Genomic DNA, 56,621 nt, shown 5'->3' with positions numbered 1-56,621 from the left:
GAGCAGCGAAGTGGGTCTCACCGCCGACGACGTGGCCCGGTTGGGCGCTCTGGCCCGCATCCAGCTTTCCGAGCAGGAGTGCGCCGAGCTTGCCCCCGAGCTGGACGTCATCTTGGAGTCCGTGGCCAGGGTGTCCGAGGTCGCGCGGCCCGACGTACCCGTGGCTACGCACGCGATGCCGATGTCCAACGTGTTCCGCGCCGACATCGTGACCCCATCCCTCACCCAGGAGCAGGCGCTGTCTGGCGCTCCCGCCCAGGACGAAGGCCGGTTCCGCGTTCCCCAGATTCTGAGCGAGGACTGATGACCGCCGACATCCTTACCCGCTCTGCCGCCGAACTCGGGCGCGCGATGGCTGCTGGCGAGATGACCTCCGAGGACCTCACGCGCGCCTGCCTCGACCAGATCGAGGCGCTGAACCCGCGGCTGAACGTGTTCCTCGCCGTCGACGCCGACGCCGCGCTCGCGCAGGCCCGCGAGATCGACGCCCACCGCGCCGCGGGCGAGGAACTCGGCCCGCTGGCCGGCGTCCCGATCGGCGTGAAGGACAACTTCTGCACCACCGACTTCCCGACCACCTGCGGATCCAAGATGCTCGACGGGTGGGTTCCCCCCTACGACGCCACCGTCGTCGCCAAGCTGCGCGCGGCCGGGCTGGTCATCGTCGGCAAGACCAACATGGACGAGTTCGCAATGGGATCCTCCACGGAGACCTCTTATTTCGGACCGACCCGAAACCCGTGGGACGACGAGCGCATCCCCGGTGGCTCCGGCGGCGGCTCGGCTGCGGCCGTGGCGTCGTTCATGGTGCCGCTCGCCGTCGGGTCCGACACCGGCGGCTCCATCCGGCAGCCCGGTGCAGTGACCGGAACCGTCGGCGTGAAGCCCACCTATGGCGGCGTCTCCCGCTTCGGTCTCGTGGCCATGGCGTCCAGCCTCGACCAGCCCGGTCCCTGCGCCCGCACCGCGGAGGACGCCGCGCTGCTCCAGCAGGTCATCGGCGGATACGACGCCCACGACTCGGCCTCCATCGACCAGCCCGTGCCCGACCTCGTCGCCGCCTCCCGCGCCGCCGACCTCGCCGGGATGCGCGTCGGCGTCGTCGCCGAGTTCCAGGGCGACGGCTACGAGCCCGGCGTGCTCGACCGGTTCCGCGAGGCCGTCGAGGCGCTGCGGGCAGCCGGCGCGGAGATCGTCGAGGTCTCCTGCCCCGCGTTCACCTACGCGCTGCCCGCCTACTACCTGATCCAGCCCGCCGAGCTGAGCTCCAACCTCGCCCGGTTCGACGGCATGCGCTACGGGCTGCGCACCGGGGACGACGGCACGCGCTCGGCCGAGGAGGTTATGAACCTCACCCGCGAGGCCGGCTTCGGCCGCGAGGCGAAGCGCCGCATCATCATCGGCACCTACGCGCTGTCGGCCGGCTACTACGACGCCTACTACGGCTCGGCGCAGCGCGTCCGCTCGCTGATCCAGGGCGACTTCGACAAGGCCTTCGAGTCTGTCGACGTGCTGGTGTCGCCGACGACGACCACCGTCGCGTTTAAGATCGGCGAGCGCATGTCGGACCCGATGAGCATGTACCTCGCCGACCTCTGCACCATCCCCAGCAACATGGCGGGCAACGCGTCGGCGTCGTTCCCCGCGGGCCTCAGCGACGGCCTGCCCGTCGGGTTCCAGGTGATGGCCCCGCCGATGGAGGACGCGCGGCTGTATCGCGTGGGTGGCGTCCTTGAGAGGGCGTTGCAGGAGAAGTGGGGCGGCCCGCAGTCGCCGAGCCTTGAGGGGGTTTCCGCATGAGCGTCGACTACGACGACCTGCTGACCAGGTACGAGCCCGCGCTGGGCCTCGAGGTGCACGTCGAGCTGAACACGGCGTCGAAGATGTTCTGCGGCTGCCCCAACGAGTTCGGCGGCGCGCCCAACACGTACGTCTGCCCGGTGTGCCTAGGACTCCCCGGCTCGCTGCCGGTGATCAACGGGAAGGCCGTGGAGTCGGCCATCCGGATTGGGCTGGCGCTCAACTGCCGGATCGCCGAGTGGTGCCGCATGGCGCGGAAGAACTACTTCTACCCGGACATGACCAAGAACTTCCAGACCTCGCAGTACGACGAGCCGATCGCCTTCGACGGCTGGGTCGACGTAGAGGTGGACGGCGAGACCTACCGCGTCGAGATCGAGCGCGCGCACATGGAGGAGGACGCGGGTAAGGCGACCCACGTGGGCACGTCCGGCCGCATCCAGGGCGCCGACTACTCGCTGATCGACTACAACCGCGCGGGCGTTCCCCTGATCGAGATCGTCACCCGTCCTGTCCTCGGCGCAGGGGAGAGGGCCCCGCAGGTGGCGCGCGCCTACGTCGCCCACTTGCGCGAGCTGATGAAGGCGCTCGGCGTCTCGGACGTCCGCATGGAGCAGGGGTCGCTGCGTTGCGACGCGAACGTGTCGCTGTCGCCCGTAGGCTCGGGCGTCCTCGGCACGCGAACCGAGACCAAGAACGTCAACTCGCTGCGCTCCATCGAGCGCGCCGTCCGGTTCGAGATGTGTCGCCAGGCCGAGGTTCTCGACGTCGGCGGCGCGGTCACGCAGGAGACGCGGCACTTCCACGAGGCCGACGGCAGCACGTCCGCGGGACGCCCGAAGTCGGACGCCGACGATTACCGCTACTTCGCGGAGCCGGACCTGATGCCGATCGCGCCCAGCCGCGAGTGGGTCGAGGAGCTGCGGGCGACCCTGCCCGAGCCCCCGGCCGAGCGCCGTCGTCGGCTCCAGGAGGCCTGGGGATTCAGCGACATCGACTTCGCTGCCGTTGTCAACGCCGGGGCGTTGGCGCTGGTGGAGGATACGGTCACCGCCGGGGCTGCTCCCGCCGCGGCGCGCAAGTGGTGGGTCACGGAGCTGGCCCGCCGCGCGAACGAGGCCGGGTGCGAGCTGGAGGAGCTCTCCATCACGCCCGCGCAGGTGGCCGCGGTCCAGGCGCTGGTCGACGCCGGCACCGTCAACGACAAGCTGGCGCGCCAGGTGATCGACGGCGTGCTGGCCGGCGAGGGCGAGCCCGCCGAGGTCGTGGAGTCGCGCGGGCTGGTCGTCGTCTCCGACGAGGGCGCGCTCGGCGCCGCCGTCGACGAGGTCATCGCGGCCAACCCGGACGTGGCGGAAAAGATCCGCGACGGCAAGGTGCAGGCCGTCGGTGCGCTCATCGGGCAGGTGATGAAGGCGATGCGCGGGCAAGCCGACGCGGCGAAGGTCCGCGAGTTGGTCCTGGCCAGGCTGTCCTGAGCTGCCTCAACTGAGCGCCGGGGCCGTGTCGAAACCAATGAACGGGCACTCGGTCTGAGGGACTCAAGCCGGGGGTCTGCGTCGGCATCACTGCGGCGGCAAAAGTCGGAGATAGCGACTCTTGCCGCCGCGATGCGCAGCAGTGTGGTGCGGTTCGCGCAGAGGCAACCACGGTACTTGCTAGGCGATGGTCCCGCCCGTCGTCGAGATCTCTTCTTCGAACGCATGCAGGCACAGCAACTCGACGGCGCGGGCGAGCGTCGCAGCAGACAGCGACGGCGCGTCGTCGACTTGGTCCTCGTCGGACCACGGGATGTGGATGAACCCGACGCGGACGCCGTCGGGCGCCGTGAGCGCGGCGGTCGCGAAGACATGGTTGCAGACGAACGTCCCGGCGGAGAGGCTGAGTTCGACGGGGACACCCGCGTCGCGCAGCACCCGCTCCCAGGCTTTCACCGGCACGCTCGCGAGCGCCGCGGGTGATGCCCCGGGGAGGCTGGGGACGTCGATCGGCTGGCGCCCGGCGTTGTCGGGGATGCGGGCGTCGATCAGGTTGAGCGCGACGCGCTCGAGCGACACCGCGGCGCGTCCAGCTGCGAGCCCGACGGAGATGACGGCGTCAGGCCGGTGCTCGGAAATCAGCGCGCGCATCCGCGCGGCGGACGCCTCGAACTCGACCGGCAGCACCTCGACGACAAGCCTGTCGGTTCCCGTCCAGCGTCTAGCGACGTTGCGCACGGTCGTCGCCGAAGGGTTGGTCCGCGCGCCAGCGAAGGGCTCGAATCCGGTGAGCAGGATGGTGCGAGGCATGCACTCACTCTGGCACACCCCATACGAGACAGGGTCGGACTCGCAGTTGACGGAAAAGTGCGGCGAGATAGACCTTTCGGGCCCCTGGTGCGTTGACTCCCTGTCCTGCGGTACTTTTCCGTCAGCTGACCAGGTATCTCACGCATCGCGGACAACGAACGTGACGGCGCCGGCGGCGCCTACCGCGAGGATCCAGGCGACGAGTACCAGCACACCGGTGTGCCATGCCGACCCGTCAGCGCCCGGCGGCAGGTAGAGCAGCGCACCGGCCCTGTCGGGCAGCCAGCGGGCGTGCTCCGTGATGGTGGCGAGCAGTGGCGAGACGATCAACACCAGTGACTCCAAGACCACCAGCGAGGCGACGAGCCCGCGGAGCAGCACCGTCGTGCACAGGGCGAAGAGCCCGATGAGAGCCAGATACGCGACCATCCCGGCCAGCCGACCCCCATCGGGCGACACCGCAACCCCACGGCGTGCGAAGACGACCCCGGCAGACAGGGCCGCGGCCGCGACGGTGAGTGTGGCCGTCACCGTCGTCGCGAGGAGCGCCGCGCCGGCCTTGCCCGCGAGCAGGACGGGCCGCTGGGGGACGGCCACGAGGGTGGTCGCGATCTGCCGCCCGCTGTATTCGCTGGCCACGGCGAGAACGCCCAGCAGGATGGTGCCCACCTGCAGGAAGCCAAGGGTGGGCGTGAGCGTCGGAGATCTCGGTCACGCCGGGGTGCGAGGCTGCCGCGGCGCCGAGGATGCCGCCGGCCGCCACCGTGCCGCCCGCGGTGGCCCACGCGGCGGGCAGGCTGCCGAGCTTGAGGAGTTCGGCGGCCACGACGCGCCTCACGCGTCCCTCCGGACGAAGGAGATGGCGCCGGCCACCAACAGCGCCGCGGCCCACGCGCTCATCACCAGCCCGCCGGTGACCGGGTCGAGTGCGTCGTCGACCATCGCCCACGTCTCGTTCGCGAACAGGCGCATGCCTGCGAGATCCGGCAGGTAGTAGGCGAGCGGGGTCAGCTGGGACAGCAGGATCGAGACCGAGACCAAGGAGCTGTTCGCGATCAGAACGACGAGCGGGACGACGCCGCTGCGGGCGAGCGCCGCGATGCCGAGCGCGAGGAGCGCGGTCAGCACCCAGTACAGCGCCACCCCGCCGCTCCGGACCGCGAGGTCCTGCAGCGACTCGGCGGGCGTCGTCCCGATGATGGCCCGGGTGAGGGCGAGGCTGGTGGGGAGCGAGAGGGTTGCAAGCAGCGCGACGAGCAGGACGACGGTGACGGCCTTCGCCGCGAACACGGCCACGCGGCGCGGGGCGACCGTCAGCGTGGCGGAGATCTGTCGGCCGCCGCCCGCGTCGGGGCTATTGGCGGCGTACTCGCTGCTCATCGCCACCACGCCGAGGATGACGGCGCCAACGGTGCCGAGCGGGGTCGCGGAGAATGCCGCCTCCACCGACGACGTATAGCCGAGGGTGTCCAGGCGGCCGGCAGCCATGTCGGCGCGCACGCCGTGGGCGTTGTACGCGGCGAGCGCGACGGACGCGGCGAGCGAGATGCCCCCGGCCACGTACGTGGCGGGCAGCGAGACCGCCTTCGAGATCTCAGCCGCGAGGATGCGCGGGAAGCTCATCGGTCCTCCGACCCACCGGTCAGCCCGAAGAACGCGTCCTCGAGGCTGGCGTAGCCGGCCGACACCTCGGCGAGCGGGCCTTGGCGCACCACGCGGCCGCCCGCGATGACCACCAGGTCGTCGGCGATCTCGGCCACCTCGCCCATCAGATGGCTGGACAGCAGCACCGTGCCGCCGTCGTCGGCGTACCGCCGCAGCAGGCGACGGATCCAGCGGATCCCCTCGGGGTCCAGCCCGTTGACCGGTTCGTCGAGTACGAGCGCTGACGGCTCGCCCAGGAGCGCCGCAGCCAGGCCGAGCCGCTGTCCCATGCCCAGCGAGAACGTGCCCACCCGCGCGCGGCGGGCCTCCCAGAGGCCGACGTCGGCGAGCACCTGGTCGACGCGGCTCCTCGACAGCCCGGCCGCGGCGGCGACCCACGCGAGGTGTCCGCGTGCCGTCCGCGAACGATGGGCGCCCGAGCCGTCGAGCATGGCCCCGACGGAGCGGGCCGGGTGCCGCAGGGCGCGATACCGAACGCCGTCGATGAGGGCCGAGCCCGTGGTCGCGCGGTCGAGCCCGAGCAGGATCCGCAGGGTCGAGGATTTGCCCGCGCCGTTCGGCCCGAGGAAGGCGGTGACGCGGCCGGGGAGGGCCTCGAAGGTGACGTCGGAGAGGACCGTGCGCGGCCCGTGGCGCTTGCTGAGGTGGTTGATGGAGATCACATATCCATGCCACCAGCCGATCGGCGCCGCGTCTCCGGCCCATGGCAGGGTCTTGCGGCTCAGGAACTCGGACCGCGGACCTCCACCCGTGGGCCGATGCTCCCGTCGGACGGCGTGGCTAGGGTCGAGGGATGCAGGACGAACAACCGACGTGGCGGTCGCGGGCATGGCTGGCCGCCGTCCTGGTGATCCTCGGACTCGGCGCGGGGATCGCGCTCGCCGGTTTCGAGAACGCTGCGGCCGCCGGGTCGGTGTTAGGCGCGGCGGCGGTCGCGGTGGCCGCGGTCATCGTCTGGGCGGCGCTGCGCACCCGCGCGGAGCGTCGGCGCTACGAGGATGAACTCGCCGCCTGGGCCGCCGAGCGGGCGGCGGGTGCGGAGCGGTTGCGGATCGCGCGCGAGCTGCACGACGTCGTCTCGCACGGCCTCGGCGCCATCACGGTGCGCGCGGCCGTCGCCCGCCGGATCGGGGGCAGCGAGGACGACGCCCTGGCCGACATCGAACGCGCCAGCCGACAGGCCACTACCGAGCTGCGGCGGATGCTGACGGTGTTGCGCAGTCCCGAGCCCGCGCCGCTCCGGCCGGCCGAGACGCTTGCGGACCTGCCCGAGATCGTGCGGCGGGCCGTCGATACCGGGCCCGCCGTCGAGTTGGTGAGCGAGGACCTTCGCGGGGTCTCGGCCGGGGCGCAGCTGACGATCGTCGCGGTGGTGCGCGAGGCGCTGCACAACGTCGCGGCGCACGCGGGACCCGCCTCAGCCGTCGTGCGGATCGGCAGACGTCCAGGCGGAGTGGCGGTCGAGGTGGTCGACGACGGCCCTGTGGAGGGCTGGCGGGCGCAGCGGGGCGCGGGGCGGGGACTTGACGGGCTGCGCGAGCGATTGGACGCACTCGGCGGCACCCTCGAAGCGGGCCGACACGGCACGGGATGGCGCCTGGTCGCCGTCGTCCCAGACGAGCGGGAGCCGTGAGCGGCCCACCGATCCGCGTGCTGGTGGCCGACGACCAGCCGCTCATCCGCTACAGCCTGCGCGCGCTTGTCGGGGGCGAGGCCGACCTCGAGATGGTCGGCGAGGCGGCCACGGGGCGTGAGGCAGTGCGCGCCGCCGTCGCGTCTCACCCGGACGTCGTCCTGATGGACATCCGAATGCCCGACGGCGACGGCATCGACGCCACCCGCGCCATCCTGGCCGATCCTGCCTCAGCCGGGTGCCGCGTCCTCGTGGTCAGCATGTTCGAGCTGGACGAGTATGTCTACGCCGCGCTCCGCGCAGGCGCGAGCGGGTTCCTGCTGAAGGACACCGAGCCCGACCGGCTGCTGGAGGCGATCCGGCGCACGCACGACGGCGAGTCGTTGTTCGCGCCGTCGGTGCTCAGCCGGCTCGTGGCGCACTACGTCGACCGCCCGTCGGGAGTACCGCCCGCGCCGCCGGCCCTGCTTACTCCGAGAGAGGTCGAGGTGCTGACGCTGGTGGGCCGCGGCTTGACGAACCATGAGGTGGCCGCGCAGCTGGTGATCTCCGTGAAGACGGTCAAGACGCACATCGGCAGCCTGCTGGCCAAGCTGCAGGCGCGCGATCGCGCGCAGCTGGTGATCGCCGCCTACGAGGCGGGGCTGGTCGGGATGACGCGCCGCCAAGACCGGCGGGACGGTACGTTCGAGGCATGAGTAGGTCGCCGGCTGGGGGTTGCACGATCATTCACGTCTCGGCAGTGGTGCTGCGCGATGCGCGCGGCCGGATCCTGATGGTGCGCAAGCGCGGGACGTCGATGTGGATGAACCCGGGCGGTAAGCCCGAGCCGGGGGAGTCGGCGGGGGAGTGCGCGGCCCGCGAGGTGCAGGAGGAGCTTGGTCTGCGGCTCGACGCGGCTCGCCTCCTCTCGCTCGGAGAATTCGCCGCACCCGCGGCGAACGAGGCCGGGCACACCGTCGTCGCCGACGTCTTCGACTGGCCGGAGGCCGTCGCGGCGGACGTGGCGCCGACTGCTGAGATCGAGGAGACCCGCTGGGTGACGACCGACGACCTGGGCGACGAGACCCTCGCGCCCCTGTTCGTCGACCACATCGTGCCCGCGATCGGGCTCCACGTGACCGCGGAGTGAGGCGCGGAACCGAGTCTGTCAGACCCGATCCTTAGGCTGCCGTGCATGACGGTGTTCAGTTCGTTGCCGGTGCGCGAGGTCGTGGGGGAGCCCTGCGAACACGTCGGTGGGTGGCCGTTCACGATGGGGCCGGTGGCGCAGCTGCTGCGCGACGGGCTCGAGCTGGCGGAGCTCACGGTGTTGGTCGGGGAGAACGGCGTCGGGAAGTCGACGCTGATCGAGGCGATCGCGATGGCGTATGGCCTCAGCGCCGAGGGCGGCAGCACAACGTGGCGCCCTTCCGAGCGGCCCACGGAGTCGCGTCTGCACGAGCACCTTCGCCTGATCCGCGGCATCGGACGGTCCAAGTGGGGCTATTTCCTGCGCGCCGAGACCATGCACGGCCTGCTGACCTACCTGGAGCAGCACCCGGGCGGAGCGGACCGGGCCTACCACGAGCGTTCCCACGGTCAGGCGTTCACGGAGCTGCTCGACACCAAGCTCGTCTTCCTCGCCAGACGGGGCGGACTACTGGTGCTCGACGAGCCCGAGGCGGGGCTGTCGTTCCAGTCGCAGGTCAAGCTCGCGAACCAGCTGTGCGAGCTCCGCGGCGACGGTGTTCAGGTCCTCCTCGCGACGCATTCGCCGATCCTGGCCGCCATCCCGGGGGCGCAGATCGTCGAGCTTGACGAGGAGGGCTTCCACCTGCGGGAGTGGAGGTCGCTGATGACGGTCGCGCTGTACCGCCGCTTCCTCGCCGACCCAGACTACTTCGGCCTGGAGCGCCCCTCGCCTGGGGAGGAATAGGCTGGTGCGATGGCGAACCCCGTCGAGAAGCTCCGTGAACTGATCGGGTCCGCGATCAGGGACAGGGTCGCGGGGCCCGACCAGGAGGCGCGCGTCGCCCGCATCTGGCGAGCCGAAGGGCCGCGCTGGCATTCGCCGTCGGACGTGATCTGGAGGGTGAACCGGGACGCGGCGATGTACGCGGGCGGCATCCGCGCGTTGTTGCTGCAGGCGTTGCACCCGGCCGCCATGGCCGGCGTGGCGGGCCACTCCGGGTACCGGTCCGATCCGTGGGGGCGGCTGCAGCGCACGGGCGAGTTCATCGCGATGACCACCTACGGCCCGATCCCCGCAGCTGATGAGCTCATCGGCCGGGTTCGCGCCGTTCATGAGCGGGTCCGCGGCAAGACCGACGACGGCACGCCGTACCGCGCGTCTGACCCGCACCTGCTCGCTTGGGTGCACGCCGCCGAGACCCAGAGCTTCCTTGAGGCCTATCGGCACTTCGGCCCCTCGCGGCTCGCCGTGGACGAGGCGGATCGCTATGTGGCCTCGGCGGCGCCGGTCGGAGAGATGCTGGGCGCCGTCGACCTGCCTCGCTCTGAGGCGGAGCTGACCGCCCTGATCGACTCGTACCGGCCGGAATTGCGCGCCTCGCCCGCGGCGATCGACACCGTCGAGTTCCTGCTGAAGACCCCGCCGGTGCCGTGGCCCGGGAAGCTCGGCTACTGGATGCTGGCGGCGGGTGCGATCTCGACGCTGCCGACCTGGTCGAGGGAACTGCTGGGGTTGCCTACCTCGCGCTGGTTCGATTGCCTGATAGGCCTTCCGTTCGGCCGCTTCGCCACCCGTGTCGCCGGCTGGGCGACCGCGCCGCCCAAGACCGCCGCGGAGCAGGAAACGTAACGCCCCCGAATTGTCGGCGCGGGGTGGCAGAGTGATGCCCATGACCGACTCTCCCTGGCACGACCTCGACGCCTACATCGCGACGCCCCGACTCACCGGGTTGGCGCTCAGCCCCGACGGCGCGAGCCTCGTCGTCTCCGTGCAGGGGCCGGACGCCGACATCACCGGCTACACGACGGCGCTCTGGCGCGTCGACCCGAGCGGCACCCGACCGGCGGCGCGGCTCACCCGCGGAATCACGGGCGAGGCCGTCTCCTCCTTCCTGGCCGACGGCTCGCTCCTGTTCACCTCGAAGCGTGAGCTTGCCGCGCGCGACGGCGACAAGCCGTCGGAGTCGACGACGGCGCTCTGGTGCCTGCCCAGCGGCGGGGGAGAGGCGTACGAGGTCGCCCGCCGCGACGGCGGCTGGGGCCAGGTGCTCACCGCCCCGGGATCGGACCGTGTGCTGCTGGCCGTTCCCCTCCACGCCGGAGTCGTCGACGATGAGGAGGACGCGAAGCTGCGTGCCGCTCGTCGGGACAAGAAAGTCTCCGCGCTGCTGCACACGGGCTACCCGGTCCGGCTCTGGGACCACGACCTGGGACAGGAGCGCACCCGGCTCCGCGCCGCGACGGTGGCTGGCGAGGGCGATCTCCGACTCGACGACGTCCGCGACCTCAGCGGTGACGCCGGCACGAGCCTCGGCAGCGCGACGATCTCGCGCGACGGAGCAACGGTCGTCGCAGAGTGGCGCGAGAGCCGCCCGCACGGCGTGACGGCGACCTCGCTGGTCCGGTTCGACTGGGCCACTGGCGCGCGCACGGTCGTGGCCTCGGCGGAAGGCGTCGAGTTCGCCGAGCCGGTGGTGAGCGACGACGGGCGCTGGCTCGTCGCGCTTCGGGAGACCGAATCGACGCCGGAGCAGGCGCCCAGAGACGGCCTATGGCTCGTCGACCTCCTGAGCGGCGAGGGCCGTCCGCTCGCGCCCGAGTGGGACCGCTGGCCCAGTCCCGTCGCCTTCAGCCCTGACGCGGCCACGGTCTACGTGGTGGCGGATGAGGACGGCGCCGCGCCGGTGTTCGCCGTCGATGTCGCGTCCGGCGAGGTGCGTCGGCTGACCGACGCGGGCGCGCACTCGTCCGTTCTCCGCAGTCCCGACGGCGCCACGCTCGACGCGCTCCGCAGTGCGTGGGACAACCCGGGCGACATCGTGGCCATCGACATCGCGACCGCCACGTCGACGGTGCTGCCCTCGCCGGTGTCCTATCCGGCGCTCCCCGGACGGGTGGAGCGGGTCGAGGCCACGGCCGCTGACGGCGCTCGCGTGCCAGGTTGGCTGGTGCTGCCCGACGGCGCGTCTTCCGGTGATCCCGTCCCGCTCACGCTCTGGGTGCACGGCGGCCCTCTCAGTTCGTGGAACGCGTGGTCTTGGCGCTGGTGCCCGTGGCAGCTCGCCTCGCGTGGCCAGGCCGTGCTCCTGCCGGATCCTGCGCTGTCTACCGGCTATGGCCAGGACGTCATCCAGCGGGGTTGGGGTCGCTGGGGCGCCGAACCGTTCACCGACGTGATGGCGCTCACCGATGCCGTCGAGGCTCGCGCCGACATCCGCCCTGACGCCTCTGCCATGATGGGCGGCTCGTTCGGCGGCTACATGGCGAACTGGATCGCCACGCAGACGGACCGCTTCCGCGCCATCGTGACACATGCGTCGCTCTGGAACCTGGACAGCTTCGGCCCCACCACGGACGCGTCCTGGTACTGGGGCCGTGAGCTGAGCCCCGAGATGGTGAAGGAGTACTCGCCGCACCGCTACGCCGATCGGATCAGCACGCCGACGCTGGTCATCCACGGCGACCGCGACTACCGCGTCCCGATCGGCGAGGGCCTCGCCCTGTGGTGGCGGTTGAACGAGCTGCACGACGGCGACCCCTCCGGCATGCGGCACCGTTTCCTGTACTTCCCCGACGAGAACCACTGGGTCCTGACGCCGCAGCACGCGAAGGTCTGGTACGAGACCGTGATCGAGTTCCTCGCGGCCCAGCGCGAGGGCCGCGCGTTCGAGGCTCCGGAGCTGCTGTAGCTCAGAGCGGGCTGATGGCCGCGCGCCAGGCATCGACGACGGTGGGCTCACCCGCGAGGTCGACGGCGGCTTCGCGACCGCTCAGGGAGAGAAGCAGCTCGGACGGCAACCCGGTCACCGTCAGCGGCTGCGGACCGCGGCCGATCTGGGCGACGAACCCGGTGTCGCCGCGCACCAGCCGGACGTGTCCCTTCGTCTTCAGCTGAGTCCGGCGAGCGAGCACCTGGACCACGCGCCACAACTCGTCCTGCTCGCGGGGCGTCAGCGTCTGCGAGCGCCCGTTGGCGCGCAGCACGTCCTCGTGATGGATGAAGTACTCCGATGCGCCCGCGAGCTGGTCGATCGGCTTCATCAGCGTCGGCGGCGTGCGGATCGCCTCGATGATCGCCGGGAATCCCAGCTCGTGGAGGGCCTCCAGCTGGATCCGGGCCGTCTTGTCGGCGAACCGTGGAAAGCCGATGCCCAGTAACGCGGCGGGACGGTGCTCGCGCACATACAGATGCGCGGCGAGATCCTGCGTCTTCCAGCCCTCGCACTTGGTCGGGGCGAAGGGCCCCAGCTCGGCGAGAAGGTCGGCAAGGGCGGTACGTTGACGTCGGGCGAAGCTCATGGGTTCAGCGTAGTCCGCCCGCGGGCATGGAGTTTTGACGCACGGTTGGCGCTCCCGTGCTCTATAGCGCACAAAGAAGACCGCTGTGCGTCATTCCTCCATGGCGCTCCCTCGGACGAGCCTGTGCAGGCACCTTAGGGTGGGTCCGTGAACACGTTGCTCGGAACCGTGGCCGCTGTGCGCGTCGGGCGCGTGCGGATCTTCGACTGGGGCGGGCGTCCGGTACCCAGCGGCTGCGCGAAGGAACCTGTCGACGGCGCGGTCCGCATCGGCGAGCTGGGGCTGCCCGTCGACTCCTGCGCTCCCGGCTGCTCCTGGACAACACCCGCGGCAAACTCGAGCGCCGGCTGCGCGCCTGACCGCGCCGACGGCCCTGGTCGCCGCGTCCGCGCGGGAGCGGCACAATGGTCCCCATGCCTCAGCTGACGTACAACTCCGACGGGCTCATCCCCGCGATCGCACAGGACGCGGACACCCGCGAGGTCCTGATGATGGCCTGGATGGATGAGGAGGCGCTGCGGCGCACGCTCGCCACGGGCAAGGCGACCTACTGGTCGCGCTCGCGGCAGGAGTACTGGGTCAAGGGCGAGACGTCCGGGCACCACCAGGCCGTAGTGAGCGTCGCCGCCGACTGCGATGGCGACACGCTGCTCGTCACCGTCCGCCAGACCGGCGCCGCGTGCCACACCGGCAACCGCACGTGCTTCTTCACGGAACTGACCGCGGAGAACGCGCGGTGATCATCCAGCCCTCACAGGCCGAGTTCCTCGACCTCGCCGCGGACCGCCGCGTCATCTCCGTCTACGCGAAGCTTCTGGCCGACGACCTGACCCCCATCGCGCTCTACCGCCAACTGTGCGGCGAACGCGAGGGCACCTTCCTCTTCGAGTCCGCGGAGTCGGGCGTGTGGTCGCGCTACTCGTTCGTCGGTGTCAACACGGCCGCGACCCTCACCGAGCGCGACGGCCACGCCGCCTGGCTGGGGCGCGAACTCGTGGGCATCCCGGAGGGCGGCGATCCGCTCGCGGCTCTCCAGGTGGTCCTCTCCGAGCTGGCGACGCCCGCGACGCCCGGGTTGCCGCCGTTCCACGCCGGCATGGTCGGTTACCTCGGCTACGACGTCGTCCGGCGCCTCGAACGCCTCCCGGAGACCACCGTCGACGACCTCCACCTCCCCGAGCTGACCATGATGCTCGCCAGCGAGGTGGCTGTCCTCGACCACCACCGCGGCGAGGTCTGGCTGATCGCCAACGCGATCAACTACAACGCCAGCGACGAGGGCGTGGAGCGTGCGTACGTCGCCGCCGTCGCCGCCGTCGAGCGCATGGCCGACCTGCTGCGGCAGCCGCGGCAGCCATTGGTCGTCGATGAGGGCGAGGCGACGCTGCCGGAGATCCGGCGCCAGCGCACTTCCGAGGAGTATCAGGCGCTCGTCGAGGCGGCGAAGGAGGAGATCCGTGCGGGCGAGGCGTTCCAGATTGTGGTGTCGCAGCGCTTCGACGTGCCTACCAGCGCCGACCCGCTCCAGGTCTACCGCGCCCTCCGGGTGACCAACCCCAGCCCGTACCTCTACCTGCTGCGGCTGCCCGGGTTCGCCGTCGTCGGCTCCAGCCCCGAGGCGCTCGTGACCGTGACCGACGGCGTGGCCACCACGCGGCCGATCGCCGGCTCCCGTCCCCGTGGCGCGACGCCCGACGAGGATCGCCGGCTCGCCGAGGAGCTCGTTGCCGATCCGAAGGAGAAGGCCGAGCATCTCATGCTCGTCGACCTGGGCCGCAACGATCTCGGCCGCATCTGCGAGCCCGGCAGCGTCACCGTGCACGAGTTCATGAAGGTGCGCCGCTACTCGCACATCATGCATCTCGAGGCGGCCGTGTCCGGCCGTGTCGCGGAGGATCGATCCGCGCTGGAGGCCGTGCTCGCGTGCTTCCCCGCAGGCACGCTTTCGGGCGCGCCGAAGGTCCGCGCCATGGAGATCATCGACGAGCTGGAGCTCAGCCGCCGCGGCCTGTACGGGGGCGTCGTCGGCTACTTCGACTTCGCGGGCAACGCCGATGTCGCCATCGCGATCCGCACAGCGGTCATGGCCGACGGCGTGGCTCACGTGCAGGCGGGGGCGGGGATCGTTGCCGACTCCGTGCCGGAGCTCGAGGACGCGGAGTGCTCCCACAAGGCGCGTGCCGTGATCTCGGCGATCGGGCGCGCCGAGGCGATGGGCAGGCCGTGATCGGGCGGGCGCCCGTCACGCTCGCCGCTGCTGCGGGGGCCGTGACGGCGGGCATCGCGGCGCAGGCCGCGTCGTCGCCGGTGGGCTCGCTCGCCTGGGCCGCAGCCGCCGGGATCGGCCTCTCGCTCATGCTGCGCGGGGTCGGGCTGCGCGTCGTCGGGGTGCTGCTCACCGCACTGGCCGTGACGGGCGCCGGCTGGTCCGTGCAGGCAGGGCAGTGGGTGGCCTGCGCAGGGTTCGCGGTGGTCGCCGTCGCCGCGCTCGGCGTCGTGGTCTGGGGGCCGCGCTGGCGCACGGAACGCGCCTCCGGCTCGGGGCGGGCGCTCGATCCATGGGCGGCCATGGACAAGGGCGAGGACCCGACGACCACCGACGCGCCGGCCGATGAACAGGACATGCGCTCGCAAGGTGGCAGCGGGTAGGCTCGGCCGCACGTATCCCGCTCACGAAAGGTCGGCTCATGGCGCGTACCCCGAAGTACTACCATCACGGCCGCAGCCCTGCTGCCTGGACCGGCTCCGTCACGGCGTCGATCGGCTTCGTCGTCGCTGCCGTCGGCGCGGTCATCGGCCCGAACTGGCCGATCGCCATTGCGGGCGGCGTGCTGATCCTCCTGGGCGGCATCCTGACCATGGTGATGAAGGCCATGGGCTACGGGCAGCCGTGACCGTTCTCGACGACATCATCGCCGGAGTACGCACAGACCTCGAACAGCGCAGAAGCGAGACCTCCCTCGCCGACATCGCGCGCGCCGCGGAGAACGCACCCGCGCCGCTGGATCCGATGCCGCGGTTCCGTGCGCCCGACCTCGCGGTGATCGCCGAGGTCAAGCGGAAGTCACCGTCGAAGGGCTATCTCGCTGAGATCGCCGACCCGGCAGAGCTCGCCGCCTCCTACGCGGCGGGCGGCGCGGCCGCGATCTCGGTGCTGACCGAGGCGCGGCGCTTCAACGGCACGCTGGCCGACCTCGACGCCGTCCGCGCGCGGGTCGACGTGCCGGTTCTGCGCAAGGACTTCATGGTCGACGAGTACCAGTTCTTCGAGGCCCGTGCCCACGGCGCCGACCTCATCCTGCTCATCGTCGCCGCCCTCCACGACGCGGACCTCGCCCGGTTCCTCGGCCTCACCGCTGACCTGGGCATGACCGCGCTCGTGGAGACCCATACCACCGAGGAGGTCGATCGGGCGCTCGCCGCCGGGGCCGAGCTGATCGGGGTGAACAACCGCAATCTGAAGACGCTCGACGTCGATATCGACACCTACGCCGGCCTTGCCGAGCGCATCGGCGACGCGGCCGTCAAGGTCGCCGAGTCCGGCATCCTCGGCCCGGAGGACGTCGCGCGCGTCGCCGGGGCCGACGTCATCCTGGTGGGGGAGGCGCTCGTGAAGCACGGCGACCCCACCCGCGCGATCGCCGACCTCATGGCGGCAGGAAGGGGCACGGCATGAGCCTGCCGACCCAGGACGGCCACTTCGGAAAGTTCGGGGGCCGTTTCGTCCCCGAGGCCCTGCAGGCCGCGCTCACCGAGTTGACCGAGGCCTTCGAAGAGGCCCAGGCCGACCCGTCGTTCCATGCGGAGCTGACACGGCTGCAGCGCGACTACGCCGGGCGTCCGACGCCGATCACCGAGGCCCGCAACTTCTCCGAGCTGTGCGGCAACGCGCGCGTCCTGCTGAAGCGCGAGGACCTCAATCACACCGGTGCGCACAAGGTCAACAACGTGCTCGGCCAGGCCCTGCTCACCAAGCGCATGGGCAAGACGCGGGTGATCGCCGAGACGGGCGCCGGACAGCACGGCGTCGCGACGGCGACCGCCGCAGCCTTGCTCGGCCTCGAGTGCCGGGTCTACATGGGCGAGGTCGACACCCAGCGCCAGGCGCTGAACGTGGCGCGCATGCAGCTGCTCGGCGCCGAGGTGTACGCCGTCGCGGCGGGTTCGCGCACGCTGAAGGACGCGATGAACGAGGCGATGCGCGACTGGGTGACCACCGTCGACTCGACGCACTACCTGATCGGAACCGTCGGCGGCCCGCACCCGTTCCCTTACCTGGTCCGCGAGCTGCAGCGCGTGATCTCCACGGAGGCCCGCCAGCAGATGCTGGACGCGTACGGCGCGCTGCCCGACTACGTCGCGGCCTGCGTCGGCGGCGGCTCGAACGCCATCGGCATGTTCTACGACTTCATCCCTGACGAGTCCGTGAAGCTCTACGGCTTCGAGGCCGAGGGCGACGGCATCTCCACCGGCCGCCACGCCGCGACCATCACCGCGGGGAGTCCCGGCGTGTTGCACGGCGCGCGCACGTTCGTGCTGCAGGACGAGGACGGCCAGACCATCGAGTCGCACTCGATCTCCGCCGGACTCGACTACCCGGGCGTCGGCCCGGAGCACGCGTGGCTCGCCGAGACCGGCCGCGCCACGTACGAGCCGATCACCGACGACGAGGCCATGGAGGCCTTCCGCCTCCTAACCCGCACCGAGGGCATCATCCCGGCGATCGAGTCCGCGCACGCCGTCGCCGGCGCGATGCGACTGGGCTGCCGCCTCGCGGAGGAGGACCCGACCGCCAGCCCGAGTATCCTCGTGTGCCTTTCCGGCCGTGGCGACAAGGACGTGGCGACGGCGTTCGACTACTTCGGGCTGCCCGGCACACCCGACAAGACCGTGGGGGGCCTCGAATGAGCCAGTTCACCGACCCGGCGCGGCTCGGCAAGAGCGGCGCCACCGTGGCCCGCTGCCTCGCGGAGGGACGTCCCGCCATGGTGGGCTACCTGCCGGTGGGCTACCCGAGCGTCGCGGACTCCATTCTGGCGGTCCAGGCGCTCGTCGAGGGCACCGACGGCGCTGGCGCCGACATCGTCGAGATCGGCATCCCGTACTCGGATCCGCTGATGGACGGCCTCGTCATCCAGCACGCGACGTCGAAGGCCCGTGCCCGCGGCGTCCGGACGCGCGATGCGTTCGCCGCCGTCGAGGCCGTCGCCAACGCCGGGGCCACGCCCATGGTGATGACCTACTGGAACCTGATCGAGGCCTACGGCGTCGACGCGTTCGCGCGCGACCTCGCGGCGGCCGGGGGAGCGGGCACCATCACGCCCGACTTGCCGCCGGACGACTGCCCGGAATGGTTCGCCGCTACGGACGCGTGCGGGCTCGACCGGGTCTTCCTGATCGCGCCGTCGTCGGTGGATGAGCGGATCGCGCTCACCATGTCGTCCTGCCGCGGCTGGGTCTACGCGTCCAGCGTCATGGGCGTCACGGGCGCCCGGGCCTCGACGTCCGACGCCGCGCCCGTCATCGTGGAGCGTGCTCGGGCGATCGATCCGACGCTGCCCATCGGCATAGGGCTGGGCGTCAGCGATGGCGCGCAGGCCGCGGAGATCGGCACGTACGCGGACCTCGTGATCATCGGCTCAGCGCTGCTGAAGTGCCTCGACTCCGACGGCGCGGACATGCCCGGGGACCTGGCGCGGCTCCGCGCGCTCGCGGGCGATCTGGCCGCGGGCGTCGACAGGTCGCGCCGGTGATCCGTCGCCGCACGCTGCTGGGGCTGGGCGCGCTCGGCCTTGTCGCCGCGTGCGGCCCTGATGTGCCGCCGGTGACCGGCCCCACCAAGGGTCCCTGGCATGGCACGCACCTCGACGGCAGCGGCGCGCCACTGCCGGATGTCACGCTGACGGACCAGTACGGTAACCCGTACAACCTGGCCAAGGACCCGACGACGAAGGCTGTCGCGCTGTTCTTCGGCTACACCAACTGCCCCGACGTCTGCCCGGGAATCCTGGCCGACATGGCGACGGCGAAGCGCCGCCTGCCCGAAGACCTGGTCGACGACGTCACGCTGATCCTGGTCACGACCGACCCCGCCCGCGATACCCCGGACGCGTTGAGGGAGTATTTGGCGCGCGTGGATGAGTCGTTCGTCGGCCTGACGGGCGACTTGGAGGCGATCAAGCCGGCGGCGCTGAGCCTCGGCATCGACATCTCGGAGGGCAAGCAGCTCCCCAGCGGCGGCTACGAGGTCAACCACGGCAGCTACGTCCTCGGCTTCGGCGAGGACCGCACGTTGACGGTCCTCTGGAACCAGGCGTCGATCAACGACCTGAAGGAAGACCTCACCCGCCTGATCAGCTAGCGCGAGCGGGCCTCACCACCGGCCGGAGAACGGTTCTCCCTCGGGCGCCTCGTCCTCCAGCACGACCACGTCGTCGCCGAGCACCTCGTGGATCGTCTGTTCGTCGCCCTCCTCCAAATCGACGACCATCACGTAGACGGCGTTGAGTTCGACGTCGGGGCCCCACTGCGAGACCCCGATCCCCTGAGCGCGCAAGGGTGGGAGAAGTTCCGAGATCTCGTCGCGTCGCGCGACGAGCTCTTCGTACGTGTGTTGTCCGACCTCGAACGGGATCGCTGTCGGCGGGCCATCCGCAAACGCATACCGTGCGATGTCCTGAGCCCCACCCAGGCGCTCGGCGGTCATCACGACATGGACGGTGTGGTCATCGTCGACCCAGATCCCACCGAACCCAGGATCAGAGCTGAGCGCGTCGCTCAACGGCCCCGACGTCTCCAACACACGCCTGTCGGCCTCTGGGGTCGGATCCTCCATGGTCGATGTCTCCGCCGGTGCGGCGGGTCGCGCACTGGTGGATGGAGCGCATCCGGCGAGTTGCAGGGGTAGTGCCAGCAGGAGCGTCGCCGTCAACGCGGTCACCGTCGACCTTCTCATGCGCCCACGTTACCCGTCTTGCGGACTGGTTCACCCATCCGGCTCCGCGGCGGCCTGGCTGGTCAGCCACCGAGCGATCTCGAGGTGCCGCACCAGGAACCGCTCCTCATCCAGCTTCTTTCGCCGCATCCAGCCGGTCACCTCGCTGTTCCACTTGCTCGCGTTGCAGGAGCCACAGGCGGGCACCACATTCGTGAGCGTGTAGCGGCCACCGCGCGAAATGGGCAGGACGCAGTCCTTCGTATACGTGGGTGCGCGTCCCTCGCAATACGCGCACCCGCCCCAGGCGTCGACCAGCGCCGCCCATTGCGCCGCGGTCAAGTCGTGCGTCTGTGCGGCCATCCGACGCTTTCGACGCCGGGCGTACACCTTGGCGCGAGAACGAACTGCCATGGGAGCGACGCTACTCGGCGATGCGAACGGATCCGCCGCCAACAGGGTCGTTTGGGCGGGATCTCTCCCAGATCGCCGAGTTAGCGGCGAATCCGTTCGACTCCCAGTAGGGCCCGCGAGGGCGGAGGACCTAGACGGTGACGGCGTCCTTTCGGCGGCCGACGATGCGGTTCAGCCACTCGGACATCACCAGCATCAGGGCGACGAGGAGGCCGGCGTAGAGCGGGAAGATCCACAGGCCGAGCCAGCCGGAGAGGGCGCCGAACAGGGGCGGCATCAGTGTCATGCCCAGGTAGGCGCTGGCCATCTGGATGCCGATCACCGCCTGCGAGTTCTCCCGGCCGAAGTTGGTGGGTGTCGAGTGGATGATGGCGGGGTAGACAGGGGCGCTGCCGAGGCCCGCGATGACGAGGCCGGCGAGCGCGGGGACGTCGTTCTCCAAAGGCAGGGCGACGAGGATGACACCGAGGGCCACCGTCGCGATGCCGATCCTGATCAGCTGGCGGTCACCCAAGCGGTCCGCGACGAAGCCGCCGAGGAACCGGCCCGCGGTGATGCCGAGGAGGTACAGGGAGGCGAACGCGGCCGCCGTCGCGGGCAGGACCTCGCGCTCCTGCACGAGGAACGTCGCCGACCACAGGATGAAGGTGCCCTCGAGTGCGCAGTACCCGAAGAACGCGATGAGCAGCATCGGGGCGCCGGGTAGGCGCAGGGTGCCGGCGAGACCGAGCGGCTTGGTTGGTTCGCCGTCGACGCCCTCGGGCGCGTGTTCCGGGTGGGTCTCGTTGACCCTGCGCCACAGCGGCAGGGTCAGGAAGAGCAGCGCGACGAGGGCCACCTGGATGATGCCGACGATCCGGTAGCCGCCGGACCAGCCGAGCCCGCCGCTCAGCGCGTGGCTCATGATGAACGGGCTGATCGACGCGCCGACGCCCCAGAAACAGTGCAGCCAGTTCATGTGCTTCGACGAGTAGTGAAGGGCCACGTAGTTGTTCAGCGCGGCGTCGACGGCGCCGGCACCCAGGCCGTAGGGCACGGCCCACAGGCAGAGCAACCAGAAGGAGCCGGAGAAGGAGAAGCCGAGCAGGGCGACCGCCGTCAGACCGACGCTGGCGGCGGTGACCAGCCCGGCGCCGAACCGTCGGGTCAACCGGTCCGACTGCAGGCTCGACACGATCGTGCCGGCGGCGATGATCATGGTCAGGAGGCCGGCGAAGGAGACGGGGACGCCGAGATCCCCGTGCATCACGGGCCAGCCGGCGCCGGCGAGGGAGTCGGGCAGCCCGAGGCTGATGAACGCGAGGTAGATGATCGCGAGAAGGAGGGAGTACACGTCGAGAAACGCTACACCTCTAGTGTACGTACGTCCACATAGAGCTAGGATGGCGTCATGAAGGACTACTTTGCGGACGACCCGCGAACCAACCGCGAGCGTATGCTTGCCGGGGACCTCTATATCGCCGACGACCCCGAGAGCGGCAGGATCGCGCAGCGCGCCGTGCGGCTCGTCGACGCCTACCACCGCGCGGAGGTCGACGGCGACCCTGGCGCGAGGGAGTTGCTGGCGCAGCTCGTCGGCCATCTGGGGGAGGGCGCCTACGTGAAGCCGCCGCTGTACGTCGACTACGGCGAGAACATCTCGATCGGCGAGCGCGTGTTCGTCAACTACAACCTGATGGCGCTCGACGTGGCGGCCATCACCATCGGCGACGACTGCCAGCTCGGCCCCAATGTCCAACTGCTCACCCCGACCCACCCGATCGCTCCGACGCCCCGCCGCGACAAGCTCGAGGCGGCGCTCCCCATCACGCTGGGCGCCAACGTGTGGCTCGGCGGCGGCGTGATCGTGTGTCCTGGCGTGACGATCGGCGACAACAGCGTGATCGGCGCCGGATCCGTGGTCACCAGGGACATCCCCGCCAACGTCGTCGCGGTGGGCAACCCCGCACGGGTGGTCAGGAAGATCGCAGATGACGACGCCGCCCGCTGATCCGGTGGGCACCGCGCGCAGGGCGCGGCGTACCGACCCCGGACGCCGCGACCGGATCATCGACGCGTGTCTGGTGGTGATTGCCGACGTCGGCGTGGCGGGCGCCTCGCACCGCCGGATCGCTGAGGCCGCCGACGTGCCGCTCGGCTCGATGACGTATCACTTCGCGGGCATGGACGACCTGCTGCGTGAGGCCTTCTCCCGCTTCGCCGACGGCGTGGCCGACAGGTTCGCGCGCAGGATGGAGGCCGCCACCGGTCAGGAGTCGGCGAGGGACTCGGTGGTCGACATCATCCTGGAAGACGTCTTCGGCGACAGGCGCGACCTCGTGCTCACCCACGAGCTGTACACCCTCGCCGCAAGGGAGGCCGCTTTCCGGGACATCACCACGCGGTGGATGGCGCGCAGCCGAGCAGCGCTGGAGCGGCACTTCGACCCGGAGACCGCTCGCCTGCTCGACGCGCTCATCGAGGGGCTGACCATCCACCGCGCACTCGACGTGGAGGAACGCGATCCGGGGGAGGTTCGCCGCGCCGTGCAGCGCGTGTGTGACTAGTCGCCCGCCACGATCTCCGAACCAGGAGTCGCGGTCCGGCCTCATGTTTCGGCCGCGTAACAATCTTGCGAAGGGTTTTCGTATGCACCCGAATCTGGTCTGAGGGCGTCCTTTCAGGGATCTAATGTTTCCACGGCCCGCCGCATTGCGGCGCGCGCCTTGTATGGATTCGAGGAGGTCTTGCACCATGGCGACGAGCGTTTTCCCGCATCGCGAGAAGATCGGTTTGTACGACCCCCTGTACGAGCACGACGCGTGCGGCGTGGCCTTCGTGGCCCAGCTCGACGGCGTGGCCCGGCATTCGATCGTCGAGCAGGGGCTTGAGGCCCTGCGCAACCTTGACCACCGCGGGGCGACGGGTGCCGACGAGGCGGCCGGCGACGGCGCAGGCATCCTGATCCAGGTTCCCGACGCGTTCCTGCGCGCCGTCGTGGGCACGCGCCTTCCCGACGCGGGCGAGTACGCCGTCGGCCTGGCGTTCCTTCCCACTGACGAGGCGGAGCGCGCCCGAGTCAAGGACCTGGTTGCGCAGATCGCCGAGGAGGTCGACCTCGACGTGCTCGCGTGGCGCGAGGTCCCCGTCGAGACCGGGACGCTTTCGCCGATCTCCATCGGCGCGATGCCGCATTTCGAGCAGCTGATCGTCGCGGGGCGCGAGGGCCAGTCGGGCATCGACCTCGACCGCTACACCTTCGTGCTGCGCCGGCGCGCACAGCACGAGGCCGGCCTGTACTTCGCGTCGCTGTCCGCGCGCACGCTGGTCTACAAGGGCATGCTCACCACCGCCCAGCTCGAAGAGGTCTTCCCCGAGCTGCACGACGAGCGGATCGCGTCGGCACTCGCGCTCGTCCACTCGCGGTTCTCCACCAACACCTTCCCCGCGTGGGAGCTGGCGCACCCGTACCGGATGATCGCGCACAACGGCGAGATCAACACCGTCCGCGGCAATCGCAACTGGATGCGGGCGCGCGAGGCGCTGCTGACCTCCGACAAGTTCCCGGGATCGATGGAGCGGCTGTTCCCGATCTGCTCGCCCGACGGCTCCGACTCGGCGTCCTTCGACGAGGTGCTGGAGCTCCTGCATCTGGGCGGCCGCTCGCTGCCGCACGCCGTGCTCATGATGATCCCCGAGGCGTGGGAGAGCCACGCCGAGATGGACCCGGCGCGCCGCGCGTTCTACGAGTTCCACGCCACGATCATGGAGCCCTGGGACGGTCCCGCGTGCATGACCTTCACCGACGGGGCGATCATCGGGGCCTGCCTCGACCGCAACGGGCTCCGACCCGGCCGCTTCTGGGAGACCGCCGACGGCCTCGTCGTGTTCGCCTCCGAGGCGGGCGTCCTGCCGATCGAGCCCGCCGACGTCGTCCGCAAGGGCCGGCTGCAGCCGGGCCGCATGCTGCTGCTCGACCTCGAACAGCACCGCATCCTCTCCGACGACGACGTGAAGGGCGCGCTGGCTGCCGAGCATCCGTACGAGCGTTGGGTCGCGGACAACAAGATCGAGCTCGACAACCTGCCGGGCCGCGCGCACGTCGTCCACTCGCACGCGTCCGTCACACGGCGCCAGCAGACCTTCGGGTTCACGCACGAGGAGCTGCGGCAGATCGTCGCGCCGATGGCCAACACGGGCTCCGAGGCGATCGGTTCGATGGGCACGGACTCGCCGATCGCGGTGCTGTCGAAGCGGCCCCGACTGGTGTTCGACTACTTCAAGCAGCTGTTCGCGCAGGTCACGAACCCGCCGCTGGACGCGATCCGCGAGGAGCTCGTGACGAGCCTCACCACGCAGATCGGCCCGGAGCGGAACCTGCTGGAACCCTCGCCCGAGGCGGCCCGTGTCATCACCATGAGCAGGCCCATCCTCGACTCGGAGCAGCTGGCCAAGATCGTGCGGCTGAACCGCGACGGGTCGCTGCCGGGGTACGCGACGCACGTCGTCAAGGGCCTCTACAAGGTCGCGGGTGGCGGTCGCGCGCTCGCGGCGAAGCTCGAGGAGCTGTGCCAGGAGGTCTCCGCCGCGATCCGTGGGGGAGCGCGCGCCATCGTGCTCTCGGACCGGCACGCGACGGCCGAGCTCGCGCCGATCCCCTCGCTGCTGCTGACTGCCGCGATCCACCACCACCTCGTCCGCGAGAAGACCCGCACGCAGGTGGGGATCGTCGTCGAGGCGGGCGACGTGCGCGAGGTGCACCACGTCGCGCTGCTGCTCGGCTACGGCGCGGCCGCGGTCAACCCGTACCTGGTGTTCGAGTCCGCGGAGGATCTCGCCCGGCGTGAGATGTACGTCGAGGTCAGCCCTGAGAAGGCCATCTACAACGTCGCGAAGGCGCTCAGCAAGGGCGTGCTGAAGGTGATGAGCAAGATGGGCGTCTCCACCGTCGCCTCGTACAGCGGCGCGCAGATCTTCGAATGCATCGGCCTCAGCCAGGATGTCGTCGACCGCTACTTCACCGGAACGTCGAGCCGGCTCGGTGGCCTTACCCTCGACCAACTGGCTGACGAGATCAGGTCCCGCCACCTGCAGGCGTACCCGGCGAGCGGCATCCCGCTGGCGCACCGCGACCTGCTGGTCGGCGGCGAGTACCAGTGGCGCCGCGAGGGCGAGCCCCACCTGTTCGATCCGGAGACGGTGTTCCGCCTCCAGCACTCGACGCAGACCGGCGACTACGCCGCGTTCAAGAAGTACACCGCCCTGGTCAACGACAACTCGTCGCGGATCATGACACTGCGCTCGCTGATGAAGTTCCGGGACCGCGAGCCCATCAGTATCGATGAGGTGGAGTCCGCCAGCGACATCGTGAAGCGGTTCTCCACCGGCGCAATGAGCTACGGCTCGATCTCGATGGAGGCGCACCAGACGCTTGCGGTTGCGATGAACCGGATCGGAGGCAAGTCCAACACGGGCGAGGGCGGCGAGGATCCGGAGCGCCTGCACGACCCGCAGCGTCGCTCCGCGATCAAGCAGGTCGCCTCCGGCCGGTTCGGCGTCACGTCGGAGTACCTGACGTACGCGACGGACCTGCAGATCAAGATGGCTCAGGGCGCCAAGCCCGGTGAGGGCGGCCAGCTGCCCGGCCCCAAGGTGTACCCCTGGGTGGCAAAGACGCGGCACTCGACGCCCGGCGTCGGCCTGATCTCGCCGCCGCCGCACCACGACATCTACTCGATCGAGGACCTGAAGCAGCTGATCCATGACCTGAAGTGCGCGAACACCTCGGCGCGCGTGCACGTGAAGCTGGTCTCCGAGATCGGCGTCGGAACGGTCGCGGCGGGCGTGAGCAAGGCGAAGGCCGACGTCGTGCTGATCTCCGGCCACGACGGCGGCACGGGCGCTGCGCCCCTGACGTCGATCAAGCACGCGGGCGCGCCGTGGGAGCTCGGCCTGGCCGAGACACAGCAGACGCTGCTTCTGAACGGGCTGCGCGACCGCATCGTCGTGCAGTGCGACGGCCAGCTGAAGACCGGCCGCGACGTACTCGTCGCCGCGCTGCTGGGTGCCGAGGAGTTCGGCTTCGCCACCGCTCCGCTCGTCGTGTCGGGCTGCATCATGATGCGCGTCTGCCATAAGGACACCTGCCCGGTGGGCGTCGCGACGCAGAACCCGGAGCTGCGCGGCAAGTTCCATGGCGATCCGGACCATGTCGTCAACTTCTTCATGTTTATCGCGGAGGAGGTGCGCGAACTGCTGGCACAGCTGGGGTTCCGCACTCTGGAAGAGGCCGTGGGCCGTGTCGACCTGCTCGACGTGAGCGAGGCCGTCGGCCACTGGAAGACGCAGGGACTCGACCTCGCCCCGATCCTTACCCAGATCGCGCCGCCGCCCGGCACCGAGCTGCACCGCACGACGACGCAGGATCACGGCCTCGATACCAAGCTGGATGTCGAGCTGATCCGCCTGGCAGAGCCCGCGCTGCGCTCCGGCGAGACGGTCAGGCACAGCCTCGCCGTGCGCAACGTGGACCGCACCGTCGGCACCATCCTCGGCCACGAGGTGACGAAGGCGACCGACGGAAAGGGCCTCGAGCCCGGAACCATCGAGTTCACGCTCACCGGCACCGGCGGGCAGAGCTTCGGAGCCTTCCTCCCGCGCGGCGTCACCCTGCGCCTGGTTGGCGACTCGAACGACTACTTCGGCAAGGGCCTCTCTGGCGGACGTCTCGTCGTCGCCCCGCAGGCCGACGCCGCGTTCGACCCGGCGGAGCAGATCGTCGCAGGCAACGTCATCGGTTATGGCGCGACCTCCGGGCAGCTGTTCCTGCGCGGCCTCGTCGGCGAGCGGTTCTGCGTCCGCAACTCGGGCGCATCGGCGGTCGTCGAGGGCGTCGGCGACCACGGGTGCGAGTACATGACCGGCGGAGAGGTGCTCGTCCTCGGACCCACCGGCCGCAACTTCGCGGCGGGCATGTCCGGCGGAGTCGCCTGGGTGCTGGACCTGAACCCGCTGCGTCTCAACACCGAGTTGGCCGATCCCGTCATCCCGGAGGCCGGCGACATCGCCCGCATCCGGGAGCTGATGGAGGAGCACCGCGAGGAGACCGGCTCGCTGGTCGCCGACGGCCTGCTCCAGTTGACCGACGACGAGCTGGCCGCGCGCTTCACCAAGATCGAGCCGCGCGACTACGCCCGCGTCATGGCCGTACAGGCGATGTCGATCGCCGACGGCCTCTCCGAGACCGAAACCACCACGCTGATGATGGAGGCCGCTCATGGCTGACCCGAAGGGATTCATGACCACCCCGCGCGAGGTCGCGGGCCGCCGCCCGGTCGAGGAACGCGTCCACGACTGGAAAGAGGTCTATCCGGGAACGCCGGGCCGCGCTCTCCTCCCGATCATCACCAAGCAGGCCGGCCGCTGCATGGACTGCGGCATCCCGTTCTGCCACAACGGCTGCCCGCTGGGGAACCTGATCCCCGAATGGAACGACCTGGTGTGGCGCGGCGAGTGGCAGCCGGCGCTGGAGCGCCTGCACGCGACGAACAACTTCCCGGAGTTCACCGGACGGCTGTGCCCCGCGCCCTGTGAGACGGCCTGCGTTGTCGGCATCAACCGCGACGCGGTGACCATCAAGAACGTCGAGGTCGCCATCATCGACAAGGCGTGGGACGACCTCCGGGTCACGCCGCAGCAGCCCGCATGGCACACGTCGAAGACGGTCGCTGTCGTCGGCTCCGGACCGGCGGGCCTCGCCGCGGCGCAGCAGCTGACGCGGGCGGGGCACACCGTCGTCGTGTACGAGCGGGCGGACGCCATCGGCGGCCTGATGCGCTACGGCATCCCCGAGTTCAAGATGGAGAAGTCCGTCCTGAACAGGCGCCTCAAGCAGATGGTGCTCGAGGGGACGCAGTTCAAGACCGGCGTGAACGTCGGCGTCGACATCACGGGCGCCGAGCTTCTGGAGCAGTACGAGGCCGTCGTGTTGGCGATCGGCGCGACGGTGCCCCGCGACCTGCCCGCTCCGGGCCGTGAGCTGAAGGGCATCTACCAGGCGATGGAGTTCCTGCCGCAGGCGAACCGGGTCGCGGTGGGGGAGAGCGTCGAGAACCAGGTCAGCGCGGAGGGCAAGGACGTCGTCATCATCGGCGGCGGCGACACCGGCGCGGACTGCCTCGGCACGGCCATCCGCCAGGGCGCCCGGTCGATCACGCAGTTGGAGATCATGCCGATGCCGCCGGAGACCCGGCCTGCGGGTCAGCCGTGGCCGACGTACCCGATGACGTTCAAGATCACCTCCGCGCACGAGGAGGGCGGCGACCGCGTGTACGCGGTGTCGACCTCGCGCTACGTCGGCGACGAGCACGGGCACCTGGCCGGGCTGGACATCGTCGAGGTGCGCTTCGACGCCGGAAGGTTCGTCCCGGTCGAGGGCACCGAGCGCCACCTCCCCGCGCAGCTCGTGCTGCTGGCGATGGGCTTCACCGGCCCGCAGCAGGTCGGCCTGGTCGAGGAGTTAGGCCTCGCGCTCGACCCGCGCGGCAACATCGTCCGCGACGATTCGTTTGCCACGAGTGTCGATCGGGTCTTCGCCTGCGGCGACGCCGGCCGTGGCCAGTCGCTGATCGTCTGGGCGATCGCGGAGGGCCGCAGCTGCGCCCGGGGTGTCGACGAGTACCTGAGTGGCTCGTCGAAGCTCCCGCGTCCCATCGGCCCGGAGGTGCGCCAGCTCCTGGTCTAGGCTGACACCAGGGACGAAGGAGGACATCATGCGCGTCGTCATCGCGAGCGATCACACGGCCATGGAGCTGCGGCAGGCCATCGCCGAGGTGGTGCGGGAGGAGGGCCACGAGGTGATCGACCTCGGTACCAACGACCCGAGCCGCGCGGACTACCCGGTCTACGGGCACAAGGTGGGCGAGGCCGTTGCAGCCGGCGAGGCGGACCGGGGCATCGCGATCTGCGGATCCGGCATCGGCATCTCGATCGCGGCGAACAAGGTGCGCGGCATCCGCTGCGTCGTGTGCTCCGAGCCGTACTCCGCCGTCATGTCGCGCAAGCACAACGACTCCAACGTATTGGCCTTCGGTGCCCGTGTCGTCGGCGACGAGCTCGCGAAGATGATCACCCGGATGTGGCTCGCGACGGAGTTCGAGGGCGGCCGACACCAGCGCCGCGTGAACCAGATCAATGCCAGCGAGTGCGGCATCGTGATCGAGGACCAGGTCGACCCCGGCGCTGTCTCCTGAGCGGTCCTTCCGGGGCTTGCGAGACGCGTGATCGTTCCGACTGAGCGGGCGCGGCGCGGACGAATGTGGTTGCCGACCGTTGTGCAAGGCTGAACCCATGTCCGAACTGCATCTGGTCCCTGCTCCTTCCCGCATCGAGGTAGGCGACGGCGCGTTTCCGCTCGCCGACGCCGTAGCCTCCGGTCCGCTCTCCGAACTCCTGGCCCAGGAGATCCTCACGGCCACGGGGAGCTCCGTCCTCACGGCAGAGGAGGGCGCGACGATCGAGTTGACCATCGACGGGGAGGGCGCGCCCGAGTCGTATCGCCTGACGGTCGCACCGGACGGCGTCCGGATCGCCGGCGCGGACCGCGCCGGTCTCCGCTATGGCGTCTTCACGCTGGCGCAGCTGGCGCGACGCGCGGACGACTCGTGGGTGCTGCCTGCCGTCGTCGTCGAGGACGCGCCTCGGTTCCGGTACCGCGGGCTCATGCTGGACGTTGCCAGGCACTTCTTCGACGTCGCCACGGTGAAGAAGGTCATCGATCGGGCCGCGCGGCTCAAGCTGAACGCGCTCCATCTTCACCTCAGCGACGACCAGGGCTGGCGGATCGAGATTCCCTCGCGTCCCGAGCTGACCGAGAAGGCTTCGCCGTGGGCCGTGTTCGGCGCGCCGGGCGGGTTCTACACCCAGGCCGACTACGCCGAGATCGTGGCGTACGCCGGCGACAACGACATGGTCGTCGTGCCGGAGGTCGACCTCCCCGGTCACACCCACGCGATCGGCCTTGCATACCCGGACCTGGTCGAGGAGCCGGTGATCACGGCGCAGGCGGCCGGCGTGATCGAGGCCTTCGGCGGGGGCACGCCCGCCAAGGGCGAGCCGTACCAGGGCATCGCCGTCGGGCACTCGTCGCTGCGCATCCGCCACGAGCCGACCTACGAGTTCCTCGCCGACGTGCTCAGCGACCTGGCAGGCATGACCCCCGGGCCCTGGCTGCACGTGGGTGGCGACGAGTGCCACAGCACCGCGAGGGAGGACTTCGCCTCCTTCGTCACACGGGTGTCCGCGATGGTGCGCGACCTCGGCAAGACCCCCGTCGTGTGGCTCGAGGCCGGCGACGCGGAGCTGGCGCCGGGCACGATCGGCCAGTTCTGGGGGCTGCGGAACCACGAAGCCGACGTCGCGGAGAAGTCTCGCGCGTTCCCCGGCGGGGGAGGGGCGCTCATCCTTTCGCCCGCCGACTGCGCCTACCTCGACATGAAGTACGACGCCGACACCGCGCTCGGCCTCACCTGGGCCGACGGCCCCACGAGCGTCGAGCGCTCCTACGACTGGGAGCCGTCGACCCTCATCGAGGGGGTCTCCGACGACGACGTCCTGGGCGTCGAGGCGCCGCTGTGGACCGAGACGGTCGCGACGCTGTCGGACATCGACCACCTCGTGTTCCCCCGGATCGCCTCCGCGGCCGAGATCGGGTGGTCGCCCGCGCGCGGCACGCACCCGTTGCGCACCTGGGAGTCGTTCGCCGTCCGTCTGGGCGGCTTGGCGCCGCTGTGGGACGCGCAGGGCGTGGCGTTCCATCGCGCGCCGGGAGTCGCCTGGTCCGACTGACCCTTCACCTCTGCGACGACGCCCGCCGGATCCCCGGCGGGCGTCGTCGCGTTGTGCGCTCGTGCTTGGTCTCGATTTGATAACGATCGCGGTTAAACCATTTACTAAATGGATTAACTGGCTTAGATTGCTCCGGCGGAGAGGCATCGGGCCTCCCCACTGACTCCACGAGAGGAACGACAGTGAAGTCGAAGAAAATCACGACACTTGGCGTCCTGGCCGTCGTTGGCCCCCTTGCCCTTGCCGGTTGCAGCCAGCAGGCGAAGAACACCGACGGCGGTACCGACGGCAAGACCAAGATGACCATGTGGACCCACTCGGCCGGCAACGAGGGCGAGATGAAGGTGATCGCCCAGATGATCACCGACTTCAACGAGTCCCAGGACAAGTACGAGGTCGTCCGTCAGGACTTCCCGCAGGCCGCCTACAACGACTCCGTTCAGGGAGCCGCGGCCTCGGGCGACCTGCCCTGCATCCTCGACGTCGACGGCCCGATCATGCCGAACTGGGCGTGGAACGGGTGGCTGGTGCCCTCCGGCCTCACCGACGCCGACGTGCAGAACTTCCTGCCGTCGACCGTCGGGCGCTACCAGGACCAGATCTATAGCATCGGCTACTGGGACGCGACGACGCTGATCTTCACGCGTCAGTCCATCCTCGACAAGGTCGGCGCCCGCGTGCCCACCGTCGAGCAGCCCTGGACGCTTGAGGAGTTCACCGACATCCAGAAGAAGCTCAAGGACACCGGCGAGTTCGAATACGTCATCGACTGGGGACCGGGCTGGGCCGACGAGTGGTGGCCCTACGCGTACGCGCCGCTCCTGCAGAGCTTCGGCGGCGACCTGATCGACCGTGACACGTTCGAGACCGCCGACGGCAAGCTCAACGGCCCGGAGGCCGTCAAGTTCGCCGAGTGGTTCCAGGCCCAGTTCGCCGACGGCTACGCGCCGAAGTCGAACGCGCAGGACCGCACCGAGTTCAAGACCGGCAAGGTCGCGCTGCAGTACAACGGCGTGTGGGCGCTCTCGGAGAACTCGGAGGTCTACGACGACCTGCTGATGATCCCCGCCCCGGACTTCGGCGTCGGCTCGAAGGCGGGCGTCGGCTCGTGGCAGTACAGCCTGACCAACAGCTGCAGCGACACCCAGAAGACCGGCGCGCTCGAGTACCTGAAGTTCACCATGGACGACAAGTACATCGCCCAGTTCTCCGATGTGACGTCGCTGATCCCCGCTACGACCACGGCGTGGGAGAAGACCGAGAAGGGTTTCTTCGGGCCGGATAAGCCCGCCCAGATCGCGGCGGAGATCACGGGGGCGAACGGCCTCGTGCGTCCGCCCACCCCGGCATACCCGGTGATCAGCCGCATCTTCGACAAGGCGCTGCGCGACATCGTGAACGGCTCGGATCCGAAGGCGACCCTCGATCAGGCGGTCTCCGAGGTCGACACCGACATCAAGTCGGCCGGCTACAACAAGTGACTCCGTCGGGGTGGGGCGGGGCGTTCCGCCCCACCCCTTCGGACCCGCATAGGAAGGATCAACGATGTCCTCATCACCCAGCGTGACTCTCGCGCCCGGGTCCAAGACCGTCAAGCAGGAGCGTCGCGCAGGCTATCTCTTCGTGCTGCCGGCCGCGATCCTCATGATCGTGTTCATCGCCGTGCCGGTCTTCATGTCGTTCGGCCTCGGCTTCACCAATGCCCGCCTCGGCGCGGCACGGACGCCCGAGTTCGTGGCCTTCGACCAGTTCATCCGCGCCTTGACGGCAGACCCGACGTTCTGGGCGGCGCTGCGCAACATCATGATCTTCGTGCTCGTGGTGGTGCCCGTGCAGGGCGGGCTCGGACTCGTGCTCGCGCTGCTCGTCAACCAGAAGCTCCGCGGCATCACGGCGTTCCGCGTCATGTTCTTCATGCCCGTCGTCACCTCAATGGTGGTCGTCTCCATGCTCTGGAAGTTCATGTACCAGAAGGACGGCCTGATCAACGCGATGTTCGGGTTCAACATCGACTGGCTCAACGAGCCGTCGACGGCACTTCCCGCCGTCGTCGTCATGTCGATCTGGCAGGGCGTCGGGTTCCACATGATCATCTGGCTCTCCGGCCTGCAGACCATCAACCACGACCTGTACGAGGCGTCGTCGCTCGACGGCGCGAGCAAGTGGCAGCAGTTCTTGAACGTCACACTGCCGGGCCTCCGCCCGACCTTCGTCTTCGTGCTGATCACCATCACGATCGCGGCGTTCTCGCTGTTCGTCCAGATCGACGTGATGACGCAGGGCGGCCCGTCCAACGCGACGACGACGCTCGTGTACCACATCATCCAGATGGGATCGGCTCGCGGCGACGTCGGCTACGCGTCGGCGCTGTCGCTGATCTTCTTCATCATCGTGCTCGCGTTCGCGCTGGTTCAGCGCGCGCTCACAAAGGAGGACTGAGTCATGTCCGCACCCGCAACCACCGAGGGTACGAAGAAGAACGCCTGGCTGAGCTACATTCCGCTGGTTCTTCTCGCGCTGACCTTCATCCTTCCGCTGCTGTTCATGCTGTTCTCCAGCTTGAAGCCGAAGGACCAGATCCTCGCGGATCTCACGACATGGCGGGCCTTCGCTCCCGTCGGTGACCTCTCGCTCGACAACTTCGTGGGCGTGTTCAACCGCGTCCCCGTCGCCCGGTTCTTCCTGAACTCGATCTTCGTCACCACGATCATCGTGGTGGTGGGCCTCCTCGTGAACTCGATGGCGGGCTTCGCGATCGCGCGGCTCAACTTCAAGGGCAAGAAGATCCTGCTGGGCGCGATCGTCGCCACCCTGATCGTGCCGTTCGAGACGTTCGCCATCCCGATGGTCTACATGATCTCGAAACTGCCGAGGATCGGGTTCTACCCCGACGGCGTCGCGCTCGACTGGGGCTGGAACAACAGCTACGAGGTCCTTATTATCCCGTTCATCGCGAACGCCTTCTCGATCTTCCTCTTCACGCAGTACTACAGCTCCATTCCCAAGGAGCTGGATGAGGCTGCGCGGGTGGACGGCGCGGGCTGGTTCAAGATCTACTGGAGCGTCATCTCGCCGCTGGCCATGCCGGCCTTCGCGACGTCGGCCATCCTCACCTTCCTGCCGCAGTGGAACTCGTATCTGTGGCCGCTGCTGGTGATCCAGCAGGAGGATCTGCGCCCCGTCCAGGTGGGTCTGCGCTACTTCTTCGCGTCGGGCACCGCCGAGGGCACGCCGTGGGGGCAGATCATGGCGTACACGAGCCTCATCACCATCCCGGTGATCATCGTGTTCCTCATGTTCCAGCGCGCGTTCATCTCGTCGATCGCCTCCTCGGGCGTCAAGGGGTGACCCTGCGCCTGAAGGACAGGTGGATCTGGGACTCCTGGCCGTTCACGGACGGCCAGGGGTCCCACCACCTGTTCTACCTCCAAGCCGACCGGAGCTTGTCCGATCCGGACCTGCGGCATTGGCATCCGTCGATCGGGCACGCCGTCAGCACCGACTATCGGAACTGGACGGTGCTGCCGGACGTGATCGCGCCGAGCGAAACCCCCGCCTGGGACGACTGCACGACGTGGACGGGGTCCGTGGTGCAGGGGCCGACGGGGCGCTACCACCTGTTCTACACCGGCACCACGAAGGCCGAGAACGGGATGGTCCAGCGCATCGGGCGGGCGGACTCCGACGACCTGATCCACTGGGAGCGCTTCGGCGACACCTTCCTGCTCGAGGCCGACTCCACCTGGTACGAGCGCTACTCGCCCGATGTCTGGCACGACGAGGCCTTCCGCGACCCCTGGGTGATGAAGGACCCGGAGGGCGATGGATGGCACATGCTCATCACGGCGCGCTCGCCCGAGGGCTCCCCACAGGGACGCGGCGTGATCGGCCACGCCTGGAGTCCGGATCTCGACACCTGGGAGGTGCGTCCGCCGCTGTCGACGCCAGGGGGCTTCGGCCAGATGGAGGTGCTGCAGTACCTCGACGTCGACGGCGTACCGACCATGGTCTTCTGCAGCGGCGGCGAGTTCGTCGATCCCGCCGTCTTCCCCGACGGCGCGGAGACGGGCGTGTGGGTGATGCAGAACGAGGAGGGCCTTTTCGGCCGGTGGAACGCCTCGGCTGCGCGACGGATCGCACACGAATCGCTCTACGCTGCGCGCGTCGTCCGCGACGTCGATGGCGCCTTCCGGGCGCTCGGCTTCTGCAACGAGGTCGACGGCGCGTTCGTCGGCGAGATCCTGGAGCCCGTCGACCTGCTGTTCGACTGATCGGGGGCCCGGCGCGAAGGAGATTTCGCAGGGCCAGGTTAGGCTTACGGCTCGGCAATCGGAGAGGAGTAGAGGTGGAGCATCGTGGCAGGGCAAGGCTCAAGGACGTCGCCGCGGCCGCAGGCCTTTCCAGCGCGACCGTTTCGCTGATCCTTAACGAGACGTCCGACCGGTTCCCGCCCGCCACCGTGGCACGCGTGCGGGCGGCGGCTGAGTCGCTGGGCTACACGCCGAACGCCGCGGCGAGGAGCCTGAGGACCAACACCACGCACACGCTCGGCGTCCTGACCGACAACATCCTCACCACCTCGTCCGGCTACGCCATGATCCAGGGCATGCAGGACGCCGCGTGGGAGCGGGACTTCCTCATGCTCTTCATCGACATCGACGGCGAGCAGGTCCAGAGGGCGAAGGCGATCGCCGAGTTGCAGGCCCGCCAGGTCGACGGCCTCCTCGTCGGCGCTATGTACCACCGCCCGATCGGCACCGACTCGCTTCCGGCAGCCATTCCCACCGTCGGCTTCAACGCCGTCGTGCCGGGCGTTGCCTGTTTTGTTCCGGACGATCTCGCGGCCGGGCGCGAGGTGACGCAGCTGCTCATCGACCATGGGCACAGCCGGATCGTGCACCTGACCGAGTATCCGACCGACGGCCTGGCCCGCGACCTCCGCGTGCGGGGGTTCCGTCAGGCGTTGGAGGCCGCGGGGATCGAGGGGGGGCGCGTGCTGAGTCAGACCACCGATCACCCCGACTCCCAGTCGGATGCCGCGGAGCTCCTCACAACCGAGCTGCTGACGGGGCCGGAGCCGCCCACGGGGATCTTCGCCTTCAACGACCTGATGGCGCAGGGCATCTACCGCGCCGCCTCGACGCTCGGGGTGCGTATCCCGGACGACCTCTCGGTGGTCAGCATCGACAACCGCCAGCACGTTGCCGAGGAACTGCGTCCGGGCCTGACGACGCTCGCTCTGCCGCACTACGAGATAGGGAAGCTCTCGGCCGACAGGGTGCTCGACGCGCTCGAGTCGGGGGAGCCGATCCCCGCCGAGGTGGTCCGCGTGCCCTTCACCATGGTCGAGCGGGGCTCCGTCGCCGCGCCGGGGTTGGGCTCAGCGGCCGACGCCTCGCCCTACCGTCCGACCTCGCTGGCCCTGGGGAGTGACGGAATCAACGTGGACCACACCGGAAGGCTGGCTGGCCCCGAACTCGGTGAGTGCGGCGGAGCCGTGCTGCCCGCTGGGGGCGAGTAAGGTGTGAGCTTGTCGCCCGGGCTTGGAGGAACAGTTGTCAGATTCGTTCGTGCACCTGCACTGCCACACCGAGTTCTCGATGCTCGACGGCGCCGCGCGGATCAAGGATCTCTTCACCGGCGCGGAGCGGATGGGGATGCCCGCGCTTGCCATCACCGACCATGGCAATCTGTACGGCGCGTTCGAGTTCTACAAGGCCTCGAAGGACTTCGACGTCAAGCCGATCATCGGTTTGGAGGCCTACCTCACCCCGCGGACGGGGCGTGGCGAGCGCAAGCGCGTCCAGTTCGGCGACGGCACGGGCGACGACGTCGCATCCAAAGGCGCCTACACGCACATGACGATGTGGGCCGCCAACCCCGAGGGGATGCACAATCTGTTCCGGCTGAGCACGCGCAGCTCGCTGGAGGGATTCTTCTACAAGCCGCGTGCCGACCGGGAGTTGCTCAACCTCTACGGCAAGGGCCTGATCGCGACGACGGGCTGCCCGTCGGGTGAGGTGCAGACATTCCTGCGCCTCGGGCAGTACGACAACGCCGTCGCGGCTGCGGCCGAGTTCCGCGACATCTTCGGCGAGGGCAACTTCTACGTCGAGCTGATGGACCACGGCCTCGACATCGAGACGCGCGTCCGCCACGACCTGCTGAAGCTCGCCAAGCAGCTGAACCTGCCGCTGGTCGCCACCAACGACCTCCACTACGTCCACGCCGACGACGCCGACGCGCACGACACGCTGCTGTGCGTGTCGTCGGGTTCCCGCAAGGCGCAGACGGAGCGGTTCAAGTTCGACGGCAATGGCTACTACCTGAAGTCGCCCGAGGAGATGCGCACGCTGTTCCGCGAGCTGCCCGAGGCCTGCGACAACACGCTTGCCATCGCGGAGCGCGTCGAAACGGTCTTCGCGGAGGGCATGGGAACCTACATGCCGGAGTTCCCCGTGCCCGAGGGCGAGACCGAGGACTCCTGGTTCCGCAGGGAGGTCGAGGAAGGCCTGCACTACCGGTACCCGAACGGCATCTCGGACGACGTCCGCGACCGCGCCGAGTTCGAGACCAAGATCATCACGCAGATGGGATTCTCCGGCTACTTCCTGGTGGTTGCCGACTTCATCAACTGGGCCAAGCGCAACGGCGTGCGGGTCGGCCCCGGCCGCGGCTCCGGCGCGGGATCGATGTGCGCCTATGCGCTGCGCATCACGGACCTCGACCCCATCGAACACGGCCTCCTCTTCGAGCGGTTCCTCAACCCCGAGCGCGTCTCGATGCCCGACTTCGACATCGACTTCGATGATCGCCGCCGCGGCGAGGTGATCAACTACGTCACGGAGAAGTACGGCAAGGGGTACGTCGCGCAGATCATCACCTACGGTTCCATCAAGGCGAAGGCCGCTGTGAAGGACTCCGCGCGTGTCCTCGACATGCCGTTCGCGATCGGCGAGCAGATCACGAAGGCCATGCCGCCGGACGTCATGGGCAAGGGCGTCCCGCTGAGCGAACTCTTCAACGAGGAGCACAAGCGATACGCCGAAGGCACCGAGTTCCGCGAGCTTTACCAGTCGTCGCCGGATGTCCGCACCGTCGTCGACACCGCAAAAGGCATCGAGGGGCTGAAGCGCCAGTGGGGCGTGCACGCCGCCGGCGTGATCATGAGCAAGGCCCCGCTGATCGACATCGTGCCGCTCATGAAGCGCGAGGCCGACGGCGCCATCATCACCCAGTTCGACTATCCGGGCTGCGAGGCCCTCGGGCTGATCAAGATGGACTTCCTGGGGCTGCGCAACCTCACGGTGATCGACGACGCGGTGCAGGGCATCAAGCTGAACCAGAGTGTCGATGTCGATCTGGAGACCCTCACCCTCGACGACCCGAAGACGTTCGAGCTGCTGCAGCGCGGCGACACGCTCGGTGTCTTCCAGCTCGACGGCGGGCCCATGCGAGCGCTGTTGCGTTCCATGCAACCCGACTGCTTCGAGGACATCTCCGCGGTCGGCGCCCTCTACCGCCCCGGCCCGATGGGCGCCGACTCGCACAACAAGTACGCGCGCCGCAAGACCGGCCGCGAGCCCGTCGAGCCCATCCACCCGGATCTCGCGGAGGCGCTCGAGCCGATCCTGGGGGAGACCTACGGCCTGATCGTGTACCAGGAGCAGGTCATGGCCATCGCGCAGCAACTGGCCGGCTACACCCTCGGCGGCGCCGACATGCTGCGCCGCGCCATGGGCAAGAAGAAGAAGTCCGAACTGGATGCCCAGTACGAGATCTTCTCCGGCGGCATGCTCGGACGCGGTTACTCGAAGGCCGCGATCCAGACACTGTGGGACATCCTGCTTCCCTTCTCCGACTACGCCTTCAACAAGGCACACTCCGCCGCCTACGGCCTCGTCTCCTACTGGACGGCCTGGCTGAAGGCGAACTACCCGGTGGAGTACATGGCGGCGCTGCTGCAGTCCGTGCGCGACGACAAGGACAAGTCAGCGCTCTACCTCGCCGAATGCCGCCACATGGGCATCGAGGTGCTGCCGCCCGACGTCAACTCCTCCGAGGCGGCGTTCACGCCCGTCGGCGACCACATCCGCTTCGGCCTCGGCGCCGTGCGCAACGTCGGCGACAAGGTCGTCAACGCCTGGATCGAGGAGCGCACGCGCCTCGGGCCCGCCGCGGACTTCGGCGACTTCCTCGATAAGGCGCCGCTGCTGATGTGCAACAAGCGCGTCATCGAGTCGCTGATCAAGGCCGGCGCCTTCGACGAGTTGGGCCACGCTCGCCGCGCGCTCATGAGCGTCTTCGAGACCGCCGTCGACTCGATCATCGACGTGAAGCGCAACGCGGAGAACGGCCAGGACGGCTTCGACTTCGGGTTCGATCTCGACGGCGAGGCAGGCCAGGCCGCCGACCTCCACGCGCATGTGCCGGAGATGGAGGAATGGGACCGACGGACGCGGCTGGCGTTCGAGCGCGAGATGCTCGGTCTCTACGTGTCCGATCATCCGCTGAACGGCCTCGAGCACGTGCTGCAGACCAACAGCGAGCGGCCCATCGTCTCCGCGGTTGCCGAGGACGGGTTCCGTGGCCCGACGAAGCTCTGCGGCCTGGTGACATCGGTCAACCGGCGCGTGAACAAGGCGGGCAACATCTGGGCACAGGTGGTGCTGGAGGATCTCACCGGATCCATCGAGGTGACCGTGTTCCCCCGCGTCTACGACCAGGTGGCCGCGCACCTCGCGCCCGATACGATCGTCGCCGTCGAGGGCGTCGTCGAGTCGGGTGAGGACCGCGGCCGGGTGCGCGCGCAGAACATCGTCGCGCCGCACATGAGCGCGGAGGGCAACGTCGGGCCCCTGGCCCTTACCCTTCCCGCCGTTCGCTGCACGCCCGGCGTCGTCAACCGATTGAAGGAGATCCTCGCCCAGTACCCGGGCGCGGCCGAGGTGCACCTGAGCCTTCGCACGGGGGAGCAGGTGAAGACATTCCGGTTGGGCGACGGCTTCCGCGTCGAGCTCACCTCCGCGCTGTTCGCCGACCTGAAGGCGGTCCTCGGCCCGTCCTGCGTCGGCCTCGGGGCCTCATGAGGCAGCGCGTCATCGTGTACCTGGCCACCACGGTCCTCCTGGGTGGGCTGGGAGGCCTGCTGTGGGCGAACGTGACGCCGCTCGCCAGTTACACGGTGCTCGACAGCCTCGCGGCCTTCATCTCCGAGCGCAGCCAGGCGACCATCGTCGCCGCCGATGCCACGTTCACCCTCATCACCGGCGTCGTCGGGTTGATCATCGGTGTTGTCGGCTGGGTGATGCTGTTCCGCCGCGGCTGGTGGGTCGTCGGCGTCCCGGTGATCGCGGCCCTCTGCGCGTCGGCCGTCGCCTGGTGGGTGGGCACGCTCGTGGGAAGCAACAGCTTCGCGACGAGGATGGCGGAGGCCGCCGCAGGCGATGTCGTGCAGATGGACCTGCAACTGCGGTCGCTCTCGGCGTTGCTGGTCGGGCCCTTCGCGGCCATCACGCCGATTATGCTGCTGTCGGCCTTCTGGCCAGAGAGGCGCGCAGCGACGCCTGCTGACGCGCCCGCCGACGGACTCGGAGACCGCTGAGTCTCACGAAAGGGGGCGGCCATGACCGCACACAGCCAGCCGGGGGCGCCGCAGCGTCGCGTGGCGATCCTCGCCAGTAGTGGCGGCAATCTTCGCAGCCACGGCGGCAACGACCCCGCCATGCTCATCCTCGACACGCTGCGTCAGATCAACGCTGCCGGACTTGAGCTGGCTGAGGTCCAGTTCGTCTCCGCGGGCTCCTCAATGGACGGCGTCACCCAGTCGACCCCCGCTGAGCTCTGGGGACTGAACGGCAATCGGCCGGAGGTCGTCGCGTCGGGGCCGTTGTCCGAGGTCAACGCGACGGCGCGGGAGGAGGATGCGCGGATCGCCGGCCTCATCGACGCCGGCGAGATCGGTGCGCTCATCCTGATGAGCTGCGATCCCACGGACACCAACTCCCTGGCGATCGCCGCCGCGGTCCGCAAGGGCATCCCCGCCGCGGGAACGGGCGGCACCTCGATCGCAAAGGCTCAGTCGCTGGGCGTCAACATGGTCGGCGCCTCCGGCACCACGGGAACCAACAGCACGACGCGTGCCGTCGCCTATGTCTCGGCATTGGCCAAGAGCCTGGGCGTGAAGTACCGCCCCGTGCTCGGCGGTTCGTCTCCCGGAACGACGCCGCCGAACGAGGCCGCGTGGAAGCGGATCACCATCCGCGGCATCATGGTGGGTAGCATCCCCGCGTTCATCTCGCTCGCTCTGATCCTGGCCTTCAGCAAGATCCCCGGCCTTGGCGCGCTCACCCCGGTCTTCGACCTGATGATCGCCTCGCTGCCGATCGTGGTCGCCGCGGTCGCGGCGCGCAAGATCTCCGGACTCGACGAGGTGGGTCTCGTGGCCGGCGCCGTCGCCGGTATCCTCTCGGCACCGGGCGGCCTCCTCGGCGGTCTCGTCGGCGGCATCCTCGCCGGCCTGCTCGCCTCCTTCCTGATCAAGTGGACCCTTGCGCGTCGCTTCCCGGCCACCACGGCCAACATCGTGACCGGGGCGCTCAGCGGCCTGCTGCCCGGTCTGCTCGTCTACTTCCTGCTGGCGCCGTTCACGGCGCTGCTCGGCGACGGCGTCAAGGCAGGCATCGAGTGGGCGCTCGTCGTCAGCCCGATCCTGGCGGGCGCCCTCGCGGGCCTCGTCATGTGGCCTGCCCTCATGAGCGGTGTCTACCACTCCGTGATCCTGCCGCTCGTGCTGCTGGAGATGGGACAGAAGGGCCACAGCTTCTTCGGCGGCATCGACATGGTGGCGCTGGTCGTGGTTTCGCTCGGCATCAACGTCGCCAACGTGATCAGGCCCCGAACCAGCGGGGAACGTGCCCTCGCCGGCTCCGGCGCCGCCGTCAACTTCTTCTTCGGCACCTTCGTCGAGTCGGCGTACCCGTTCATGTTCGGTGACAGGAAAGTCTTCGCCACCGCCCTCCTTGCCGCCACCGCGGGTGGGGCTGTGGCCGGCATGAGTGCCGTGGAGGCCACGGCCTACCTTCCGGTGTTCGTCGCCCCGTTCGTGTCGACCAGCGTGACCGGGATCGTGGTGGCGATGCTCGTCGCCTTCGGGCTCGCGCTGGGCCTGACATTGCTGGCCAACATCCTGCATCTCCGCGCGCAGGCGAATCAGCCGGTGGCCGACGCCGTCGCCGTGGTAGGGAACCACTGATCAATCATTCCTCGGCTGCGGCGCACTGGATCAGGCGCCCCGCCGCTCCTACATCTTGTGCCGTACGACCCGGTACGACACTGCGATCTAGAAGCGGCGGGGCATCCCGCCCAGCACGTCCTCGCCGGAGGAAGCATTGATCAGTGCTTCCCTAGCGATCCTCGTCTAGAATTGCGCTCCGTGCTGCGAACTCTGGATTTCACGGGCGCCGATGGCGCTTACCGCTCGCTGCTGCCACGGGGACGATTCGATGTGGAGGCGGCGGTCGCCGTCGTGCGTCCGATCGTCGACGACGTGGCGGCCCGTGGCGAAGAGGCGCTGCGCGAGCATTCCCGGCGATTCGACGGCGTGGTGCCCGAGCAGTTCCGGGTGCCGGCCGAGGTGCTGGCCGAGGCGCGGTCGAACCTGGATCCGCAGCTCGAAGAGGCCTTCGCCGAGTCCATTCGCCGTCGCCGTCAGGTGGCGGAGACCCTGGAGTTCGACGCCGACCCCGTCGCCGCCGAGGTCGCCGACGGCGCGCGGATCGGGCTGCGTAACATCCCGGTGGACCGGGTGGGGCTGTACGTGCCCGGCGGCCTCGCGCCGCTGGCGTCCAGCGTGATCATGAACGTCGTTCCCGCCCAGGTGGCCGGGGTGTCGTCAATCGCTATCGCCTCGCCGCCGCAGAAGGGATTCGGCGGCCTGCCGCACCCCAACATCCTCGCGCTGTGTCACCTGCTCGGCGTCGAGGAGGTGTACGCCGTCGGCGGCGCGCAGGCGATCGCCATGTTCGCCTACGGGGTACCCAGGGTGTGTGCCCCGGTCTCCCTGATCACGGGGCCTGGCAACATCTATGTTGTCGCGGCGAAACGCCTCGTCAAGGGGCTCGTCGGCATCGACTCCGAGGCGGGTCCCACCGAGATCGCGATCATCGCCGACGACACCGCGACCCCGGCGTTCATCGCCGCGGATCTGATCTCCCAGGCCGAACACGACCCGACGGCAGCTTCCGTGCTCATCACGTCGTCGACGGAGCTGGCAGCCGCGGTCGAGGTCGAGGTGGAGCGCCGAGTGGCCACCCAGAAGCATCAGGAGCGCATCCGCACCGCGTTGACCGGGCCGCAGTCGGCGATCGTCATCGTCCGCGACCTCGACCAGGCTGTCGCCGTGGCCGACGCCTACGGGGCGGAGCACCTGGAGATCCAGACCGCCGACGCCCGCGCCGTCGCCGCGCGCATCCGCAACGCCGGCGCCATCTTCGTCGGCGACTACGCGCCCGTCTCGCTCGGCGACTACTCCGCCGGATCCACCCACGTTCTGCCGACGGCGGGCTGCGCCTGCCACTCCTCGGGTCTGAACGTGCGCTCATTCATGCGCACCGTGCACGTCATCGACTACTCGGCCGACGCTCTCATGGCGCTCGCCGACGGGGTGGAGCGGTTCGCCCTCGCCGAGGATCTGCCGGGACACGCCGCGGCCATCACGGTGCGGAGGCCCGCATGATCACGCTCGACGATCTCCCGCTCCGCGCGGATCTCATCGGCGAGGAGCCCTACGGCGCGCCGCAGCTCGACGTGCCGGTGGTCCTCAACGTCAACGAGAACCCGTACCCGCCGTCGCCGCTGATTCGGCAGGAGATGGCTGCTGCGATCGTGAACGCCGCCGGCAGCCTCAACCGCTACCCGGACCGCGAGGCGCTGGCGCTGCGCTCGGACCTCGCCGCCTACCTCGGGCACGGCCTCACCGCGGAGAACATCTGGGCGGCCAATGGATCGAACGAGATCATGAGCCACCTGCTCACGGCATTCGGAGGCCCCGGCCGGCGCGTCCTGACCTTCACGCCGACCTACTCGATGTACCCGGAGTATGCACGCAACACGTGCACCGAGTACGTCACCGTGCCGCGCAGGGACGACTACACGCTCGACGCCGGGCTCGTGCTGCGCGCGATCGAAGAGCACCGCCCGACGATGGTGATCATCACCACGCCGAACAACCCCACCGGCACCGCGACGCCCGTCGAGGTGTTCGACGAGGTCTGCGCGCAGACCGACGCGATCATCGTTGCGGACGAGGCCTATCAGGAGTTCTCAGCCCGCCCCAGCGCGCTCGACCTGCTGGATCGGCACCCGCGGCTCGTCGTGTCGCGCACCATGTCGAAGGCATTCGCGCTGGCCGGTGGCCGCGTCGGCTATCTCGCGGCCCACCCCGCCATCGTCGATGCCTGCCGCATCGTCCGCCTGCCCTATCACCTGAGTGCACAGACACAGGCGGTGGCACGGGTCGCGCTGGCGCACGCCGACGAGCTCCTCGCGCAGGTGCGGGCGCTGACGGCCGAGGCCAGAGGCTTCGAGTCATGGGCCCGCGCGCGAGGCTACGACGTCATCGAATCGGAGTCGAACTTCTCCCTCTTCGGTCGCTTCCCGGACCGCCACGCCGTCTGGCAGGCGCTGCTCGACCGCGGCATCCTCATTCGCGAGACGGGCCCCGCGGGATTCCTACGCGTATCCGCCGGTACGCCGGACGAGATGATGCTGCTGAAGGCCGCGCTCGACGACATCGCCCCCGCCATCGAAGGGACCTGACCCATGAGCCGCATCGCGACCATCTCCCGCGCCACATCGGAGTCGACGATCACCGTCACCGTCAACCTCGACGGGACCGGCGTGTCGAACATCTCCACGGGCGTCGGGTTCTACGACCACATGTTGACGGCGCTTTCCAAGCACTCGATGATCGACATCGACGTCGCGGCCACTGGCGACCTGCACATCGACGGCCACCACACGGTGGAGGACACCGCGATCTGCCTCGGCCAGGCCCTCAAAGAGGCGCTGGGCGACAAGTCCGGCATCCGCCGCTACGGCCACGCCGTCGTCCCGCTCGACGAGGCGGTCGCCGACTGCGTTGTCGACGTCGCAGGCCGCCCCTACGTGGTCTGCACGGGCGAACCCGACGGCCAGGTCTATGCGCGGATCGGCGGCAGCGGCGTGCCCTACGCCGGCTCCATGACGTACCACGTGTTCGAGGCGCTCGCGCTGAACTCCGGGCTCTGCCTGCACGTGAGACTGCTGGCCGGCCGTGACCCGCACCACATCGTCGAGGCCCAGTTCAAGGCGCTGGCCCGTGCGCTGCGCGAGGCCGTCGAGCCGGACCCCCGCCAGGTGGGGATCCCCAGCACGAAGGGCGCGCTCTGAGCGCCCGGGTCGGCCTGCTCGACTACGGCTCGGGCAACCTGCACTCGGCCGCCCGGGCCTTCGCCAACGCCGGGGCCGACGTCGTGGTGACCGCCGACCTCGGCGAGTTGCGTCGGCGAGACGCGCTGGTGGTCCCTGGTGTCGGTGCGTTCGCGGCCTGCATGCGCGGGTTGCGCGCGGCGGGTGGCGTCGATCTGATCCGTGAGTGGGTCGATCTGGGTCGGCCGCTGTTCGGCATCTGCGTCGGACATCAGGTGCTCTTCGACGGCGGCACTGAACACGGCGAACGGGCCGACGGCGTCGGCCTTTTCGCGGGCACCGTCGAGCCGCTGGCCGCGCGGCGCCTCCCACACATGGGCTGGAACACCGTCGACGCGCCCGAGGGGTCGCGGCTGTTCGCGGGTATTGAGGCGGAGCGGTTCTACTTCGTGCACAGCTACGCGGCGCTCTCTGCGCCGGCCGGCGCGCTCGCGGCGACCACGCGGCATGAGGACACGACGTTCATCGCGGCCGTCGAACGCGGCGCCGTGGCCTCCACGCAGTTCCACCCGGAGAAATCCGGGGCGGCAGGAGCTCGCCTGATAGCCAACTGGATTTCCACTATTTCGGATAGGGTCTAGCGTCGTGGAGAAGTTGCAGTTGTTGCCCGCCGTCGACGTGCAGGGTGGCCAGGCCGTCCAGCTCGTCCAAGGCATCGCGGGGACGCAGAAGGAGTTCGGCGACCCGCTCGAGGCGGCCCTGCGCTGGCAGCGCGGCGGAGCCGAGTGGCTGCACCTCGTCGACCTCGACGCGGCGTTCGGCCGCGGCTCGAACGCGGAGCTGCTGAGCGGCATCGTGGGGCAGCTGGAGATGAACGTGGAGATCTCCGGCGGCATCCGTGACCAGGGGTCCCTCGACCGCGCGCTCGCCACGGGCGCTCGCCGGGTCAACATCGGCACCGCGGCCCTGGAGAATCCTGAGTGGTGCGACCACGTCGTCTCCACCTACGGCGACCGCGTCGCCATCGGGCTCGACGTCCGCGGCGAGAATCTCGCCGCGCGCGGTTGGACCACGGAAGGCGGGCCCTGGACCGAGACACTGGACCGGCTGGTCGCCGCCGGCTGCGAGCGCTTCGTCGTCACCGACGTCAACGCCGACGGCATGCTGACCGGCCCCAACCTCGGCCTCCTCCTCGACGTCGCCCGCCGCTCCGGCAAGAAGGTCATCGCCTCTGGCGGCATCGCGACGCTCGACAACCTGCGTGACCTCCGCGGCCTCGTCGGCGAGGGCGTCGAGGGAGCGATCATCGGCACCGCGCTCTACGTCGGCCGGTTCACCATCGAAGAGGCACTCGCCGTCGCCGAAGGCAGCAACTGATGGCCAGGCCGCCCGCCAGTACCTTCGGCGTCGCCGTCCCCGAGTCGGTGCACACGCCGCCGCTGCTCGAGGGACGAATCAAGGACCTGCTCGACGGCAAGAAGGTCGTCATGACCGGCGTCACGGGCTTCATCGGCGAGCAGATGCTCTGGAAGGTGCTCACCGAGTGCCCGGGCACCACCACCGGCGTGATCGTTCGGCGCAAGGGCTCGATCACGGCCCATGAGCGCGTCGCGGCGCTGCTCAAGAAGAAGATCTTCGCCGACGTCGTGGCCGCGGCCGGAGGTGTCGAGCCCCTCATGGCCGCCCGCGTTGAGGTGATCGAGGGCGACCTGCCCGACGTCCCCGAGCTGCCCCGCGACATCGACGTCCTTGTGCACTGCGCGGGTGACGTGTCGTTCGACCCGCCCATCGACCAGGCGTTCATGACGAATGTCGTCGGCGCGAAGGCGCTGCTCACGAGGCTCCGCGAGGCGTGCTCCGATGAGAACGGCACCCTCGTCAAGGTGCCCCACTACGTGCATATCTCGACGGCCTACACCGCGGGCCGTCGCCGCGGCGCCATCCCGGAGGCGGCACACGTCCACGACATCGACTACGAGCGCGAGACCCGCGCGGCGCTGGCGATGAAGGAGCACGTCGAGGCGCGCTCGCGCTCCTCGGAGCAGCTGACGATCCTGCGCAAGCAGGCGGAGGCGCTGCACCGCCAGGCCGGCTACCTTACGACGTCGCGCGACACCGAGCGCCGCCGCCAGGAGTGGGTGAAGCAGGAGCTCGTCAAGGCGGGCACCGAGCGCGCCCGCTCGTTGGGTTGGACCGACGTCTACACCTTCGCCAAGGCGCTCGCCGAGCGGGTCGTGGCCGACCTGGGCCGCGACTTCCAGATCTCGGTCGTCCGCCCCGCCATCGTCGAGTCGTCGCTCATCCACCCGTACGCGGGCTGGATCGAGGGCTTCAAGATGGCGGACCCGATCATCCTCGCCTACGGCCGCGGCCAACTACCCGACGTCCCCGCCTCTCCGGACGCCGTCATCGACATCATCCCGTGCGACTTCGTGGTCAACGCGATCGTCGCGGTGTGCGCGACGCAGCCGAAGGTGGGCGAGCCCGAGTTCTACCACCTGAACTCCGGAGCGCGGAACCCGCTCACGTTCCGCGGCGTCTACGAGCACGTGCGCAACTACTTTACTGAGCACCCTTACACAGAGGGGCAGGGGTCGACGCCGCTCGCCACGTGGAATTTCCCCGGCTTCGAGCCCATTGAGAAGCTGATGTGGGCGGCAGACAAGGGCGTCAACATCGGCAACAAGCTGCTGAGCTATGCGCCGCGCGGCAAGCGCACGCGGAAGATCGCGACGCAGCTCGACGAGTCCCGCAAGCAGATCGAGTTCCTCGGCAAGTACCTGACCCTCTACGGGGAGTACCTGCAGTCCGAGCTGCATTTCGTCGACGACTGCACTCTCGCGCTGCACAACTCGCTCCACACCGACGATGCCGCGGCCTTCGGGTTCGACTCGGCAAGCTACGACTGGACCGAGTACCTGGAGGGCGTCCACATCCCCGCCATCACCAACCCGGTGCGGCGGCTGGAGGCGGCGCGGAAGCGGCGCGCGGCCAGGGAGACGACCTTCAAGGAACTCAAGCCCGCCCAGCCCGGCACAGTGCTTGCGGCCTTCGACCTCGACGGAACGGTCATGGCGACCAACGTCGTCGAGACGTACTTGTGGGCGCGGCTGCCAGAGCTGCCGCCGATCAAGCGGGTCGCAGAGGTGGCGAGCCTCGCGGCGCGGCTGCCCATGTACCTCAACGCGGAGCGGCGCGACCGCGGCGTGTTCCTGCGCTCGATCTACCGCCGCTACAAGGGCGCCGACCTCGCGGCCCTCGAGCGCTACGTCGACGACAAGCTCGCGCCGCTGATCCTCGACCGGATGTCGCCCGACGCCATCCGTCGGATCAGGGAACACCGCCAGGCAGGGCACACGACGATCCTGATCACCGGCGTGATCCGGCCGCTGACGAGGCCTTTCGAGGGCCTCTTCGACACCATCGTCGCCGCTGAGCTCTCCACGGACGCGGACGGCCGCTGCACCGGTTTCCTAAGCGGCCCACCCATGGTCGGCGAGTCGCGGTCTGCCTGGCTGACGCACTACGCGAAGCTGCACGGCATCGATCTCGCGAAGTCGTACGCGTACGCCGACAGCCACGTCGACCTCCCGATGCTCAGCACCGTCGGCAACCCCGTCGCGGTCAGCCCGGACGTCGGCCTGATGCGCGCGGCGAAGACCAGTGGCTGGTCGATCGTCGAGTGGCCGGAAATGTCGCCGCTGCCGCGGTGGAAGATGTCGTGAACGGAAAGGACCGCTGATGGCTCGCCCAGGATTCGTGCTGGAGGTCGATGACAAGACCCCGCCGCTCATGACCATGTCCGGATCGGACCTTCGGCTCACGCCGTTCGGGGTCGGCACGCGTGTGATCTACCCGCCCGACGCGGAGCGCTCGAGCGATCCCGTGCCGCTGATCGACGCCGCGCTTTCAGCGCCCACCGGCACCCGGCCGCTCGCCGCGCAACTCACCCCGAGCACGAAGCTGACGCTGCTGATCACCGAGGCGGGCGTCCTGCCCGCGCCCTGGTTCGACCCGCGGCGCACCCTTGCTGAGCGGGTTCTTGAGGCGGCCGCGCGCGCCGGCGTCGACGACGTCGAGATCGTGATCGCCAACGGCGCGGGGCAGCGCTGGTCCCACGCCCGGGTGTCCGAGGTACTGGGTGACCGGGTGGCCACCAGCTTCCTGCCCGATGGCCTCGTCGCCAGCCATGACGTGACCGCAGACGACCTCGTCGAGGTGGGCGCCGTCGATGGCCACGCCGTTCGCGTGAATCGCCGGGTCGCAGAGTCGGATCTCGTGGTTCTCATCGGCGTGCGGAGCTCGTTCGCCGACGGTTGCCCGCTGGCCTGCGGCGTGACCGACGCCGCCACCGTGCAGCGCCTCGGCGCCGCCGACGAGGGCGACGGTGAGGCGTTCGTCGCCGGAGTCCGCGCGTTGCTGCAGGAGACAACACGGGTGTTTGCCCTCCTCGCCGTGCTCGGGCAGCCGCTGCTCGGCCGCCCCCTGCGGTATGTGTCGAAGCGGGAATGGGAGTGGAACGCGGCCGACCGGCTCTCCTATGTCGGCACCCGGCAGCTCGCGGCAGCCTTGCCGCGCCAGGGCGCGCAACTGCTGCACGGCGGACCGAAGGCCGACTACGCGGTCATCGACGTCGTCGGCGGCGAATACGCCGCCGCTCGGAGCGAGTCGCGACTCGTCTGGCAGGCAGCCAACGCCGTCGAGGTGAAGGGCCAGGCCGATGTGCTCGTCACGTCGGTGTGGGGCGCGGCGATAGACCCGTCGGACCCGATGGGCTCTCCGCTCAGCGCGGCCCGGCACGCCCTCGTGACGCAGGCCGGCTCGCACCTCGGCACCTCCTACACGCGGCCCGGCGGCGTCCTGATCGCGCTGCACCCGCTCCGCAACCGGTTCTCCAACCGTCGTCAGTCCGCCGCGGCCGACCTGTTCGCGAAGGTGCTGCCGCTGACGACGGACCCGGCGGAGATCGCCGACCGGTTCGCGCCGGCGCTGCAGGACGAGTGGTACCTCGACCTGTATCGCAAGCAGTTTTCGGACCATCCGCTTCGCGTCTTCCAGGAGTGGGCGAGCATCGCGCGGGCCACGGCCCGGTACTCCAACGTGATCTGGGTCGGCGGCGACCGCAGGAGCGCAGCCGTGCTCGGTCACCGCGCGGCAAGCACGTACGCGGATGCGCTCGAGATCGCGTCCGACGCCGTCGGCACCACGCCGTCGATCACGGTGCTGCGCGGCGCGGGCCTCGCCCTGGGTGATGTGCGATGACCAGGACGTTGCCCTCCTGGGCACAGTCGCGGCGGGGGAGGACCGGGCCGCGAATCACGCTGCCAGGAGACCTCGCCCAGGCGGCGAAGAGCCTCGTCACGCGGCAGCGCCCGGCGTCGGCGCCGCCGCGGGAACGTGCGGCACGCGAGTTGGGGCTCCGTACCAAGCTGACGGGGAGGCACCTGAGCCTGCGCCTGATGAGCCTCCGGTTCGACATCGAGATCGTCGGGGCGGGCAACCTCGACGGCGTCCGTCAACCCCTGGTTTTCGCGGCCAACGAGCAGGGGGTCCTCGACTACCAGCTCCTGCGCCTCGCCCTTCCCGGGCGGCTCCGCCCCACGATGATCGCCCCTTCGCGCGCCCTCACGCGCGGCCACAACGTCGTCGTGTTCACCGACGAGCCTCAGGCAGGCCGCATCGTCGGCGAGTTCTCCGACGTCGCGGCAGGCCTCGCCAACCAGCACAACGTGGCGATCGTGCCGGTCGGCCTCGTCGGCACCTTCAAGCTGAAGGACATCCTGAAGCTGCCCCTCACCCGCCGGCCGAAGGTCTCGATCCGGTTCGGTGCCCCCATCTACGTGCGCGGCAGGCACCTCGCCGAGGCAACGGCGCGCACCCAGGAGAGCGTCGAGCAGCTCGTGCTCGAAGGCGACCTGACCTGGTGGACCGTCGAGCGTCGCCGCCAGTCGGGCCAGACCCCGGTCGCGGGGCGTCCGGCGCCGCGGTGGCGACGGCTGTGGGATCAGGCCGCCCCCGATGCCCCGGCCCGCGGGCGGATCTGGGGCTGATCCCCGTGATCTTCCCCGAGCACAGCTCCTTCCCGACACCGCTGCCTCACTTGAGGTGGCGGCTGCTCACCGCGGACGACGAGGACGAGCTCGCGCAGCTGCGGGATCAGCTGACGCTGCTCGACACGTCCGTGCTTTCGGGCCTTTCGGCCGATGCCGAGACGGGTATGTCGTTGCGGGAGGACGGCCTCGCCATCGGCGGGTGGGACGACTACGACACGCTGACCGCCTACGGCGCGCTGCACCTCGGCTCGACCGACCCGCTGCGCCTCTACCTCTTCGGCGGGGTGCTGCCCGCGCACCGGCACAAGGGGATCGGCACCAGCGTGCTGCGTTGGCAGATGGCGGTGGGTTCGGCGTGGCGCGACCGCCACCACCCGGGAGTCCCGCTGCGGCTCAGCTGCCACGCGGAGCTCGGCAGGAAGGGCCTCCTGCGTGCCGCGGAGCAGCATGGCTTTACCGCGGAGCGCTACTACTACGACCTCGTCCGGCGACTCGACCGCGCGCCGCTCGCTCGCGACGTCCCCGGCGTCTCCGTCGTCCCGTTCACGGAGGGGCACTCCGAGGACGTCCGGCAGCTGCACAACCTGTGCTTCGCATCCATCGGTGGCGGTGAGGTCACCGCCGAGGAGTGGGCCCGCCGCACCGGCAACGCGGACTTCCGCGCAGATTGGTCCTTTGTCGCCCTCGTCGACGGTGTCGTCGTCGGGTACGCCATGAACGCGGAGGATCTCGCCGACGACGGAAGCCCCGCGGGCTGGACGGAGCGCTTCGGCGTGCACCCTGCGCACCGGCGGCGCGGCGTCGCGCTCGCGCTGCTCTCGCACAGCCTGCGCACCATGCACGGCGCGGGGTGCGTTGAGGCCGGCATCGGCGTCGACACCCCTGACGGTCTCGCGATGTCCCGGCTGGTCGCCGACCTGGGCTACGCCACGCGCGATGCGGTGGGTCTGCTCACCAAGGTCGTTGCCTGACCTTGTCTGACCCAGTGTGTAAGCTTCGCCACGACTGAGTGACGAAGACGAGAAAGCGGGGACCGGATGTCCGGGCATTCCAAGTGGGCGACGACAAAGCACAAGAAGGCCGTCATCGACGCAAAGCGTGGCAAGCTGTTCGCGAAGCTCATCAAGAACGTCGAGGTGGCTGCTCGTTTGGGCGGCGGCGATCCGTCCGGTAACCCCACGCTGTACGACGCCATCCAGAAGGCGAAGAAATCCTCGGTCCCCAACGACAACATCGACCGCGCCGTCAAGCGCGGGTCTGGCGCGGAGTCCGGCGCCGCGGACTACGAGACCATCATGTACGAGGCCTACGGCCCTGCGGGCGTGGCCATCCTGATCGAGTGCCTCACCGACAACCGCAACCGTTCGGCGTCCGACGTGCGCGTGGCCGTGACCCGCAACGGCGGCACCATGGCCGACGTCGGCTCCGTGCAGCGGCTCTTCTCCCGCAAGGGTGTCGTCACGGTGCCCAAGAAGCAGTCGGGTGGCGAGCTGAGCGAGGACGACCTGCTGGAGGCGGCGCTCGAGGCGGGCCTGGAGGAGGTCAGCGACGAGGGCGACGTCTGGGAGGCGCTCGCCGACCCGAACGACACCGTCGAGGTGCGCAAGGCGATCGAGGCCGCGGGCCTTGACTACGACTCTTCGGAGGTGCAGTTCGTCGCTTCGTTCGACCAGCAGGTCGACTCGGTCGAGGTGGCGCAGAAGGTCTTCCGCATCATCGACGCGCTCGAGGACTCCGACGACGTGCAGAACGTGTTCACCAACGTGGACTTGACGCCCGAGGTCGCCGAGGCGCTCGAGGCCGAGGACTGAGCAGCGGCACCATGCGGGTGATCGGGATCGATCCCGGGCTGACGCGCTGCGGCGTGGGAATCGTCGATGGCACCGTCGGCCGTCCGCCGCGGCTGGTCGCCGTCGGCGTCATCCGCACGCCCGCCAGCCTCGACATCGCACGCCGGCTGCTCGCGCTGGAGGAGGGGCTGGACGAGTGGTTCGACTGCTACCAGCCCGAGGCCGTCGGTATCGAGCGGGTGTTCGCGCAGCACAACCTGCACTCCGTGATCGACACCGCTCAGGCCTCCGGCGTTGCCGCGCTCGCCGCCGCGCGCCGCGGTCTCGACGTCAGCTTCCACACGCCCAGCGAGGTGAAGGCGGCCGTCACCGGCTCCGGCACCGCGGAAAAGGCCCAGGTGGGGCTCATGGTCACCCGCATCCTCCGGCTCGAGGCTGCGCCGAAGCCCGCCGACGCCGCCGACGCCCTCGCCGTCGCGGTGTGCCAGGTGTGGCGCGGGGGAGCAACCAATCGTTACGCCGCGGCCGTCGCGGCAGCCAAGGGGAAGCGATGATCGCGCAACTGACCGGCACGACCCTGCAGGCCGGGGCCACGTCCTGCGTCGTCGAGGTGGGCGGCATCGGCCTGCTCGTCCACGTGACGCCCGGCACCGCGGCCGCGCTGCGGCCGGGCGAGCAGACCACCCTGCACACCTCGCTGGTGGTGCGAGAGGACTCGCTGACGCTGTTCGGGTTCGGGTCGCCGGGGGAGAAGGCCGCGTTCGAGCTGGCGCAGACCGCGTCCGGCGTCGGGCCGAAGCTCGCGCTGGCCATCGTGTCTGTCCTGGGATCGGGCGACTTCCGACGCGCCGTGCAGACCGAGGACGTGCGGCGGCTCACCGCCGTCCCGGGGATCGGGCTCAAGGGCGCGCAGAAGATCGTGATCGAGCTGAAGGACAAGGTGGCGCTGCTCGCCGCCTCGGAGGCGGAGGGCGACTCGCTGCCCGCGGAGACCGTCGCCGACGACGCATGGCGCGGCCAGGTCGTCGACGGGTTGCAGGGCCTCGGCTGGTCCGCCCGCGATGCGGAGGCCGCGTGCGACAAGGTGGCGCACCTCGTCGAGGCCGATCCGTCGGTGGGCATCGCGCAGCTCATGCGGGCGGCGCTGACCGCGTTGGCGAGGCGTTGATGCGTGTCGTGAGGGAGGTCCCGTGATGCAGCATTCGGAAGTGGACCCAACGCCGGTGCCGGAGGAGGGCGACTACGAGGCGGCGCTCCGGCCGAAGTCGCTGGCGGAGTTCGAGGGGCAGCCCCGCGTCCGTGAGCAGTTGGGCCTCGTGCTGGACGCCGCGCGCCACCGCGGCTCGACGCCGGACCACGTCCTGTTGTCCGGCCCGCCCGGGCTCGGCAAGACGACGCTCGCGATGATCATCGCCGTGGAGCTGGGCGTCGGGCTGAGGATCTCGTCAGGACCGGCCATTCAGCACGCGGGCGACCTCGCGGCCATCCTCTCGGGTCTCGACGAGGGAGACGTCCTCTTCCTCGATGAGATCCACCGCCTGTCGCGGCCCGCCGAGGAGATGCTCTATCTGGCCATGGAGGACTTCCGCGTCGACGTCATCGTGGGGAAAGGCCCCGGCGCGACCGCGATCCCGATCGACCTGCCGCCGTTCACGCTCGTCGGCGCCACCACACGCGCCGGCATGCTGCCCGGCCCGTTGCGCGACCGGTTCGGCTTCACCGCGCAGCTGGACTTCTACGACCCGGCCGACCTGGCCGGGATCGTCGCGGCGTCCGCGGGCAAGCTCGGCGTCGCGATCGACGCGGATGCCCAGGGGGAGATCGCCCGCCGCTCGCGCGGCACGCCCCGCATCGCCAACCGGCTGCTGCGCCGCGTCCGGGACTTCGCGCAGGTCAAGCGGCATCCGGTCGCGGACCGGATGGTCGCTCGGGCGGCGCTCGAGCTGTACGAGGTGGATGAGCGCGGCCTCGACCGCCTCGACCGCGGCGTGCTCGACGCGCTGTGTCGGCTCTTCGACGGCGGCCCCGTCGGGTTGTCGACGCTCGCGCTCAGCGTCGGCGAAGAGATCGAGACCGTCTCGGAGGTGGCGGAGCCGTTCCTGATCCGGGAAGGGCTCATGTTCCGCACCCCGCGCGGGCGGGTGGCCACGCGGGCCGCCTACCGGCACCTCGGCATCCGGCCGCCCGCCGCGGTGCCCGCCCTGTTCGATGAGGAGTGATCCCCGCGAGGTGGATCAGCGTTTCTTGTAGTCTCCGCTATCCTGAGCGGTGGCCCCGACCACGACCGGAGTAAATTCCATGGACTTCATTATCATGATGGTCGCGTTGTTCGCGATCATGTACTTCCTGATGATCCGCCCGCAGCAGAAGCGTGCGCGCAAGGATCAGGAGATGCGCTCGCAGCTCGCCCCCGGCGACCGCGTGCTCCTCACCTCAGGTGTCTTCGCGACCATCACGCACGCCGGCGAGAAGCAATTCATCGTCGAGCTCGCCCCTGACGTGCAGATCACCGTCCTCAAGGGCAGTGTCGCGCGCAAGGTCCTCCCTGAGGACGAGGAGTTCGAGTTCACCGATGAGGCCGACGAGGCACCTGCCTCCTACGAGGAGCCGGCCACCTACGGTGAGCCCGCCTATGACGTACCGGACGATGCGTCGTCGCTCGTCGAGGAGAACCTGACCTTCGACCCCACTCCCGAGGCCGAGAAGGGCGAAGAGCCTGGCGCCGCCCCGGAGGACAAGAACTAACTGTGGCCACCACCGCCAAGCGGGGGCGACCTGGGGTCGTCCTCTCTGTCTTCCTGCTCGTGATCGTGCTGCTATACGCGATCATGGCGCTCACGAACACGTGGAAGCCGAACCTCGGCCTCGACCTGCAGGGCGGCCAGACCATCACGCTCGAGGCGACCAACAAGACGGTCCCCATGGAGTCGATGGAGCTCGCCCGCGACATCATCCAGCAGCGCATCGACGGCCTCGGCGTCGGCGAGGCGACCGTCGCCGTCCAGGGCGACCGTCACATCGTCGTCTCCGCGCCCAACGTGTCGCGCGACGATCTCGTCGACCTTGTCGGCGCGACGGCGCAGCTGAGCATGCGCCCGGTGCTGGAGGCGGGGGCAGGGACGGGTCCCGGGGCCGAGCCTACGGATCCTGACGAGCCGAAGCTGCCGGGCCTGCCGACGGCGCCCCCGACGGCCAAGCCGACGCCTCAGCCCACCCCGGGCGAGGACGGCGAGGAGCCGGCGCAGCTGAGCATCGAGGATGTCCTCGCCTACGAGGCCACCGAGGAAGACCTGGCGGCCTTCGCCGACTTCACCTGCGGTGATCCCACCCACGACGACC

55 protein-coding genes (1 of these 55 only partly in view) are annotated in these 56,621 nt (G+C 69.7%); 47 read left to right on the top strand and 8 right to left on the bottom strand.

Features of this window, described 5'->3' with window-relative positions; genetic code table 11:
* Nucleotides 1-10: 10 nt before the first annotated feature.
* The 3 genes from gatC to gatB are packed head-to-tail and all read left to right on the top strand — an operon-like array spanning nucleotide 11 to nucleotide 3,278.
* A complete protein-coding gene (gatC, locus tag IPJ61_RS09385) occupies nucleotides 11-304 on the top strand; it encodes an Asp-tRNA(Asn)/Glu-tRNA(Gln) amidotransferase subunit GatC (protein ID WP_297106154.1) in 294 nt (97 codons plus the stop codon).
* Complete coding sequence (gene gatA, locus IPJ61_RS09380; protein ID WP_297106152.1) at nucleotides 304-1,800, top strand: Asp-tRNA(Asn)/Glu-tRNA(Gln) amidotransferase subunit GatA; 1,497 nt, start codon at nucleotides 304-306, stop codon at nucleotides 1,798-1,800. The genes gatC and gatA overlap by 1 nt, the downstream gene beginning before the upstream one ends.
* The gene (gatB, locus tag IPJ61_RS09375) at nucleotides 1,797-3,278 is read left to right on the top strand and encodes an Asp-tRNA(Asn)/Glu-tRNA(Gln) amidotransferase subunit GatB (protein WP_297106150.1); all 1,482 of its coding nucleotides are present in this window, start codon (nucleotides 1,797-1,799) and stop codon (nucleotides 3,276-3,278) included. The genes gatA and gatB overlap by 4 nt, the downstream gene beginning before the upstream one ends.
* 180 nt (nucleotides 3,279-3,458) lie before the next feature.
* Here gatB and IPJ61_RS09370 read toward each other — a convergent pair whose 3' ends face one another.
* From IPJ61_RS09370 to IPJ61_RS09355, 4 genes are all read right to left on the bottom strand, one after another.
* A complete protein-coding gene (locus IPJ61_RS09370; RefSeq protein ID WP_297106147.1) occupies nucleotides 3,459-4,088 on the bottom strand; it encodes a pyroglutamyl-peptidase I in 630 nt (209 codons plus the stop codon).
* Between the two features lie 138 nt (nucleotides 4,089-4,226).
* Nucleotides 4,227-4,757 carry a hypothetical protein gene (locus IPJ61_RS09365; protein WP_297106145.1) on the bottom strand — a complete coding sequence of 177 codons (531 nt, stop codon included), beginning with the start codon at nucleotides 4,755-4,757 and terminating at the stop codon, nucleotides 4,227-4,229.
* A 165-nt stretch (nucleotides 4,758-4,922) separates the two neighbouring features.
* Entirely contained in the window at nucleotides 4,923-5,711 is a 789-nt protein-coding gene (locus IPJ61_RS09360) for a hypothetical protein (protein ID WP_297106143.1), read from the bottom strand.
* Complete coding sequence (locus IPJ61_RS09355) at nucleotides 5,708-6,415, bottom strand: ABC transporter ATP-binding protein (RefSeq protein WP_297106140.1); 708 nt, start codon at nucleotides 6,413-6,415, stop codon at nucleotides 5,708-5,710. Before IPJ61_RS09355 ends, IPJ61_RS09360 begins: the two co-directional genes overlap by 4 nt.
* Before the next feature lie 131 nt (nucleotides 6,416-6,546).
* Between IPJ61_RS09355 and IPJ61_RS09350 the strand changes: the two genes are divergently transcribed.
* Genes IPJ61_RS09350 through IPJ61_RS09325 form a run of 6 tightly spaced genes read left to right on the top strand, consistent with a single transcriptional unit; the run spans nucleotide 6,547 to nucleotide 12,248 of the window.
* A complete protein-coding gene (locus IPJ61_RS09350) occupies nucleotides 6,547-7,386 on the top strand; it encodes a sensor histidine kinase (protein ID WP_297106137.1) in 840 nt (279 codons plus the stop codon).
* Entirely contained in the window at nucleotides 7,383-8,084 is a 702-nt protein-coding gene (locus IPJ61_RS09345; protein WP_366505459.1) for a response regulator transcription factor, read from the top strand. The genes IPJ61_RS09350 and IPJ61_RS09345 overlap by 4 nt, the downstream gene beginning before the upstream one ends.
* A complete protein-coding gene (locus tag IPJ61_RS09340) occupies nucleotides 8,081-8,518 on the top strand; it encodes an NUDIX hydrolase (protein ID WP_297106131.1) in 438 nt (145 codons plus the stop codon). The genes IPJ61_RS09345 and IPJ61_RS09340 overlap by 4 nt, the downstream gene beginning before the upstream one ends.
* Before the next feature lie 45 nt (nucleotides 8,519-8,563).
* Nucleotides 8,564-9,304, top strand: a complete 741-nt coding sequence (locus IPJ61_RS09335) for an AAA family ATPase (RefSeq protein ID WP_297106128.1) — start codon at nucleotides 8,564-8,566, stop codon at nucleotides 9,302-9,304.
* Nucleotides 9,305-9,313: 9 nt separating this feature from the next.
* Nucleotides 9,314-10,189 (top strand): oxygenase MpaB family protein, encoded by an 876-nt coding sequence (locus IPJ61_RS09330; protein WP_297106125.1) that lies wholly within the window; start codon nucleotides 9,314-9,316, stop codon nucleotides 10,187-10,189.
* Nucleotides 10,190-10,229: 40 nt separating this feature from the next.
* Nucleotides 10,230-12,248, top strand: coding sequence for a prolyl oligopeptidase family serine peptidase (locus IPJ61_RS09325; RefSeq protein WP_297106122.1), 2,019 nt, complete (start codon nucleotides 10,230-10,232; stop codon nucleotides 12,246-12,248).
* A gap of 1 nt (nucleotide 12,249) precedes the next feature.
* On the opposite strand, the gene IPJ61_RS09320 is transcribed toward IPJ61_RS09325, so the two are convergent.
* The gene (locus IPJ61_RS09320) at nucleotides 12,250-12,858 is read right to left on the bottom strand and encodes a TIGR03085 family metal-binding protein (RefSeq protein WP_297106119.1); all 609 of its coding nucleotides are present in this window, start codon (nucleotides 12,856-12,858) and stop codon (nucleotides 12,250-12,252) included.
* 147 nt (nucleotides 12,859-13,005) lie between these two features.
* Between IPJ61_RS09320 and IPJ61_RS09315 the strand changes: the two genes are divergently transcribed.
* The 9 genes from IPJ61_RS09315 to IPJ61_RS09275 are packed head-to-tail and all read left to right on the top strand — an operon-like array spanning nucleotide 13,006 to nucleotide 19,219.
* Nucleotides 13,006-13,284 (top strand): hypothetical protein, encoded by a 279-nt coding sequence (locus IPJ61_RS09315; protein WP_297106117.1) that lies wholly within the window; start codon nucleotides 13,006-13,008, stop codon nucleotides 13,282-13,284.
* Complete coding sequence (gene hisI / locus IPJ61_RS09310; protein ID WP_297106114.1) at nucleotides 13,272-13,598, top strand: phosphoribosyl-AMP cyclohydrolase; 327 nt, start codon at nucleotides 13,272-13,274, stop codon at nucleotides 13,596-13,598. Before IPJ61_RS09315 ends, hisI begins: the two co-directional genes overlap by 13 nt.
* Nucleotides 13,595-15,085 (top strand): anthranilate synthase component I, encoded by a 1,491-nt coding sequence (locus IPJ61_RS09305; protein ID WP_297106111.1) that lies wholly within the window; start codon nucleotides 13,595-13,597, stop codon nucleotides 15,083-15,085. Before hisI ends, IPJ61_RS09305 begins: the two co-directional genes overlap by 4 nt.
* Nucleotides 15,082-15,507 carry a hypothetical protein gene (locus IPJ61_RS09300; RefSeq protein WP_297106108.1) on the top strand — a complete coding sequence of 142 codons (426 nt, stop codon included), beginning with the start codon at nucleotides 15,082-15,084 and terminating at the stop codon, nucleotides 15,505-15,507. The genes IPJ61_RS09305 and IPJ61_RS09300 overlap by 4 nt, the downstream gene beginning before the upstream one ends.
* A 38-nt stretch (nucleotides 15,508-15,545) precedes the next feature.
* Nucleotides 15,546-15,752 (top strand): HGxxPAAW family protein, encoded by a 207-nt coding sequence (locus IPJ61_RS09295; RefSeq protein ID WP_297106106.1) that lies wholly within the window; start codon nucleotides 15,546-15,548, stop codon nucleotides 15,750-15,752.
* Nucleotides 15,749-16,534, top strand: a complete 786-nt coding sequence (gene trpC, locus IPJ61_RS09290; RefSeq protein WP_297106103.1) for an indole-3-glycerol phosphate synthase TrpC — start codon at nucleotides 15,749-15,751, stop codon at nucleotides 16,532-16,534. Before IPJ61_RS09295 ends, trpC begins: the two co-directional genes overlap by 4 nt.
* Complete coding sequence (gene trpB / locus IPJ61_RS09285; protein ID WP_297106100.1) at nucleotides 16,531-17,766, top strand: tryptophan synthase subunit beta; 1,236 nt, start codon at nucleotides 16,531-16,533, stop codon at nucleotides 17,764-17,766. The genes trpC and trpB overlap by 4 nt, the downstream gene beginning before the upstream one ends.
* Nucleotides 17,763-18,611: a tryptophan synthase subunit alpha gene (trpA, locus tag IPJ61_RS09280; RefSeq protein WP_297106097.1), complete on the top strand. Its 849-nt coding sequence runs from the start codon at nucleotides 17,763-17,765 to the stop codon at nucleotides 18,609-18,611. Before trpB ends, trpA begins: the two co-directional genes overlap by 4 nt.
* Nucleotides 18,608-19,219, top strand: coding sequence for an SCO family protein (locus IPJ61_RS09275; protein ID WP_297106094.1), 612 nt, complete (start codon nucleotides 18,608-18,610; stop codon nucleotides 19,217-19,219). Before trpA ends, IPJ61_RS09275 begins: the two co-directional genes overlap by 4 nt.
* 12 nt (nucleotides 19,220-19,231) lie before the next feature.
* Here IPJ61_RS09275 and IPJ61_RS09270 read toward each other — a convergent pair whose 3' ends face one another.
* The 3 genes from IPJ61_RS09270 to IPJ61_RS09260 form a co-directional block, all read right to left on the bottom strand.
* Nucleotides 19,232-19,813 (bottom strand): hypothetical protein, encoded by a 582-nt coding sequence (locus tag IPJ61_RS09270; protein ID WP_297106091.1) that lies wholly within the window; start codon nucleotides 19,811-19,813, stop codon nucleotides 19,232-19,234.
* Nucleotides 19,814-19,843: 30 nt separating this feature from the next.
* A complete protein-coding gene (locus IPJ61_RS09265; protein ID WP_297106089.1) occupies nucleotides 19,844-20,206 on the bottom strand; it encodes an HNH endonuclease in 363 nt (120 codons plus the stop codon).
* A 130-nt stretch (nucleotides 20,207-20,336) separates the two neighbouring features.
* Nucleotides 20,337-21,539, bottom strand: coding sequence for an MFS transporter (locus tag IPJ61_RS09260; RefSeq protein ID WP_297106086.1), 1,203 nt, complete (start codon nucleotides 21,537-21,539; stop codon nucleotides 20,337-20,339).
* Between the two features lie 57 nt (nucleotides 21,540-21,596).
* Between IPJ61_RS09260 and IPJ61_RS09255 the strand changes: the two genes are divergently transcribed.
* The 29 genes from IPJ61_RS09255 to secD all read left to right on the top strand — a co-directional run.
* Entirely contained in the window at nucleotides 21,597-22,196 is a 600-nt protein-coding gene (locus tag IPJ61_RS09255; protein ID WP_297106084.1) for a sugar O-acetyltransferase, read from the top strand.
* Nucleotides 22,177-22,752 (top strand): TetR/AcrR family transcriptional regulator, encoded by a 576-nt coding sequence (locus tag IPJ61_RS09250; RefSeq protein WP_297106081.1) that lies wholly within the window; start codon nucleotides 22,177-22,179, stop codon nucleotides 22,750-22,752. The genes IPJ61_RS09255 and IPJ61_RS09250 overlap by 20 nt, the downstream gene beginning before the upstream one ends.
* 187 nt (nucleotides 22,753-22,939) lie before the next feature.
* Complete coding sequence (gltB, locus tag IPJ61_RS09245) at nucleotides 22,940-27,469, top strand: glutamate synthase large subunit (RefSeq protein WP_297106078.1); 4,530 nt, start codon at nucleotides 22,940-22,942, stop codon at nucleotides 27,467-27,469.
* On the top strand, nucleotides 27,462-28,928 hold the full coding sequence (locus IPJ61_RS09240; RefSeq protein WP_297106073.1) for a glutamate synthase subunit beta: 1,467 nt from the start codon (nucleotides 27,462-27,464) through the stop codon (nucleotides 28,926-28,928). Before gltB ends, IPJ61_RS09240 begins: the two co-directional genes overlap by 8 nt.
* Before the next feature lie 28 nt (nucleotides 28,929-28,956).
* Nucleotides 28,957-29,436 (top strand): ribose 5-phosphate isomerase B, encoded by a 480-nt coding sequence (gene rpiB / locus IPJ61_RS09235; protein ID WP_297106070.1) that lies wholly within the window; start codon nucleotides 28,957-28,959, stop codon nucleotides 29,434-29,436.
* Nucleotides 29,437-29,533: 97 nt separating this feature from the next.
* Entirely contained in the window at nucleotides 29,534-31,030 is a 1,497-nt protein-coding gene (locus IPJ61_RS09230; RefSeq protein ID WP_297106066.1) for a family 20 glycosylhydrolase, read from the top strand.
* A gap of 182 nt (nucleotides 31,031-31,212) precedes the next feature.
* Nucleotides 31,213-32,511: a sugar ABC transporter substrate-binding protein gene (locus IPJ61_RS09225; protein ID WP_297106062.1), complete on the top strand. Its 1,299-nt coding sequence runs from the start codon at nucleotides 31,213-31,215 to the stop codon at nucleotides 32,509-32,511.
* A gap of 64 nt (nucleotides 32,512-32,575) precedes the next feature.
* Entirely contained in the window at nucleotides 32,576-33,469 is an 894-nt protein-coding gene (locus IPJ61_RS09220; protein WP_297106058.1) for a carbohydrate ABC transporter permease, read from the top strand.
* A gap of 3 nt (nucleotides 33,470-33,472) precedes the next feature.
* Nucleotides 33,473-34,378, top strand: coding sequence for a carbohydrate ABC transporter permease (locus IPJ61_RS09215; protein ID WP_297106056.1), 906 nt, complete (start codon nucleotides 33,473-33,475; stop codon nucleotides 34,376-34,378).
* Nucleotides 34,375-35,301 carry a glycoside hydrolase family 68 protein gene (locus IPJ61_RS09210; protein ID WP_297106053.1) on the top strand — a complete coding sequence of 309 codons (927 nt, stop codon included), beginning with the start codon at nucleotides 34,375-34,377 and terminating at the stop codon, nucleotides 35,299-35,301. Before IPJ61_RS09215 ends, IPJ61_RS09210 begins: the two co-directional genes overlap by 4 nt.
* 74 nt (nucleotides 35,302-35,375) lie before the next feature.
* Complete coding sequence (locus IPJ61_RS09205) at nucleotides 35,376-36,551, top strand: LacI family DNA-binding transcriptional regulator (protein ID WP_297106049.1); 1,176 nt, start codon at nucleotides 35,376-35,378, stop codon at nucleotides 36,549-36,551.
* A gap of 79 nt (nucleotides 36,552-36,630) precedes the next feature.
* Nucleotides 36,631-40,119, top strand: a complete 3,489-nt coding sequence (dnaE, locus tag IPJ61_RS09200; RefSeq protein WP_459251293.1) for a DNA polymerase III subunit alpha — start codon at nucleotides 36,631-36,633, stop codon at nucleotides 40,117-40,119.
* Complete coding sequence (locus IPJ61_RS09195; protein WP_297106044.1) at nucleotides 40,116-40,634, top strand: hypothetical protein; 519 nt, start codon at nucleotides 40,116-40,118, stop codon at nucleotides 40,632-40,634. Before dnaE ends, IPJ61_RS09195 begins: the two co-directional genes overlap by 4 nt.
* Before the next feature lie 21 nt (nucleotides 40,635-40,655).
* Nucleotides 40,656-42,284 carry a hypothetical protein gene (locus tag IPJ61_RS09190; protein ID WP_297106041.1) on the top strand — a complete coding sequence of 543 codons (1,629 nt, stop codon included), beginning with the start codon at nucleotides 40,656-40,658 and terminating at the stop codon, nucleotides 42,282-42,284.
* A gap of 180 nt (nucleotides 42,285-42,464) precedes the next feature.
* Nucleotides 42,465-43,766, top strand: coding sequence for a histidinol dehydrogenase (hisD, locus tag IPJ61_RS09185; protein ID WP_297106038.1), 1,302 nt, complete (start codon nucleotides 42,465-42,467; stop codon nucleotides 43,764-43,766).
* A complete protein-coding gene (locus IPJ61_RS09180; RefSeq protein WP_297106035.1) occupies nucleotides 43,763-44,848 on the top strand; it encodes a histidinol-phosphate transaminase in 1,086 nt (361 codons plus the stop codon). The genes hisD and IPJ61_RS09180 overlap by 4 nt, the downstream gene beginning before the upstream one ends.
* Nucleotides 44,849-44,851: 3 nt before the next feature.
* Nucleotides 44,852-45,460 carry an imidazoleglycerol-phosphate dehydratase HisB gene (gene hisB / locus IPJ61_RS09175; RefSeq protein ID WP_297106032.1) on the top strand — a complete coding sequence of 203 codons (609 nt, stop codon included), beginning with the start codon at nucleotides 44,852-44,854 and terminating at the stop codon, nucleotides 45,458-45,460.
* Nucleotides 45,457-46,080, top strand: coding sequence for an imidazole glycerol phosphate synthase subunit HisH (hisH, locus tag IPJ61_RS09170; protein ID WP_297108093.1), 624 nt, complete (start codon nucleotides 45,457-45,459; stop codon nucleotides 46,078-46,080). The genes hisB and hisH overlap by 4 nt, the downstream gene beginning before the upstream one ends.
* A 4-nt stretch (nucleotides 46,081-46,084) precedes the next feature.
* A complete protein-coding gene (priA, locus tag IPJ61_RS09165) occupies nucleotides 46,085-46,816 on the top strand; it encodes a bifunctional 1-(5-phosphoribosyl)-5-((5-phosphoribosylamino)methylideneamino)imidazole-4-carboxamide isomerase/phosphoribosylanthranilate isomerase PriA (protein WP_297106029.1) in 732 nt (243 codons plus the stop codon).
* On the top strand, nucleotides 46,816-49,164 hold the full coding sequence (locus IPJ61_RS09160) for an HAD-IB family hydrolase (RefSeq protein ID WP_297106026.1): 2,349 nt from the start codon (nucleotides 46,816-46,818) through the stop codon (nucleotides 49,162-49,164). Before priA ends, IPJ61_RS09160 begins: the two co-directional genes overlap by 1 nt.
* Nucleotides 49,165-49,180: 16 nt before the next feature.
* Nucleotides 49,181-50,701, top strand: coding sequence for a lactate racemase domain-containing protein (locus IPJ61_RS09155; RefSeq protein WP_297106023.1), 1,521 nt, complete (start codon nucleotides 49,181-49,183; stop codon nucleotides 50,699-50,701).
* Nucleotides 50,698-51,489 carry a lysophospholipid acyltransferase family protein gene (locus IPJ61_RS09150; RefSeq protein ID WP_297106020.1) on the top strand — a complete coding sequence of 264 codons (792 nt, stop codon included), beginning with the start codon at nucleotides 50,698-50,700 and terminating at the stop codon, nucleotides 51,487-51,489. Before IPJ61_RS09155 ends, IPJ61_RS09150 begins: the two co-directional genes overlap by 4 nt.
* 5 nt (nucleotides 51,490-51,494) lie before the next feature.
* Nucleotides 51,495-52,463, top strand: a complete 969-nt coding sequence (locus IPJ61_RS09145; protein WP_297106017.1) for a GNAT family N-acetyltransferase — start codon at nucleotides 51,495-51,497, stop codon at nucleotides 52,461-52,463.
* Nucleotides 52,464-52,529: 66 nt separating this feature from the next.
* Entirely contained in the window at nucleotides 52,530-53,303 is a 774-nt protein-coding gene (locus IPJ61_RS09140; protein ID WP_297106015.1) for a YebC/PmpR family DNA-binding transcriptional regulator, read from the top strand.
* A 20-nt stretch (nucleotides 53,304-53,323) separates the two neighbouring features.
* On the top strand, nucleotides 53,324-53,836 hold the full coding sequence (gene ruvC, locus IPJ61_RS09135) for a crossover junction endodeoxyribonuclease RuvC (RefSeq protein WP_297108089.1): 513 nt from the start codon (nucleotides 53,324-53,326) through the stop codon (nucleotides 53,834-53,836).
* On the top strand, nucleotides 53,833-54,450 hold the full coding sequence (gene ruvA, locus IPJ61_RS09130; protein WP_297106012.1) for a Holliday junction branch migration protein RuvA: 618 nt from the start codon (nucleotides 53,833-53,835) through the stop codon (nucleotides 54,448-54,450). The genes ruvC and ruvA overlap by 4 nt, the downstream gene beginning before the upstream one ends.
* Before the next feature lie 25 nt (nucleotides 54,451-54,475).
* The gene (gene ruvB / locus IPJ61_RS09125; RefSeq protein ID WP_297106009.1) at nucleotides 54,476-55,501 is read left to right on the top strand and encodes a Holliday junction branch migration DNA helicase RuvB; all 1,026 of its coding nucleotides are present in this window, start codon (nucleotides 54,476-54,478) and stop codon (nucleotides 55,499-55,501) included.
* Between the two features lie 79 nt (nucleotides 55,502-55,580).
* The gene (gene yajC / locus IPJ61_RS09120) at nucleotides 55,581-56,027 is read left to right on the top strand and encodes a preprotein translocase subunit YajC (protein WP_297106006.1); all 447 of its coding nucleotides are present in this window, start codon (nucleotides 55,581-55,583) and stop codon (nucleotides 56,025-56,027) included.
* Between the two features lie 2 nt (nucleotides 56,028-56,029).
* On the top strand, nucleotides 56,030-56,621 hold the 5' end (the start) of the coding sequence (gene secD / locus IPJ61_RS09115; protein WP_459251274.1) for a protein translocase subunit SecD. Its footprint extends 1,037 nt past the window's final position; the window shows 592 of its 1,629 coding nt (coding positions 1-592); the start codon lies at nucleotides 56,030-56,032; its stop codon lies off the right edge, out of view.

Origin of the sequence: Tessaracoccus sp. (assembly GCF_016714275.1) — a bacterium.
Taxonomy (GTDB): domain Bacteria; phylum Actinomycetota; class Actinomycetes; order Propionibacteriales; family Propionibacteriaceae; genus Arachnia.
This window is presented reverse-complemented; position numbering and strand designations above follow the sequence as displayed.

Excerpts from the sequence above, each read along its gene's own strand:
- gatA (WP_297106152.1), top strand. The coding sequence starts at position 304 with ATGACCGCCGACATCCTTACCCGCTCTGCCGCCGAACTCGGGCGCGCG.
- gatB (WP_297106150.1), top strand. The coding sequence starts at position 1,797 with ATGAGCGTCGACTACGACGACCTGCTGACCAGGTACGAGCCCGCGCTG.
- IPJ61_RS09370 (WP_297106147.1), bottom strand. The coding sequence starts at position 4,088 with ATGCCTCGCACCATCCTGCTCACCGGATTCGAGCCCTTCGCTGGCGCG.
- IPJ61_RS09360 (WP_297106143.1), bottom strand. The coding sequence starts at position 5,711 with ATGAGCTTCCCGCGCATCCTCGCGGCTGAGATCTCGAAGGCGGTCTCG.
- IPJ61_RS09350 (WP_297106137.1), top strand. The coding sequence starts at position 6,547 with ATGCAGGACGAACAACCGACGTGGCGGTCGCGGGCATGGCTGGCCGCC.
- IPJ61_RS09340 (WP_297106131.1), top strand. The coding sequence starts at position 8,081 with ATGAGTAGGTCGCCGGCTGGGGGTTGCACGATCATTCACGTCTCGGCA.
- IPJ61_RS09335 (WP_297106128.1), top strand. The coding sequence starts at position 8,564 with ATGACGGTGTTCAGTTCGTTGCCGGTGCGCGAGGTCGTGGGGGAGCCC.
- IPJ61_RS09330 (WP_297106125.1), top strand. The coding sequence starts at position 9,314 with ATGGCGAACCCCGTCGAGAAGCTCCGTGAACTGATCGGGTCCGCGATC.
- IPJ61_RS09325 (WP_297106122.1), top strand. The coding sequence starts at position 10,230 with ATGACCGACTCTCCCTGGCACGACCTCGACGCCTACATCGCGACGCCC.
- IPJ61_RS09320 (WP_297106119.1), bottom strand. The coding sequence starts at position 12,858 with ATGAGCTTCGCCCGACGTCAACGTACCGCCCTTGCCGACCTTCTCGCC.
- hisI (WP_297106114.1), top strand. The coding sequence starts at position 13,272 with ATGCCTCAGCTGACGTACAACTCCGACGGGCTCATCCCCGCGATCGCA.
- IPJ61_RS09295 (WP_297106106.1), top strand. The coding sequence starts at position 15,546 with ATGGCGCGTACCCCGAAGTACTACCATCACGGCCGCAGCCCTGCTGCC.
- trpB (WP_297106100.1), top strand. The coding sequence starts at position 16,531 with ATGAGCCTGCCGACCCAGGACGGCCACTTCGGAAAGTTCGGGGGCCGT.
- trpA (WP_297106097.1), top strand. The coding sequence starts at position 17,763 with ATGAGCCAGTTCACCGACCCGGCGCGGCTCGGCAAGAGCGGCGCCACC.
- IPJ61_RS09270 (WP_297106091.1), bottom strand. The coding sequence starts at position 19,813 with ATGAGAAGGTCGACGGTGACCGCGTTGACGGCGACGCTCCTGCTGGCA.
- IPJ61_RS09265 (WP_297106089.1), bottom strand. The coding sequence starts at position 20,206 with ATGGCAGTTCGTTCTCGCGCCAAGGTGTACGCCCGGCGTCGAAAGCGT.
- IPJ61_RS09255 (WP_297106084.1), top strand. The coding sequence starts at position 21,597 with ATGAAGGACTACTTTGCGGACGACCCGCGAACCAACCGCGAGCGTATG.
- IPJ61_RS09250 (WP_297106081.1), top strand. The coding sequence starts at position 22,177 with ATGACGACGCCGCCCGCTGATCCGGTGGGCACCGCGCGCAGGGCGCGG.
- gltB (WP_297106078.1), top strand. The coding sequence starts at position 22,940 with ATGGCGACGAGCGTTTTCCCGCATCGCGAGAAGATCGGTTTGTACGAC.
- IPJ61_RS09240 (WP_297106073.1), top strand. The coding sequence starts at position 27,462 with ATGGCTGACCCGAAGGGATTCATGACCACCCCGCGCGAGGTCGCGGGC.
- rpiB (WP_297106070.1), top strand. The coding sequence starts at position 28,957 with ATGCGCGTCGTCATCGCGAGCGATCACACGGCCATGGAGCTGCGGCAG.
- IPJ61_RS09230 (WP_297106066.1), top strand. The coding sequence starts at position 29,534 with ATGTCCGAACTGCATCTGGTCCCTGCTCCTTCCCGCATCGAGGTAGGC.
- IPJ61_RS09220 (WP_297106058.1), top strand. The coding sequence starts at position 32,576 with ATGTCCTCATCACCCAGCGTGACTCTCGCGCCCGGGTCCAAGACCGTC.
- IPJ61_RS09215 (WP_297106056.1), top strand. The coding sequence starts at position 33,473 with ATGTCCGCACCCGCAACCACCGAGGGTACGAAGAAGAACGCCTGGCTG.
- dnaE (WP_459251293.1), top strand. The coding sequence starts at position 36,631 with ATGCTCGACGGCGCCGCGCGGATCAAGGATCTCTTCACCGGCGCGGAG.
- IPJ61_RS09195 (WP_297106044.1), top strand. The coding sequence starts at position 40,116 with ATGAGGCAGCGCGTCATCGTGTACCTGGCCACCACGGTCCTCCTGGGT.
- IPJ61_RS09190 (WP_297106041.1), top strand. The coding sequence starts at position 40,656 with ATGACCGCACACAGCCAGCCGGGGGCGCCGCAGCGTCGCGTGGCGATC.
- IPJ61_RS09180 (WP_297106035.1), top strand. The coding sequence starts at position 43,763 with ATGATCACGCTCGACGATCTCCCGCTCCGCGCGGATCTCATCGGCGAG.
- hisB (WP_297106032.1), top strand. The coding sequence starts at position 44,852 with ATGAGCCGCATCGCGACCATCTCCCGCGCCACATCGGAGTCGACGATC.
- IPJ61_RS09160 (WP_297106026.1), top strand. The coding sequence starts at position 46,816 with ATGGCCAGGCCGCCCGCCAGTACCTTCGGCGTCGCCGTCCCCGAGTCG.
- IPJ61_RS09155 (WP_297106023.1), top strand. The coding sequence starts at position 49,181 with ATGGCTCGCCCAGGATTCGTGCTGGAGGTCGATGACAAGACCCCGCCG.
- IPJ61_RS09150 (WP_297106020.1), top strand. The coding sequence starts at position 50,698 with ATGACCAGGACGTTGCCCTCCTGGGCACAGTCGCGGCGGGGGAGGACC.
- IPJ61_RS09140 (WP_297106015.1), top strand. The coding sequence starts at position 52,530 with ATGTCCGGGCATTCCAAGTGGGCGACGACAAAGCACAAGAAGGCCGTC.
- ruvA (WP_297106012.1), top strand. The coding sequence starts at position 53,833 with ATGATCGCGCAACTGACCGGCACGACCCTGCAGGCCGGGGCCACGTCC.
- ruvB (WP_297106009.1), top strand. The coding sequence starts at position 54,476 with ATGCAGCATTCGGAAGTGGACCCAACGCCGGTGCCGGAGGAGGGCGAC.
- yajC (WP_297106006.1), top strand. The coding sequence starts at position 55,581 with ATGGACTTCATTATCATGATGGTCGCGTTGTTCGCGATCATGTACTTC.